The organism is Mycoplana sp. ABR4_002 (assembly GCF_056159645.1).
In genome coordinates this window covers 1,725,822-1,779,607 of record NZ_JBSWVO010000001.1, presented here as the reverse complement: position 1 = coordinate 1,779,607, position 53,786 = coordinate 1,725,822, and the positions used below count along the sequence as shown (strand labels likewise).

59 protein-coding genes and 3 tRNA genes (2 of these 62 cut by a window edge) are annotated in these 53,786 nt (G+C 64.7%); 15 read left to right on the top strand and 47 right to left on the bottom strand.

The window, feature by feature from the left end; all coding sequences use genetic code 11:
* From ACXAGF_RS08655 to ACXAGF_RS08560, 20 genes are all read right to left on the bottom strand, one after another.
* Window positions 1-1,407 carry the 5' portion of a ribonuclease J gene (locus tag ACXAGF_RS08655; protein WP_475016138.1) on the bottom strand. Its footprint begins 261 nt before the window's first position, so 1,407 of the gene's 1,668 nt are visible here — the first part of the coding sequence; it begins with the start codon at window positions 1,405-1,407; its stop codon lies beyond the left edge, outside the window.
* A gap of 17 nt (window positions 1,408-1,424) precedes the next feature.
* A complete protein-coding gene (locus tag ACXAGF_RS08650; protein WP_475016136.1) occupies window positions 1,425-2,189 on the bottom strand; it encodes a biotin--[acetyl-CoA-carboxylase] ligase in 765 nt (254 codons plus the stop codon).
* On the bottom strand, window positions 2,186-3,628 hold the full coding sequence (gene nuoN / locus ACXAGF_RS08645; RefSeq protein ID WP_475016134.1) for an NADH-quinone oxidoreductase subunit NuoN: 1,443 nt from the start codon (window positions 3,626-3,628) through the stop codon (window positions 2,186-2,188). The genes ACXAGF_RS08650 and nuoN overlap by 4 nt, the downstream gene beginning before the upstream one ends.
* 17 nt (window positions 3,629-3,645) lie before the next feature.
* Window positions 3,646-5,157, bottom strand: a complete 1,512-nt coding sequence (locus ACXAGF_RS08640) for an NADH-quinone oxidoreductase subunit M (RefSeq protein WP_475016132.1) — start codon at window positions 5,155-5,157, stop codon at window positions 3,646-3,648.
* Window positions 5,157-7,154, bottom strand: a complete 1,998-nt coding sequence (gene nuoL / locus ACXAGF_RS08635) for an NADH-quinone oxidoreductase subunit L (protein WP_475016130.1) — start codon at window positions 7,152-7,154, stop codon at window positions 5,157-5,159. Before nuoL ends, ACXAGF_RS08640 begins: the two co-directional genes overlap by 1 nt.
* A 6-nt stretch (window positions 7,155-7,160) precedes the next feature.
* Entirely contained in the window at window positions 7,161-7,469 is a 309-nt protein-coding gene (nuoK, locus tag ACXAGF_RS08630; protein WP_097142128.1) for an NADH-quinone oxidoreductase subunit NuoK, read from the bottom strand.
* A gap of 25 nt (window positions 7,470-7,494) precedes the next feature.
* On the bottom strand, window positions 7,495-8,109 hold the full coding sequence (locus ACXAGF_RS08625) for an NADH-quinone oxidoreductase subunit J (RefSeq protein ID WP_475016129.1): 615 nt from the start codon (window positions 8,107-8,109) through the stop codon (window positions 7,495-7,497).
* Window positions 8,110-8,250: 141 nt separating this feature from the next.
* The gene (gene nuoI, locus ACXAGF_RS08620) at window positions 8,251-8,742 is read right to left on the bottom strand and encodes an NADH-quinone oxidoreductase subunit NuoI (RefSeq protein ID WP_475016128.1); all 492 of its coding nucleotides are present in this window, start codon (window positions 8,740-8,742) and stop codon (window positions 8,251-8,253) included.
* A gap of 38 nt (window positions 8,743-8,780) precedes the next feature.
* Complete coding sequence (gene nuoH / locus ACXAGF_RS08615; RefSeq protein ID WP_475016126.1) at window positions 8,781-9,827, bottom strand: NADH-quinone oxidoreductase subunit NuoH; 1,047 nt, start codon at window positions 9,825-9,827, stop codon at window positions 8,781-8,783.
* A 19-nt stretch (window positions 9,828-9,846) separates the two neighbouring features.
* Window positions 9,847-11,925, bottom strand: coding sequence for an NADH-quinone oxidoreductase subunit NuoG (gene nuoG / locus ACXAGF_RS08610; protein WP_475016124.1), 2,079 nt, complete (start codon window positions 11,923-11,925; stop codon window positions 9,847-9,849).
* Between the two features lie 122 nt (window positions 11,926-12,047).
* Window positions 12,048-12,767, bottom strand: coding sequence for an NADH:ubiquinone oxidoreductase (locus ACXAGF_RS08605; protein WP_475016122.1), 720 nt, complete (start codon window positions 12,765-12,767; stop codon window positions 12,048-12,050).
* A gap of 4 nt (window positions 12,768-12,771) precedes the next feature.
* On the bottom strand, window positions 12,772-14,076 hold the full coding sequence (gene nuoF, locus ACXAGF_RS08600) for an NADH-quinone oxidoreductase subunit NuoF (protein WP_475016120.1): 1,305 nt from the start codon (window positions 14,074-14,076) through the stop codon (window positions 12,772-12,774).
* Between the two features lie 10 nt (window positions 14,077-14,086).
* Window positions 14,087-15,196, bottom strand: coding sequence for an NADH-quinone oxidoreductase subunit E (locus tag ACXAGF_RS08595; RefSeq protein WP_475016118.1), 1,110 nt, complete (start codon window positions 15,194-15,196; stop codon window positions 14,087-14,089).
* A 15-nt stretch (window positions 15,197-15,211) separates the two neighbouring features.
* Window positions 15,212-15,469, bottom strand: a complete 258-nt coding sequence (locus ACXAGF_RS08590; protein WP_475016117.1) for a hypothetical protein — start codon at window positions 15,467-15,469, stop codon at window positions 15,212-15,214.
* The gene (locus ACXAGF_RS08585) at window positions 15,469-16,659 is read right to left on the bottom strand and encodes an NADH-quinone oxidoreductase subunit D (protein WP_475016115.1); all 1,191 of its coding nucleotides are present in this window, start codon (window positions 16,657-16,659) and stop codon (window positions 15,469-15,471) included. Before ACXAGF_RS08585 ends, ACXAGF_RS08590 begins: the two co-directional genes overlap by 1 nt.
* A 48-nt stretch (window positions 16,660-16,707) precedes the next feature.
* The gene (locus ACXAGF_RS08580) at window positions 16,708-17,313 is read right to left on the bottom strand and encodes an NADH-quinone oxidoreductase subunit C (protein WP_475016114.1); all 606 of its coding nucleotides are present in this window, start codon (window positions 17,311-17,313) and stop codon (window positions 16,708-16,710) included.
* 18 nt (window positions 17,314-17,331) lie between these two features.
* Complete coding sequence (locus ACXAGF_RS08575) at window positions 17,332-17,910, bottom strand: NuoB/complex I 20 kDa subunit family protein (protein WP_475016112.1); 579 nt, start codon at window positions 17,908-17,910, stop codon at window positions 17,332-17,334.
* Complete coding sequence (locus tag ACXAGF_RS08570; protein ID WP_475016110.1) at window positions 17,901-18,266, bottom strand: NADH-quinone oxidoreductase subunit A; 366 nt, start codon at window positions 18,264-18,266, stop codon at window positions 17,901-17,903. The genes ACXAGF_RS08575 and ACXAGF_RS08570 overlap by 10 nt, the downstream gene beginning before the upstream one ends.
* Window positions 18,267-18,828: 562 nt before the next feature.
* Window positions 18,829-18,905: transfer RNA gene (locus ACXAGF_RS08565), tRNA-Asp, on the bottom strand.
* Window positions 18,906-18,953: 48 nt separating this feature from the next.
* A tRNA-Asp gene (locus tag ACXAGF_RS08560) sits at window positions 18,954-19,030 on the bottom strand.
* Between the two features lie 436 nt (window positions 19,031-19,466).
* Here ACXAGF_RS08560 and ACXAGF_RS08555 point away from each other — a divergent pair.
* A tRNA-Val gene (locus ACXAGF_RS08555) sits at window positions 19,467-19,542 on the top strand.
* Window positions 19,543-20,133: 591 nt separating this feature from the next.
* Here ACXAGF_RS08555 and wrbA read toward each other — a convergent pair.
* Entirely contained in the window at window positions 20,134-20,733 is a 600-nt protein-coding gene (gene wrbA, locus ACXAGF_RS08550; protein ID WP_475016107.1) for an NAD(P)H:quinone oxidoreductase, read from the bottom strand.
* Between the two features lie 169 nt (window positions 20,734-20,902).
* On the opposite strand from wrbA, the gene ACXAGF_RS08545 reads away from it, so the two are divergent.
* From ACXAGF_RS08545 to ACXAGF_RS08530, 4 genes are all read left to right on the top strand, one after another.
* A complete protein-coding gene (locus ACXAGF_RS08545) occupies window positions 20,903-21,655 on the top strand; it encodes a competence/damage-inducible protein A (RefSeq protein WP_475016106.1) in 753 nt (250 codons plus the stop codon).
* Window positions 21,656-21,871: 216 nt separating this feature from the next.
* Window positions 21,872-22,714 (top strand): universal stress protein, encoded by an 843-nt coding sequence (locus tag ACXAGF_RS08540; protein ID WP_475016104.1) that lies wholly within the window; start codon window positions 21,872-21,874, stop codon window positions 22,712-22,714.
* A 168-nt stretch (window positions 22,715-22,882) separates the two neighbouring features.
* Window positions 22,883-23,380 (top strand): xanthine phosphoribosyltransferase, encoded by a 498-nt coding sequence (gene gpt, locus ACXAGF_RS08535; protein ID WP_475016102.1) that lies wholly within the window; start codon window positions 22,883-22,885, stop codon window positions 23,378-23,380.
* A gap of 723 nt (window positions 23,381-24,103) precedes the next feature.
* Window positions 24,104-27,919: a vitamin B12-dependent ribonucleotide reductase gene (locus ACXAGF_RS08530; protein WP_475016100.1), complete on the top strand. Its 3,816-nt coding sequence runs from the start codon at window positions 24,104-24,106 to the stop codon at window positions 27,917-27,919.
* Window positions 27,920-28,148: 229 nt separating this feature from the next.
* Here the strand turns inward: ACXAGF_RS08530 and ACXAGF_RS08525 are convergent, their stop codons facing one another.
* Entirely contained in the window at window positions 28,149-28,985 is an 837-nt protein-coding gene (locus ACXAGF_RS08525; RefSeq protein WP_475016098.1) for an SDR family oxidoreductase, read from the bottom strand.
* Window positions 28,986-29,080: 95 nt separating this feature from the next.
* Here ACXAGF_RS08525 and ACXAGF_RS08520 point away from each other — a divergent pair, with 95 nt between their 5' ends.
* From ACXAGF_RS08520 to ACXAGF_RS08510, 3 genes are all read left to right on the top strand, one after another.
* Entirely contained in the window at window positions 29,081-29,986 is a 906-nt protein-coding gene (locus ACXAGF_RS08520; RefSeq protein WP_475016096.1) for a LysR family transcriptional regulator, read from the top strand.
* Window positions 29,987-30,108: 122 nt separating this feature from the next.
* Window positions 30,109-32,109, top strand: a complete 2,001-nt coding sequence (locus ACXAGF_RS08515; RefSeq protein WP_475016094.1) for a PhoX family protein — start codon at window positions 30,109-30,111, stop codon at window positions 32,107-32,109.
* Between the two features lie 201 nt (window positions 32,110-32,310).
* Complete coding sequence (locus tag ACXAGF_RS08510) at window positions 32,311-33,351, top strand: glycoside hydrolase family 25 protein (RefSeq protein WP_475016092.1); 1,041 nt, start codon at window positions 32,311-32,313, stop codon at window positions 33,349-33,351.
* A 33-nt stretch (window positions 33,352-33,384) separates the two neighbouring features.
* On the opposite strand, the gene ACXAGF_RS08505 is transcribed toward ACXAGF_RS08510, so the two are convergent.
* Window positions 33,385-34,575 carry a peptidoglycan DD-metalloendopeptidase family protein gene (locus tag ACXAGF_RS08505; protein WP_475016090.1) on the bottom strand — a complete coding sequence of 397 codons (1,191 nt, stop codon included), beginning with the start codon at window positions 34,573-34,575 and terminating at the stop codon, window positions 33,385-33,387.
* A 213-nt stretch (window positions 34,576-34,788) separates the two neighbouring features.
* On the opposite strand from ACXAGF_RS08505, the gene ACXAGF_RS08500 reads away from it, so the two are divergent.
* The 5 genes from ACXAGF_RS08500 (at window position 34,789) to ACXAGF_RS08480 (ending at window position 37,330) form a co-directional block, all read left to right on the top strand.
* Entirely contained in the window at window positions 34,789-35,298 is a 510-nt protein-coding gene (locus ACXAGF_RS08500) for a hypothetical protein (RefSeq protein ID WP_475016088.1), read from the top strand.
* Between the two features lie 122 nt (window positions 35,299-35,420).
* Window positions 35,421-36,329 carry a DnaJ C-terminal domain-containing protein gene (locus ACXAGF_RS08495; RefSeq protein WP_475016087.1) on the top strand — a complete coding sequence of 303 codons (909 nt, stop codon included), beginning with the start codon at window positions 35,421-35,423 and terminating at the stop codon, window positions 36,327-36,329.
* Between the two features lies 1 nt (window position 36,330).
* Window positions 36,331-36,645: a chaperone modulator CbpM gene (locus ACXAGF_RS08490; RefSeq protein ID WP_475016085.1), complete on the top strand. Its 315-nt coding sequence runs from the start codon at window positions 36,331-36,333 to the stop codon at window positions 36,643-36,645.
* A gap of 42 nt (window positions 36,646-36,687) precedes the next feature.
* On the top strand, window positions 36,688-36,855 hold the full coding sequence (locus ACXAGF_RS08485) for a hypothetical protein (RefSeq protein ID WP_475016083.1): 168 nt from the start codon (window positions 36,688-36,690) through the stop codon (window positions 36,853-36,855).
* 154 nt (window positions 36,856-37,009) lie between these two features.
* Window positions 37,010-37,330 carry a DUF1883 domain-containing protein gene (locus ACXAGF_RS08480; protein WP_475016081.1) on the top strand — a complete coding sequence of 107 codons (321 nt, stop codon included), beginning with the start codon at window positions 37,010-37,012 and terminating at the stop codon, window positions 37,328-37,330.
* Between the two features lie 25 nt (window positions 37,331-37,355).
* Here the strand turns inward: ACXAGF_RS08480 and ACXAGF_RS08475 are convergent, their stop codons facing one another.
* Together ACXAGF_RS08475 and ACXAGF_RS08470 are read right to left on the bottom strand one after the other, a co-directional pair.
* On the bottom strand, window positions 37,356-38,663 hold the full coding sequence (locus ACXAGF_RS08475; RefSeq protein WP_475016080.1) for a replication-associated recombination protein A: 1,308 nt from the start codon (window positions 38,661-38,663) through the stop codon (window positions 37,356-37,358).
* Entirely contained in the window at window positions 38,660-40,051 is a 1,392-nt protein-coding gene (locus ACXAGF_RS08470) for a DegQ family serine endoprotease (protein ID WP_475016079.1), read from the bottom strand. Before ACXAGF_RS08470 ends, ACXAGF_RS08475 begins: the two co-directional genes overlap by 4 nt.
* Before the next feature lie 202 nt (window positions 40,052-40,253).
* On the opposite strand from ACXAGF_RS08470, the gene msrP reads away from it, so the two are divergent.
* Window positions 40,254-41,195 carry a protein-methionine-sulfoxide reductase catalytic subunit MsrP gene (gene msrP, locus ACXAGF_RS08465; protein ID WP_475016077.1) on the top strand — a complete coding sequence of 314 codons (942 nt, stop codon included), beginning with the start codon at window positions 40,254-40,256 and terminating at the stop codon, window positions 41,193-41,195.
* Between the two features lie 2 nt (window positions 41,196-41,197).
* Window positions 41,198-41,845 (top strand): protein-methionine-sulfoxide reductase heme-binding subunit MsrQ, encoded by a 648-nt coding sequence (gene msrQ / locus ACXAGF_RS08460; protein WP_475016076.1) that lies wholly within the window; start codon window positions 41,198-41,200, stop codon window positions 41,843-41,845.
* 97 nt (window positions 41,846-41,942) lie between these two features.
* Here the strand turns inward: msrQ and rplQ are convergent, their stop codons facing one another.
* The 22 genes from rplQ to rpsS form a co-directional block, all read right to left on the bottom strand.
* A complete protein-coding gene (rplQ, locus tag ACXAGF_RS08455) occupies window positions 41,943-42,371 on the bottom strand; it encodes a 50S ribosomal protein L17 (protein WP_475016075.1) in 429 nt (142 codons plus the stop codon).
* A gap of 122 nt (window positions 42,372-42,493) precedes the next feature.
* Entirely contained in the window at window positions 42,494-43,504 is a 1,011-nt protein-coding gene (locus ACXAGF_RS08450; protein ID WP_475016073.1) for a DNA-directed RNA polymerase subunit alpha, read from the bottom strand.
* A 104-nt stretch (window positions 43,505-43,608) separates the two neighbouring features.
* Window positions 43,609-43,998, bottom strand: a complete 390-nt coding sequence (gene rpsK / locus ACXAGF_RS08445; RefSeq protein WP_026617374.1) for a 30S ribosomal protein S11 — start codon at window positions 43,996-43,998, stop codon at window positions 43,609-43,611.
* 251 nt (window positions 43,999-44,249) lie between these two features.
* Window positions 44,250-44,618, bottom strand: a complete 369-nt coding sequence (rpsM, locus tag ACXAGF_RS08440) for a 30S ribosomal protein S13 (protein WP_475016072.1) — start codon at window positions 44,616-44,618, stop codon at window positions 44,250-44,252.
* Window positions 44,619-44,848: 230 nt separating this feature from the next.
* Entirely contained in the window at window positions 44,849-45,427 is a 579-nt protein-coding gene (locus ACXAGF_RS08435; RefSeq protein ID WP_475016070.1) for an adenylate kinase, read from the bottom strand.
* Complete coding sequence (secY, locus tag ACXAGF_RS08430; RefSeq protein WP_475016068.1) at window positions 45,424-46,764, bottom strand: preprotein translocase subunit SecY; 1,341 nt, start codon at window positions 46,762-46,764, stop codon at window positions 45,424-45,426. The genes ACXAGF_RS08435 and secY overlap by 4 nt, the downstream gene beginning before the upstream one ends.
* A 328-nt stretch (window positions 46,765-47,092) precedes the next feature.
* Window positions 47,093-47,563: a 50S ribosomal protein L15 gene (gene rplO / locus ACXAGF_RS08425; protein WP_475016067.1), complete on the bottom strand. Its 471-nt coding sequence runs from the start codon at window positions 47,561-47,563 to the stop codon at window positions 47,093-47,095.
* A gap of 13 nt (window positions 47,564-47,576) precedes the next feature.
* Window positions 47,577-47,777 (bottom strand): 50S ribosomal protein L30, encoded by a 201-nt coding sequence (gene rpmD / locus ACXAGF_RS08420; protein WP_475016065.1) that lies wholly within the window; start codon window positions 47,775-47,777, stop codon window positions 47,577-47,579.
* 13 nt (window positions 47,778-47,790) lie between these two features.
* On the bottom strand, window positions 47,791-48,360 hold the full coding sequence (gene rpsE / locus ACXAGF_RS08415) for a 30S ribosomal protein S5 (RefSeq protein WP_475016064.1): 570 nt from the start codon (window positions 48,358-48,360) through the stop codon (window positions 47,791-47,793).
* A gap of 121 nt (window positions 48,361-48,481) precedes the next feature.
* The gene (gene rplR / locus ACXAGF_RS08410) at window positions 48,482-48,844 is read right to left on the bottom strand and encodes a 50S ribosomal protein L18 (RefSeq protein WP_475016062.1); all 363 of its coding nucleotides are present in this window, start codon (window positions 48,842-48,844) and stop codon (window positions 48,482-48,484) included.
* 12 nt (window positions 48,845-48,856) lie between these two features.
* A complete protein-coding gene (gene rplF / locus ACXAGF_RS08405; RefSeq protein ID WP_475016060.1) occupies window positions 48,857-49,390 on the bottom strand; it encodes a 50S ribosomal protein L6 in 534 nt (177 codons plus the stop codon).
* Window positions 49,391-49,431: 41 nt separating this feature from the next.
* The gene (gene rpsH, locus ACXAGF_RS08400) at window positions 49,432-49,830 is read right to left on the bottom strand and encodes a 30S ribosomal protein S8 (protein WP_475016057.1); all 399 of its coding nucleotides are present in this window, start codon (window positions 49,828-49,830) and stop codon (window positions 49,432-49,434) included.
* 12 nt (window positions 49,831-49,842) lie between these two features.
* Entirely contained in the window at window positions 49,843-50,148 is a 306-nt protein-coding gene (rpsN, locus tag ACXAGF_RS08395; protein ID WP_475016054.1) for a 30S ribosomal protein S14, read from the bottom strand.
* A gap of 34 nt (window positions 50,149-50,182) precedes the next feature.
* Complete coding sequence (rplE, locus tag ACXAGF_RS08390; protein WP_475016052.1) at window positions 50,183-50,740, bottom strand: 50S ribosomal protein L5; 558 nt, start codon at window positions 50,738-50,740, stop codon at window positions 50,183-50,185.
* On the bottom strand, window positions 50,733-51,044 hold the full coding sequence (gene rplX, locus ACXAGF_RS08385) for a 50S ribosomal protein L24 (protein WP_475016050.1): 312 nt from the start codon (window positions 51,042-51,044) through the stop codon (window positions 50,733-50,735). The genes rplE and rplX overlap by 8 nt, the downstream gene beginning before the upstream one ends.
* A gap of 13 nt (window positions 51,045-51,057) precedes the next feature.
* Complete coding sequence (rplN, locus tag ACXAGF_RS08380; RefSeq protein ID WP_003495199.1) at window positions 51,058-51,426, bottom strand: 50S ribosomal protein L14; 369 nt, start codon at window positions 51,424-51,426, stop codon at window positions 51,058-51,060.
* A 245-nt stretch (window positions 51,427-51,671) separates the two neighbouring features.
* Window positions 51,672-51,908, bottom strand: coding sequence for a 30S ribosomal protein S17 (gene rpsQ / locus ACXAGF_RS08375; RefSeq protein WP_261930343.1), 237 nt, complete (start codon window positions 51,906-51,908; stop codon window positions 51,672-51,674).
* A 12-nt stretch (window positions 51,909-51,920) separates the two neighbouring features.
* The gene (gene rpmC / locus ACXAGF_RS08370) at window positions 51,921-52,121 is read right to left on the bottom strand and encodes a 50S ribosomal protein L29 (protein ID WP_056319072.1); all 201 of its coding nucleotides are present in this window, start codon (window positions 52,119-52,121) and stop codon (window positions 51,921-51,923) included.
* A 10-nt stretch (window positions 52,122-52,131) separates the two neighbouring features.
* A complete protein-coding gene (gene rplP / locus ACXAGF_RS08365; protein ID WP_411036081.1) occupies window positions 52,132-52,545 on the bottom strand; it encodes a 50S ribosomal protein L16 in 414 nt (137 codons plus the stop codon).
* A gap of 34 nt (window positions 52,546-52,579) precedes the next feature.
* Complete coding sequence (gene rpsC / locus ACXAGF_RS08360) at window positions 52,580-53,296, bottom strand: 30S ribosomal protein S3 (protein ID WP_475016044.1); 717 nt, start codon at window positions 53,294-53,296, stop codon at window positions 52,580-52,582.
* Entirely contained in the window at window positions 53,296-53,685 is a 390-nt protein-coding gene (gene rplV / locus ACXAGF_RS08355; protein ID WP_475016042.1) for a 50S ribosomal protein L22, read from the bottom strand. The genes rpsC and rplV overlap by 1 nt, the downstream gene beginning before the upstream one ends.
* Window positions 53,686-53,687: 2 nt before the next feature.
* Window positions 53,688-53,786, bottom strand: partial view of a 30S ribosomal protein S19 gene (gene rpsS, locus ACXAGF_RS08350; RefSeq protein WP_075627127.1) — the end only. The gene runs 180 nt beyond the window's last position; the window shows 99 of its 279 coding nt (coding positions 181-279); its start codon lies off the right edge, out of view — the gene reads right to left on this strand; it ends in the stop codon at window positions 53,688-53,690.

Sequence of the window (53,786 nt, the reverse complement as noted above, 5' to 3'; positions counted from 1 at the left end):
GACCGAGACATGGCCGACGAAGGAGAGCTTGCGGCGGTTGCCGATGCCCATCTCGTCGTAGTCACCGATCAGGTTGCCGTCCTTGAAGATGCGGCCGAAGTGGACCTCGTCGATCACTTCCGCCGGGCCCGGCGCCAGCCGCAGCATCCGCCCGTCGCGCACGCGCGCCACGGTGGCGATTCCGGACTGCTCGGCCAGTTCGGCCTGCGCCACGAGGTGGGCCGCCTCGCCGTGAACCGGCACCACGATCTGCGGTCGGGTCCAGGCGTACATCTGCTGGAGCTCGTTGCGGCGGGGATGACCGGAGACGTGTACCAGCGCCTCGCTGTCGGTGATGACGTGGATGCCCTGGTCGATCAGCCCGTTCTTGATGTCGTTGATCGCCTTCTCGTTGCCCGGGATCGGGCGCGAGGAGAAGATGATCGTGTCGCCGGCGGTGAAGGCGACGTTGCGCATCTCGTCGCGCGCAATCTTGGCCAGCGCCGCCCGCGGCTCGCCCTGGCTGCCGGTGAGGATGACGACGACCTTGTCGCGCGGGATGTAGCCGAACTCGTCCTCGTCGATGAACGGCCTGATCCCCTCCATCAGGCCGATGTCGCGGGCGACGTCGGTCACCCGCCTCATCGAGCTGCCAAGCAGAAGCACCTCGCGTCCGGCCACCTCCGCGGCCTTCGCCACCGAACGGATGCGGCCGACATTGGAGGAGAAGGTGGTGATGCCGACGCGGCCTTCCGCGCTCTCGATGATCTTCGCCAGGCTTTCGGAGACCTCCTGCTCGGACGGCGACACGCCATCGCGAACGGCGTTGGTGCTGTCGCAGACCAGCGCCAGCACGCCCTCGTCGCCCAGTTGGCGCAGGCGGGCCTCGTCGGTCAGCGGGCCGAGCGACGGCGCCATGTCGATCTTCCAGTCGCCGGTATGGATCACCGTGCCGAGCGGCGTCTTGATCGCCAACGCCATCGGCTCGGGGATCGAATGGTTCATGCCGATCGCCTCGATCTCGAACGGGCCGACGTTGATGCGATCACCCTGCTTGAAGATCGTCACCGGGATCTCGGCCCGGCTGCGCTCGTAGTCGCGCTTGGCCTCGAGCATGCCGGCGGTGAAGGGCGAGGCGTAGACCGGCACGTTCAGGCCGGGCCAGAGATCGTTCAGCGCGCCGTAGTGATCCTCGTGCGCATGGGTGATGACAATGCCCTTCAGGTTCTTGCGCTCCTCGGCAAGAAAGCGGATGTCGGGCAGCACCAGGTCGACGCCCGGCAGATCCGGCCCCGGGAAGGTGACGCCGCAATCGACCATGATCCACTTCCGGTTTCCCGGCGTGCCATAGCCGTAGAGCGCCAGATTCATGCCGATTTCGCCAACACCGCCGAGCGGCAGAAACACCAGGTCTTCTTGACTAGCCATTGTTCGTGAATTTCCGATCATTCAAAAAATACATCACCGGCCGCAATCAGCCGCACGGCGCCGTCGATTTCCAACTTCAGAAGGCCGGCGTCATCGATCCCGACGAACCGGCCGGTCAGCGACTGGGACGGCAGGTTGACAGTGATCGTCTCGCCGATGCCCACGGCGACTTTGCGCCAGCGTGCCATGATTTCGCCGATGCCGTTGGCGCTGTCCCACAACTGCAGCGCGTCGGCCATCTCGCGGTAGAGATGGGCGAACAGCTCGGCGGGCGACACGGTGCACCCGTAGTCGGTCAGGCGTGCAATCGGATAGAGCCCCGCATCCGGGCCGACCGCGACGTTGATGCCGCAGCCGATCACGATCGCCTGGCGCCCGTCAGGCAGCGTCTCGCTCTCGACCAGGATGCCGCACACCTTCCTGCGTTCGATCAGGATGTCGTTCGGCCATTTGATCTGCACGGGCGGCGCGTCGATGGGCATGACCGAGGCGATCGACGCCTGCACCGCGACCGCGACCGCCAGCGGCAGTGAACCGAGCCGGTCCATCGGCGCCGGATCGATCAGCAGCAGGGAGGCATAGAGATTGCCGGCTTCGGAACTCCACGGCCGGCCCCGCCTGCCCCGTCCCCCCGTCTGGCGCGCCGCGGTCACCCACAGACCGGAAAGCGCGCCCTTTCGGGCGCGCTCGAAGCATTCGGAATTCGTGGAGCTGGTCTCGACCAGGGCCTCGTGCCGAAAGTCGTCCAGCGTCAGCCGGCCGGTCCCCGCCCCGCGCGTCAAAAGAACGTCCGCGCGGCAGCTTCCGCCGCGTCTCCGATCGGGCCGCCGACGAGCACGTAGGCGGCAATGAACAGGCCGCAGACGCCGAAGACGAGCTTCAGTTCGCCCGGCGTACGGGCGAACTCGTCCGTTGCGGCGTCGAACCACATCACCTTGACGATGCGCAGGTAGTAGTAGGCTCCGACGACGGAGGCCAGCACGCCGATCACGGCCAGGGCATAGAGCTGCGCCTCGATCGCCGCCATGAACACGAAGTACTTGGCGAAGAATCCGGCCAGCGGCGGGATGCCCGCGAGCGAGAACATCATCACCGTCAGGACCGAGGCCATGAACGGATTGGTCGTCGAAAGCCCGGACAAATCGTCGATCGACTCGACATTTCCGCCCTCACGGCGGCGCATCGCCAGGATGCAGGCAAAGGTGCCGAGCGTCATGACCATGTAGATCAGCATGTAGAGCGCCACGCCACGGACCCCAGCCATCGAGCCGGCAGCCAGCCCGACCAGCGCATAGCCCATATGGCCGATCGAGGAGTAGGCCATCAGGCGCTTGATGTTGCGCTGGCCGATCGCGGCGAAGGAGCCGAGCAGCATCGAGGCGATCGAGACGAAGACGATGATCTGCTGCCAATCGGCAACGATCGGCTGGAAGGCGTCGATGACGATGCGTACCAGCATGGACATGGCGGCGACCTTCGGAGCGGCCGCGAAGAACGCGGTCACCGGCGTCGGCGCGCCCTCGTAGACGTCCGGTGTCCACATGTGGAACGGCACGGCCGAGATCTTGAAGGCGAGGCCGGCCAGCACGAACACGACGCCGAACACCAGGCCGAGCGAGCGGCCTTCCGCCGAAAGGGCGGCGGCGATTTCCTGGAAGCCGGTCTGGCCGGTGAAGCCGTAGACGAGCGACATGCCGTAGAGCAGCATGCCCGACGACAGCGCGCCGAGCACGAAATACTTCAGGCCGGCCTCGGTCGAGCGGACGCTGTCGCGGTTGATCGCGGCGACGACGTAGAGCGACAGCGACTGCAGTTCCAGCGACAGGTACAGCGAGAGGAGGTCGTTCGCCGACACCATCAGCATCATGCCGAGCGTCGCCAGCACGATCAGTACCGGGAACTCGAACCGGTCGATCTGCTCGGAGCGGGCATGGCCGACCGTCATCACCATGGCGGTGATCGAGCCGATCAGGGTCAGCACCTTCATGAAGCGCGCGAACGGGTCGGAGACGAAGGCGCCGCCAAATGCCAGGCCGTCCTGCCCGCGCATCACCAGCCAGAGGCCGGCGATGATCAGGAGCGCCACCGCAAGCCCCGTGACCGTCGTCGCGGACCGATCGCCGGAGAACACGCCGATCATCAGCAGCACGAGCGCGCCTGCCGCTAGAATGACCTCGGGCGTCGAGAGCTGAAGGCTGGCAAGGAAAAGTTCAGCAGTCATTTCGGATGATCCCGTCGTCAGTTCGCCGAGAGCGCAACGGTTTGCGCCGCTTCGAGGGCTGCGGTGTAATTGTTCAGGAGTGCGTCAACCGACGCGGCGGTCACGTCGAAGACCGGTATCGGATACACGCCGAAGAAGATCGTCAGCAGCACCAGCGGATAGAGGATCGCCTTCTCGCGGCCCGAAAGGTCGAGCATGGCCTTCAGGCTTTCCTTCTCCAGCGGACCGAAGATCACCCGCCGGTACAGCCACAGCGCATAGGCGGCCGAGAGGATCACGCCCGAGGTGGCGAAGAACGCAACCCAGGTGTTCACCCGGAAGGCGCCGAGCAGCGTCGTCACCTCGCCGACAAAGCCGGAGGTTCCCGGCAGCCCGACATTGGCCATCGTGAAGATCATGAAGGCGACGGCGTACTTGGGCATGTTGTTCACCAGGCCGCCATAGGCCGAGATCTCGCGGGTGTGCAGGCGGTCATAGACCACGCCGACGCAGAGGAAGAGCGCGCCCGACACGATGCCGTGCGAGAGCATCTGGAACAGCGCGCCCTGGACGCCCTGCTCGTTGGCCGCGAAGATGCCCATGGTGACGTAGCCCATGTGCGCGACCGAGGAATAGGCGATCAGCTTCTTGATGTCGTCCTGCACCAGCGCGACCAGCGAGGTGTAGACGATCGCCACCACTGAGAGCGTGAACACGAACGGCGCGAAGAAGTCGGAGGCCAGCGGGAACATCGGCAGCGAGAAGCGCAGGAAGCCGTAGCCGCCGAGCTTCAGCAGGATGCCCGCCAGGATCACCGACCCCGCCGTCGGCGCCTGCACGTGCGCGTCCGGCAACCAGGTGTGAACCGGCCACATCGGCATCTTGACCGCGAACGAGGCGAAGAAGGCGAGCCAGAGCCAGGTCTGCATCTGCGGCGGGAAGCCGTAGGCGAGCAGTTCGGGAATGCTGGTCGTGCCGGCCTGCCAGTACATCGCCATGATGGCCAGCAGCATCAGCACCGAACCGAGCAGCGTGTAGAGGAAGAACTTGTAGGACGCGTAGACACGGTCCTTGCCACCCCAGACACCGATGATGATGAACATCGGGATCAGACCGGCCTCGAAGAACACGTAGAAGAGGACGATGTCGAGCGAGACGAACACGCCGACCATGAACACTTCCAGGACGAGGAAGGCGATCATGTATTCCTTCAGGCGCTTCTCGATCGAGGTCCAGCTCGCCAGGATGCAGAACGGCATCAGGAAGGTGGTCAGGATGACGAACAGCATGGAGATGCCGTCGACGCCGAGATGGTAGGAGATCCCGGTGCCGAGCCACTCGTGCCGTTCCATCATCTGGAAGCCCGGGTTCGAATAGTCGAAGCCGGTCCAGATGAAGAGCGACAGCACGAAGGTGAACACCGTCGTCAGCAGCGAGACGTTCAGGATGTTCCGGCGCCCGTAGGGGCTGTCCTCGCGGGTCAGCAGCAGCAATGCCACGCCGACCAGCGGCAGGAAGGTGACCGCGGAAAGAATCGGCCAATCGGTCATCAGAAGGAACTCCCGAGCATCATCCAGGTGACGAGTGCCGCAATTCCGAGCAGCATCGCAAAGGCATAGTGGTAGAGGTAGCCGGTCTGCAGCCGGACCACGCGGTCGGTCACGTCGAGGACGCGGGCGGCAATGCCGTTCGGGCCGAGGCCGTCGATCACGGCTCCGTCACCGCCCTTCCAGAACAGCCGGCCAAGGCGGAAGGCCGGACGAACGAACAGGAAGTCGTACAGTTCGTCGAAATACCACTTGTTCAGCAGGAACTGGTACAGGCCGCGGTGCTGCTGGGCGAGATAGCCGGGCAGATCGGGACGGCGGATGTACAGGTACCAGGCGGTAAACAGGCCGAGCGCCATCGCCACGAACGGGCTCCACTTGACCCACAGCGGCACGTGGTGGAACTCTTCCAGCAAGTTGTTTTCCGGGCTGGTGAACAGCGCGCCCTTCCAGAACTCGACGTAGTGGTGGCCGTAGAAGTAGTCGTGGAACAGCAGGCCGGCAAACACCGCCCCGGCGGCCAGGATGTAGAGCGGAACCAGCATCACCGCCGGCGATTCATGCACGTGGTGCATGACGTGTGCCGAAGCCCGCGGCTGGCCGAAGAACGTCATGAAGGCCAGGCGCCAGGAGTAGAAGCTGGTGAACAGGGCCGCGACGACCAGCAGCGTGAAGGCGAAGCCGCCAACTGCACTGTGCGAGGCGAAGGCGGACTCGATGATGGCGTCCTTCGAGAAGAAACCGGCAAAGCCGATCACGGTACCCGGGATGCCGACGCCGGTCAGCGCCAGCGTACCGATCGTCATCATCCAGAAGGTCATCGGGATATGCGTGCGCAGGCCGCCCATGTAGCGCATGTCCTGCTCGCCGTCGACGGCATGGATCACCGAGCCTGCGCCGAGGAACAGCAGCGCCTTGAAAAAGGCGTGCGTGAACAGGTGGAAGATCGCCGCGCCATAGGCCCCGACGCCGAGCGCCACGAACATGTAGCCCAGCTGCGAGCAGGTCGAATAGGCGATGACGCGCTTGATGTCGTTCTGCACCAGGCCGACGGTGGCGGCAAAGAAGGCGGTGATCGCACCGATCGTGGTGACGACGACCAAGGCGTCCGGCGACAGTTCGAACAGCGGCGACATGCGGGCGACGAGGAAGACGCCGGCGGTGACCATGGTCGCGGCATGGATGAGCGCGGAGACCGGGGTCGGGCCCTCCATCGCGTCCGGAAGCCAGGTGTGCAGCAGGAACTGCGCCGACTTGCCCATCGCTCCCATGAACAGCAGCAGGCAGACGGCGGTCAGCGCGTGGGCCTTGTCGAGCTGCATGCCAAACAGGTCGATCACCGGCGCGGCCGCATCGGCCGCACCTTCGGCCGGAAGATAGGTCGCCGCCGATGCGAAGATCGTCTGGAACCCGACCGAGCCGAACAGGTAGAACACGCCGAAGATGCCGAGCGCAAAGCCGAAGTCACCGACGCGGTTGACGATGAAGGCCTTCATCGCGGCCGCGTTGGCGGAGTCCTTCTTGTACCAGAAGCCGATCAGGAGATACGAGGCCAGGCCCACGCCTTCCCAGCCGAAGAACATCTGCAGCAGGTTGTCGGACGTCACCAGCATCAGCATCGCGAAGGTGAAGAGCGACAGGTAGGCGAAGAAGCGCGGGCGATGCGGATCGTGGTGCATGTAGCCGATCGAATAGATGTGCACCAGCGCCGACACGGTGTTGACCACCACGAACATCACCGAGGTGAGCGTGTCGACGCGCAAGGCCCAGCCGGCATCGAAGGTGCCGGACTGCACCCAGCGCATCAGCGGAACGATGATCAGTTCCTCGTGGCCGAGCGCGACCTGGAACAGCACGACCCAGGACAGCACGCACGCGATGACCAGAAGGCCGCTGGTGACATATTCCGAGGCCTTGGCGCCGATCGTGTTGCCGCCGAGGCCGGCGATGAGGAAGCCGATCAGCGGAAGGAAGACGATTGCCTTGATGATGGTATCCATGACCGATCAGCCCTTCATCACGTTGACGTCTTCCACGGCGATCGAGCCGCGGTTCCGGTAGAAGACGACGAGAATTGCCAGACCGATCGCAGCTTCCGCGGCAGCAACGGTAAGGATGAACAGCGCGAACACCTGTCCGACGATATCGTTCAGGAAGGCTGAGAACGCCACCATGTTGATGTTGACGGCGAGCAGGATCAGCTCGATCGACATCAGGATGACGATCACGTTCTTGCGGTTGATGAAGATGCCGAAGACGCCGAGCGTGAACAGGATGGCGCTGACCGTGAGATAGTGGGAAATGCCGATTTCCATGATGTGAATTCCTTAAGTCCGCGCCTCAAACACCCTGGCCCGGCTTGACCTTGACCACCTCGACGGCGGTCTCGGGCGTGCGGGCGACCTGCCGGGAGATGTCCTGGCGCCTGATGCCTTCGCGATGGCGCAGCGTCAGCACGATCGCGCCGATCATGGCGACCAAGAGCACGAGGCCGGCGATCTGGAAGAAATAGACGTAGTTCGTGTAGAGCACGTCGCCGAGAGCCGCCGTGTTGGTGCGCTCGGTCGCGGCAGGGATCGGCATGGCCGTATGCCCGGCGATCTCCGGCGACAGGGTGGCGCCGCCGACGACGATGATCAGTTCCGCCGCCAGCACGAGCCCCACCAGCGCGCCCACCGGCGCATGCTCGATCAGGCCCGAGCGCAGCGAGGCGAAATCGACGTCCAGCATCATCACGACGAAGAGGAAGAGAACGGCAACCGCACCGACATAGACGACCAGCAGGATCATCGCCAGGAACTCGGCGCCCGTCAGCAGGAACAGCCCCGCAGCGTTGAAGAAGGTGACGATCAGGAACAGCACGGAATAGACCGGGTTCTTGGCCGCGATCACCATGAAGGCCGACGCCACCGCCACGAAGGCGAAGAGATAGAAAAAGAGAGCCTGCAGACCCATGTTGGTGCCTTTTCGTCTTCCCCGGAAAGGCCTGGCCGCATGCCCCCTTTCCGTCGAAGCTTGGCAGCCCTGCGCCACCAAGCACGTGTCCTTATTCCGTTGGCCCGACACCCGCCGGTGACGGCCGTCCCCTGCCCTGCCTCAGCGGTAGGGCGCATCCATTGCTATGTTGCGGGCAATCTCCCGCTCCCAGCGATCGCCGTTGGCGAGCAGCTTCTGCTTGTCGTAGTAGAGTTCCTCACGCGTTTCCGCGGCGAACTCGAAGTTCGGTCCCTCGACGATGGCGTCGACCGGGCATGCCTCCTGGCAGAAACCGCAGTAGATGCACTTCACCATGTCGATGTCGTAGCGCACGGTGCGGCGCGTGCCGTCGTTGCGTCGCGGGCCGGCCTCGATGGTGATCGCCTGCGCCGGACAGATCGCCTCGCAGAGCTTGCAGGCAATGCAGCGCTCTTCGCCGTTCGGATAGCGGCGCAACGCATGCTCTCCGCGGAAGCGCGGCGAGACCGGGCCCTTTTCGAACGGGTAGTTCACCGTCGCCTTCGGCCGGAAGAAATAGCGCATCGACAGCAGGAACGCGCCGACGAACTCCTTCAGAAACAGTGAATTTACGGCCTGTGTCAGACTAGCCATTGCTTAGCTCCAATGCTGCCGAAATCCCCGGGCGGCGATCACGCCGACCCCCCGGTAAGCTTCAGCACGAATGCAACGATGATGACCATGGCGAGCGACAGCGGAAGGAACACCTTCCAGCCGAGCCGCATCAGCTGGTCGTAGCGGTAGCGCGGGACGAAGGCCTTCACCATCGCGAACATGAAGAACACCAGCGAGGCCTTCAGGATGAACCAGACGATGCCGGGCACCCAGTTGAACAGCCAGAAGTCGACCGGAGGCAGCCAGCCGCCCAGGAACAGGATCGTCGTCAGCGCGCACATCAGGCAGATGGCGGCATACTCGCCGAGCATGAACATCATGTAGGGGGTGGAGCCGTACTCGACCATGAAACCGGCGACGAGCTCGGATTCGGCTTCCGGCAGGTCGAAGGGCGGGCGGTTCGTCTCGGCCAGCGCCGAGATGAAGAAGATAATGAACATCGGGAACAGCGCCAGCCAGTGCCAGTCGAGGAACGACGCCGGCAGGCCGAGCATGGTGCCGAGGCCGTCGCCCTGCGCGTTGACGATGTCGGTCAGGTTCAGCGAACCGACGCACAGCAGCACGGTGACGATGACGAAGCCGATCGAGACTTCATAGGACACCATCTGCGCGGCCGAGCGCAGTGCACCGAGGAAGGCGTACTTCGAGTTCGAGGCCCAGCCGCCCATGATGATGCCGTAGACCTCGAGCGAGGAGATGGCAAAGACATAGAGGATGCCGACGTTGATGTCGGCGACCACCCAGTTCTCGTTGAGCGGAATCACGGCCCAGGCCGCGAGCGCCAGCGTCACGGAGACGAGCGGGGCCAGCAGGAAGATCGCCTTGTTGGCGCTTGCCGGAATCACCGGTTCCTTGAAGACGAACTTCAGCAGGTCGGCGAACGACTGGAACAGGCCCCAGGGGCCGACCACGTTCGGGCCGCGGCGCATCTGTACGGCTGCCCAGATCTTGCGGTCCGCCAACAGAATGTAGGCGATGAAGAGCAGGAGGGCGACCAAAAGCAGCAGCGACTGGCCGATGATGATGATCGCGGGCCACACAAAGCTCGAAATGAAAGCGTCCATAGTGCCTATTCCCTCGCGCTTATTCCGCCGCGGCTTTGAAGTTGTTGCGGGCCAGTGCCGAGCACTCGGCCATGACCGCGGAGGCGCGCGCTATCGGGTTCGTCAAATAGAAGTCTTTGATCGGAGACGCAAACCCGGAATTGGCCATCTTCCCGCCTTTTTTCGCGAGCTTGGCCAGATCCAGGCCGCGATCGCCGGCGATCGTGTCGAGCGCGGCGAGATGCGGAAGCTCGGCGTAGAGCTTCGCGCGCAGTTGCGCCAGCGAATCGAACGGCAGCTTCTTGCCCAGCACGTCGGAGAGCGCCCGCAGGATCGCCCAGTCTTCGCGCGCCTCGCCCGGCGGGAAGCCGGCGCGGTTGCCCATCTGCACGCGGCCCTCGGTGTTGACCCAGGTGCCCGACTTCTCGGTATAGGCCGCCCCCGGCAGGATGACGTCGGCGGCATGCGCGGCGTTGTCGCCATGCGAGCCGATGTAGACGGTGAAGGCGGTCTTGCGGCTGAAGTCCATCTCGTCGGCGCCGAGCAGGAACAGCACGTCGGTGTCCGACAGCATCTGCGATGCCTTCTTGCCGCCCTCGCCCGGGACGAGCCCGAGATCGAGGCCGCCGACGCGCGAAGCTGCGGTGTGCAGGATGCCGAGACCGTTCCAGTCGGCGGTCAACGCCCCGACCGCCTCGGCCAGCTTGACGACGTGGCCAAGGACGGAAAGACCGTCGGCCCGCACCAGCGCGCCCTGGCCGACGATGATCATCGGCCGCTTCGCCTTCTTCAGCTTGGCGAAGAACTTGTTCGTTCCGCCGACGACTTCGGCCAGCGTCTCCGGACCGGCGCCGAGATATTCATAGTCGTAGCGCAGCTCGGCGTTTTCGCCGATCACGCCGATCGGGAAGCCGTCCATGCGCCAGCGCTTGCGGATCCGGGCGTTCAGCACCGCCGCCTCGATGCGCGGGTTGGCCCCGACGATCAGCAGCGCGTCCGCCTCCTCGATGCCGGCGATCGTCGGATTGAACAGATAGCTGCCGCGGCCGTAGGCCGGGTGCAGCGCCGAACCGTCCTGGCGGCAGTCGATGTTGGCCGACCCCAGGGCCGTCACCAGTTCGCGTAGCGCGTACATTTCCTCGACCGAGGCCAGATCCCCGGCAATCGCGCCGATCCGGTCGCCCGATTTGCCGGCGACCGCCGCACCGATCGCGGCGAAAGCTTCGGACCAGGTGGCGGCGTGCAGGCGGCCGTCCTTGCGCACATAGGGGCGGTCGAGGCGCTGGGTCTTCAGCCCGTCCCAGATGTAGCGGGTCTTGTCGGAGATCCACTCCTCGTTGATGTCCTCGTTGACGCGCGGCAGGACGCGCATGACCTCGCGGCCGCGCGTATCGACGCGAATCGCCGAGCCGACCGCGTCCATCACGTCGATCGATTCGGTCTTGTTCAGTTCCCACGGACGGGCGGTGAAGGCGAACGGCTTGGAGGTCAGCGCGCCGACCGGGCAGAGATCGACGACGTTGCCCTGCAGCTCCGACGTCATCGCATGCTCGAGATAGGTGGTGATCTCCGCATCCTCACCGCGTCCGATCAGGCCGAGCTCGCTGATGCCGGCGACTTCTGTGGTGAAGCGGACGCAGCGCGTGCAGTGGATGCAGCGGTTCATGATCGTCTTGACGAGCGGGCCGATGTACTTGTCCTCGACGGCGCGCTTGTTCTCCTGGTAACGCGAGCTGTCGATGCCGAACGCCATCGCCTGGTCCTGCAGATCGCACTCGCCGCCCTGGTCGCAGATCGGGCAGTCGAGCGGATGGTTGATCAGCAGGAACTCCATCACACCTTCGCGGGCCTTCTTGACCATCGGCGTGGTGGTGAAGACTTCCGGTGCCTCGCCATTCGGGCCCGGGCGCAGGTCGCGCACGCTCATGGCGCAGGAGGCCGCCGGCTTCGGCGGGCCACCCTTGACCTCGACAAGGCACATGCGGCAGTTGCCAGCGACCGACAGCCGCTCGTGGAAACAGAAGCGCGGAACTTCGGCGCCGGCCTCCTCGCACGCCTGCAACAGCGTGAAATGATCCGGAACCTCGATCTCTTTTCCGTCGACTTTCAGTTTTGCCATATCCGTCTTCCCGCTTTCGCGCAGGCCCTGCCTGTATCAGCGCCACGTCCTTGGCAGGCGATCGGACGTCCCCGCCCTCGCACCTGCCTGAAATCTTTTCCTGCCGGCTCGAAACCCGGGCCTTAGCCGCGGCCCCTTGCCAGCTTCTTTGCCTGCTCCACCCAGCCGTCGCGGGCAATGCGCCCGTCGAGGCCGAATTCGGCTTCGATCTGTTCCACGTCCGAGGCGGTCCAGCGCGCGATATCGGCAAGGCGGAGAATGCCCTTGCCGTTCAGCGCCTGTTCCAGCTTCGGACCGATGCCTGAAATCAGCTTCAGGTCATCGCCCCCGCCTGCCATAGGTCCGGAACCTTTCCGAACCGTTGCCGGCTTGATCGCCCCCTTCTCGGGCGCAGCCGCTGCCGGTGCTGCCTTGGGCGTCAGCCGCTTTGCCGGCCGCGCCTTGCGCGCGGGCGCCTTCACCGGCGCCCCGGACCGCAGCCTTGCCGGCGCGGCCACAGCTTCGCTTGCCACCGCCTCCCCGGGTTCGGCCCCGAGGTCCCTCGCAGGCCCCCAGGCCGCGACGACCTTCGCTTCGACCTCGGCCGCCTCGTCCAGCGCCGCCCTGGTCCGCTCGGCAAAGCCCTGCACCGCGCCTGCAACCATGCCGGCGAACTGGCTGGAGATCCCGAGCCCGATTGCCGTGGCCGCTGCCATCGCGGCGACCGGATGGGCCATCAGCGGCGGCACCGCCATGGCCGGCATTTCCTTCAGCCAGGGCGACAACCCGAAAGGATCCTCGTCCGCGGCCGGCGCCGGCGGGACCAGGGTTGCTTCTGCTGCCTGTCCTGCCGACTTCGTCATCGCCTTACTCCGCTGCCTCAAGCACGGCGCCGTGCGCCATGGCGTTGTGGGTGTACTGGTCGATCCGCTTTTCGATCTCCGGGCGGAAGTTGCGGATCAGGCCCTGGACCGGCCAGGCCGCAGCGTCACCGAGCGCACAGATGGTGTGGCCCTCGATCTGCTTGCTGACATCGAACAGCATGTCGATTTCGCGCTTCTGTGCCTGCCCCTTGGCCATGCGCTCGAGCACCCGCCACATCCAGCCCGTGCCTTCGCGGCAGGGCGTGCACTGGCCGCAGCTCTCGTGCTTGAAGAAGGCGGAGATGCGCGCGATCGCCTTGATGATGTCGGTGGACTTGTCCATCACGATCGCGGCGGCGGTGCCGAAGGATGACTTGACCTCGCGCAGCCCGTCGAAATCCATCGGGCAATCGATGATGTCCTCGGCCTTGACGACCGGGCACGACGCGCCGCCGGGAATGACGGCAAGCAGGTTGTCCCAGCCGCCACGGATGCCGCCGGCATGCTTGTCGACCAGTTCGCGGAAGGTGATCCCCATAGCCTCCTCGACCGTGCAAGGACGGTTGACGTGGCCGGACAGCATGAACAGCTTCGTGCCGACGTTGTTCGGACGGCCGATCGAGGAAAACCAGGCTGCGCCGCGGCGCAGGATCGTCGGGGCAACGGCGATCGACTCGACGTTGTTGACGGTGGTGGGGCAGCCGTAGAGGCCCATGTTGGCAGGGAACGGCGGCTTCAGCCGCGGCTGGCCCTTCTTGCCTTCGAGGCTCTCCAGCAGCGCCGTCTCCTCGCCGCAGATATAGGCGCCGGCGCCGTGGTGGACATAGATTTCCATGTCCCAGCCGTGGATGTTGTTCTTGCCGAGCAGCCTGGCGTCGTAGCACTCGTCGATGGCCGCCTGCAGCGCCTCGCGTTCGCGGATGTACTCACCCCGAACGTAGATGTAGCAGGCGTGCGCGCCCATTGCGAAGCTTGCGATCAGGCAGCCTTCGATCAGCGTGTGCGGATCGTGGCGCATGATGTCGCGGTCCTTGCAGGTACCGGGCTCGGACTCGTCGGCGTTGACGACCAGGTAGTGCGGCCGGCCGTCGCTCTCCTTCGGCATGAAGGACCACTTCAGCCCGGTCGGGAAGCCGGCACCGCCGCGCCCGCGCAGGCCGGACGCCTTCATCTCGTTGATGATCCAGTCGCGGCCCTTTTCAAGAATCTGCTTCGTGCCATCCCAGTTGCCGCGCGCCATCGCCCCCTTCAGGGACTTGTCCTTGAGGCCGTAGAGGTTGGTGAAGATGCGATCCTGATCCTTAAGCATGTTTCACCTTTCAGCGCGGCTTCTTGCCGAAAACCTTGATGTATTCGGCCTCACCGCCCTTGGCGAGCGCCTTGGCCTGCTTGACCCAGTCGTCGCGTTCGATGCGGCCCTTGAAGTTGAGATAGCCGTCCACCCAGTCGCGCTCCGCCTTCTTCCAGCCGGCGAGCTGGGCATAGGTAAAGATGCCGAGCCCGTGCAGGATGCCTTCGATCTTCGGCCCGACGCCCGAGATCAGTTTCAGGTCGTCGGGCATCTCGGGCCGGTCGATCCCCTTGGGCCGGTTCCGGTCCTCCAGCGAGGGCTTCGCTGAGGCCGCAGCGACGGCAGCCTTGACGGGCTTTGCCGCCGGATTGCCGGCCGGAAGCTCCGACTTGCCGTCGGCAGGGCTCTTCACTGCGGGGTTGGTCACCGCCGCTTCGGTCTTGACGCGGCCTGCGTCGGACGGAGGCACGCTGACGGCGTCCCCGGCGCTCTTCTTGGCGCGCGGCGATGGCCTCTTCGCCGCCGCCTCCGGCTCGAGCAGTGTCGTCGGACCACCGACCGGAGCGGAGAAGATCCGGTCGACCTGCGTGCCAGGAGCGACGTCGCCCCCCCTGCCGGCTTCGAAACGGTCGATGATGTGCTCCAGCTGGATCGGCGTCAGGTCCTCATAGGTGTCCTTGAAGACCATGACCATCGGCGCATTGACACAAGCACCCAGGCACTCGACTTCTTCCCAGGACAGCGTGCCCTCGGCATTGCGCTCGAACGGCTCGGGATGGATCTTCCGCTTGCAGACGTTGATCAGTTCCTCGGAGCCGCGCAGCATGCAGGGCGTGGTGCCGCAGACCTGGACATGCGCACGCGTGCCGACCGGCTTCAGCTGGAACTGGGTGTAGAAGGTGGCAACCTCGAGCACGCGGATGTAGGGCATGTCCAGCATGTCGGCGACCGACTCGATCGCCGCCCGCGTCACCCAGCCGTCCTGCTCCTGCGCCCGCATCAGAAGCGGGATCACGGCCGACTGCTCGCGGCCCTTCGGGTACTTCTTGATCGTTGCCTTCGCCCAGGCCGCATTCTCCTTGGAGAAGGCGAAGCTAGCGGGCTGGACGGCCGCATCGGCCAATCGACGAACAGACATTCTTTCGCGCCTTATTCAGTTGATCAGCCCGCAACGCGTCGTCGTCACGGTGACGAACTGACAGGCGTAGGCCGACTTCTCTTTCTGCATGAACACAATGTAGCGGCTGCTGGCTTGCGCCGTGCCCTTGATCTCGTAACCGTCGGCCAGGAGTTGCGCCATCGTCGCGTTCTGGCCCGGTCCGGAAGTCCCGCCGCCGGACACCGACTCCTGTGCCAACGCGGCCGGGGACGACGCAATCAGTGCTGCCATGACGAAAGCCAGTCGACGCATCAGCGATCCACCTCACCAAAGACGATGTCGAGAGAGCCGAGGACGGCCGAGACGTCGGCGAGCATGTGTCCCCGGCACATGAAGTCCATCGCCTGCAGGTGGGCATAGCCCGGGGCGCGGATCTTGCAGCGATAGGGCTTGTTGGAGCCGTCGGCGACCAGGTAGACGCCGAACTCGCCCTTCGGCGCCTCGACCGCGGCATACACCTCGCCCGCCGGCACGTGATAGCCCTCGGTATAGAGCTTGAAGTGATGGATGAGCGCTTCCATCGACCGCTTCATCTGCCCGCGCTTCGGCGGCACGATCTTGCCGTCCAGAGACGACACCGGGCCGACCCGGGCATCGCCGAGCAGGCGATCGACGCACTGGCGCATGATCTTGGCCGACTGGCGCATCTCGATCATGCGGATCAGGTACCGGTCGTAGCAGTCGCCGTTCTTGCCCACCGGGATGTCGAAGTCGAGATCGGAATAGCACTCATAGGGCTGCGAGCGACGCAGGTCCCAGGCCGCCCCCGAGCCACGCACCATGACGCCGGAAAAGCCCCAGGCCCAGGCATCCTCGAGCGAGACCACGCCGATGTCGACGTTGCGCTGCTTGAAGATGCGGTTGCCGGTCAGAAGCTCGTCGATGTCGTCGACGGTCTTCAGGAACGGGTCGATCCACTTGCCGATGTCTTCCACCAGCTGATCCGGCAGGTCCTGATGGACGCCGCCGGGACGAACATAGGCGGCGTGCATGCGCGCGCCGCAGGCGCGCTCGTAGAACACCATCAGCTTTTCGCGCTCCTCGAAGCCCCAGAGCGGCGGGGTCAGCGCGCCCACGTCCATGGCCTGCGTGGTGACGTTGAGCAGGTGCGACAGGATGCGGCCGATTTCCGAGAACAGCACGCGGATCAGCTGCCCGCGGATCGGCACTTCTACCCCGACCAGCCGCTCGACGGCCAGCGCGAAGGCGTGCTCCTGGTTCATCGGCGCGACGTAGTCGAGCCGGTCGAAATAGGGCACGGCCTGGAGGTAGGTCTTCGTCTCGATCAGCTTCTCGGTGCCGCGGTGCAGCAGACCGATGTGCGGGTCGACGCGTTCGACCACTTCGCCGTCAAGCTCCAGCACGAGGCGCAGAACCCCGTGCGCCGCCGGATGCTGCGGGCCGAAGTTGATGTTAAAGTTGCGGACGTTGTGTTCGGTCATGCCGCTTGCTCCAATGGGCGCCGCATCCGACGGATGCGCGCCGCAATATCAGTTCGTCTTCGCCTTCTCGTCGCCCGGCAGCACGTAGTCCGTGCCTTCCCAGGGGGAGAGGAAGTCGAAGTTGCGGAACTCCTGCCGCAGTTGCACCGGCTCGTACACGACCCGCTTGACCTCGTCGTCGTAGCGGACCTCGACGAAGCCCGTGGTCGGGAAATCCTTGCGCAGCGGGTAACCCTCGAAGCCGTAGTCCGTCAGGATGCGGCGCAGGTCGGGATGGCCGGTGAACAGGATCCCGTACATGTCGTAGGCCTCGCGCTCGAACCAGTCGGCACCCGGATAGACGCTGCAGGCCGACGGCACCGGCTCGTCCTCGCCGGTGGCGACCTTGACGCGCACGCGCAGGTTCAGCCGCGGCGACAACAGGTGGTAAACCACATCGAAGCGGGCCGCCCGCGCCGGCCAGTCGACACCACAGATGTCGATCAGGTTGACGAAGCTGCACTGCACGTCGTCCCGCAGGAAGGTGAGCAGCGGGATGAGATCGTCATGCGTCGTCACCAGCGTCAGCTCGCCATAGGCAAGCTTGGTGTCGGCAATCAATTCCCGGCGCACCTCGACGAGATAGGAAGCGAGTTCCTGGAGGGCTTCGCTCATGATGTCAGTCCCCTGCCCTTAGCGCTCGATCGTGCCGGTGCGGCGGATTTTCTTCTGCAGCAGAAGCACGCCATAGAGCAGCGCTTCGGCCGTGGGAGGACAGCCCGGCACGTAGATGTCAACCGGCACGACGCGGTCGCAGCCGCGCACCACCGAATAGGAATAGTGATAGTAGCCGCCGCCGTTGGCGCAGGAGCCCATCGAGATGACGTAGCGCGGCTCCGGCATCTGGTCGTAGACCTTGCGCAGCGCCGGGGCCATCTTGTTGGTCAGCGTGCCGGCGACGATCATGACGTCCGACTGGCGCGGCGAGGCGCGCGGGGCAAAGCCGAAGCGCTCGACATCGTAGCGCGGCATGGACAACTGCATCATTTCGACCGCGCAACAGGCGAGGCCGAAGGTCATCCACATCAGCGAACCGGTGCGGGCCCAGTTGATCAGTTCGTCGGTCGAGGTGACCAGAAAACCCTTGTCGGCCAACTCGTTGCTGATCTCGCCGAAAAAAGCGTCGTCGCTGCCGACCGGCTTGCCGGTGGCGGGATCGATGATGCCCTTGGCGCGCGGCGAGACGAGCGTGGTGCCGGAGCTCAGTTCCATTCCAGCGCTCCCTTCTTCCATTCGTAGACAAAGCCGATGGTGAGGACGAGCAGGAAGACCATCATCGACCAGAAGCCGAACCAGCCCAGCTCATTGAACGAGACCGCCCAGGGAAACAGGAACGCGACTTCGAGATCGAAGATGATGAAGAGGATCGACACCAGGTAGAAGCGGATGTCGAATTTCATGCGCGCGTCGTCGAAGGCGTTGAACCCGCATTCGTAGGCCGACAGCTTCTCCGAATCGGGCGCCTTGTAGGCAACGGCGAACGGCGCGATCAGAAGCGCGATGCCGATCACGAGCGCGATGCCGATAAAGATGGCGATCGGAATGTAGGAGCCGAGAAGTTCAGTCATTGTCGTCCGTCCTGCCTGCGTCTGGCGCGGGAGGTGCGCCGCCGGGTCGATGACCTGCAAGCCGAGAAAAGTATGTTGCAACGCAAGTGTCGTTAGCGCAGTGAGCGACCGCGCGCAAGGCTTTGTCGGGCATTCGCCCATTCATTGCGCACAATTCGCCCACACCGTCCGCCGCTCGCCAAAGCGGTAGCGGCCGCGCTTCGCACCGGTCGCCGCCGGCCCGTTTTTATTTGCGGCGAGCCCACCAAGGCGCCGGCCCCGGCAGCAGCCGTGTCCACCCGCCCGTCAGCGTTGCCATCTCATTCCCGGCCACCCCATCAAACCGCACCGATGGATATACTAAAAGGAATCGCGCGCGTCGCTCGGGGCCATCGCTTCGACCGTCCGCTGCGGCCGATTGAGCATGCGGCATTCTCGCCTTTAGACCGCGCGGCGACAGCGATAGCCGGTGGCAACACGCCCCATCGATGGGCCTCGCCTGAAGCACACGAACGCATGCGGGCCGACGGTCCGGAAAACCATGCCAATGAGCCGACTGAACAGAGAAAGAGTATAGAACAAATGGCGCGAGTGACGGGGCTCGAACCCGCGACCTCCGGCGTGACAGGCCGGCACTCTAACCGACTGAGCTACACCCGCGCATTGGCCTTGCGGCCTTGGCGCCTTGACCATACCGGACGACTGAAGTGGCGCGAGTGACGGGGCTCGAACCCGCGACCTCCGGCGTGACAGGCCGGCACTCTAACCGACTGAGCTACACCCGCATTTTCTTCAAGCGTCCGGATGCCGAGGCACCCTCCCGAAGCGGCCGGGGCCGTTCGATGAGCGGCTAACTAAGGGGTTCGCTTATGGGTGTCAAGCAGGTTTGAAAACAAAACGATGACGGGCCACGAATTGTTGAAAACCTCCGGCAGAATTCCCTTCCGGCCGCTCCGCGCCGGCCGGCCCGGACTGCCGATCGGGCGGCTCCAACCTGATGACGCCCCTCCCCCAACGCGCCGGCTGCGAACTATCCACACCCTGTTGCGCCAACAGGCATTGTGCCGACGCAGCGGACGCGCCGTCCCCGGCCAGACGCCGGCATCGAACCGGGCGCCAATCCGGAGGCCGTCCGGGTCCTTCACAAAAAATTCTGAAAAACGTCGCAAGGGCCCTTGCGGTTTTGTCCGTATCCGCATAGATCACGGCCACCAACGCGGCGGGCGATTAGCTCAGTTGGTAGAGCGCCTCGTTTACACCGAGGATGTCGGCGGTTCGAGTCCGTCATCGCCCACCAAATCTTCCGTAGAAAGTAGATGTTAAAGCCTTGCAACCGCGGGGCTTTCGTTGATTGCAGGCGCCAGGGACCCCCCTCACCTGACCCTTACTACGACCATTGATTCCATTGAGAAACTTGGCGCACTCCCCGCACCATCTGGGCGTTGTCATCCGGGCGAGCCTTTGAGGTGTCCGCTCATGGGGCTCTCCCCGAGCCCGCTTGGGGCCGACGTGGCAGCGCAAAGCCGACGTGGACCTGGCGCCTGCTCCACCGCCCATCGGGGCCAGAGACGTTTGGTCTAGATAGATTTAGCTAATCGTCCGCCGATCGGCCGTGGCGTACAATTGAATTCGTGGCTTGTGCCCGAGCCACATATACGCGACCCGGCGGGTCCCAACCCTTTCGCCGGGTCGCGGCCTTCAGCCGCTCCGACCATTCCCGACCCGTCCTATGATCGTGACGGGATGCCTCACAGCGCCGGCAGAAGCGCGCGGACCGTACCAGCGCGCCGCCGGGCGACGGGAGCGGCCATCCGTGCGGCAAGGACGAATCAAAAGGGCGCGGCCCTGCGCCGCGCCCTTCGTCTTCAAGCGGCCTTCGGCGCCAACCTCAGCCGGCGAGCTTGGCGGCGAGCTTGGCCACGTGCGCGCCCTGGAAGCGGGCCCCCTCGAGTTCGACCTCGGAAGGCTGGCGCGAACCGTCAGCGTCGGTGATGGTGGTGGCGCCGTAGGGCGAGCCGCCCTTGACCGCTTCGACGCCCGACTGGCCCTGGAAGGAATAGGGCAGCCCTGCGACGACCATGCCGTGGTGCAGGAGCGTCGGCAGGAAGGTGAGGATGGTCGATTCCTGACCGCCATGCTGGGTCGCCGACGAGGTGAAGATCGAACCGACCTTGCCGATCAGCTTGCCGTTGAACCACAGCCCGCCGGTCTGATCCCAGAAATTGCGCATCTGCGAGGCAATGTTGCCGAAGCGCGTGCCGGCACCGACGATGATCGCGTCGTATTCTTCCAGTTCGTCGATCGTCGCGATCGGCGCCGCCTGGTCGAGCTTGAAGTGCGAGGCCTTGGCGACCTCTTCCGGAACCAGTTCCGGAACCCGCTTCACCACCACCTCGGCACCGGCGGACCTGGCGCCCTCAGCCACGGCGTTTGCCATGGTTTCGATATGCCCGTAGGCGGAATAGTAAAGAACGAGAATTCTTGCCATTCGTATCTCCTGTCGCGTCTGAAAACCGCGGTCTTTCCGCTTGATTGCGGTCGGCGCGAAGATGTAGCAGTGGGACCGGCCACGAAAGCCGCGGGCGGCGCAACAGACTGTTCACGAACGATTGACAGTCGCCACCGACAGTCAACGAACGATGAAACAAGGACCGCCGATGAGCACGACCAGGATCATCACCGCCGCCATGCTGGCCATCGGCGACGAACTGCTGTCCGGGCGCACCAAGGATCGCAACATCGGCCACCTGGCCGACATGCTCTTTCTCGCCGGCATCGACCTGAAAGAGGTCCGCATCGTCGGCGACGAGGAAGACATGATCGTCGAGACGCTGAACGCCCTGCGTGGCCGCTACGACTACGTCTTCACTTCCGGCGGCATCGGCCCGACCCACGACGACATCACCGCCGATGCGGTGGCCAAGGCCTTCGGCGTCGTCTGCACCCACGATCCGGCAGCGATGGAACTGATGGCGGCGATGTATGCGCGCCGTGGCATGGAGTTCAACGAGGCGCGACAGCGGATGGCGCGGATGCCGGTCGGCGCGGCGCACATCCCGAACAGTGTGTCAACCGCGCCCGGATTCTCGATCGGCAACGTGCACGTCATGGCCGGGGTGCCACAGGTCTTCACCGCCATGCTGGACGTGCTGCTGCCGACGCTCCAGACCGGCGCGCCGGTGCTCTCGCGCACCGTCGCCTCGCCCTTCGGCGAGGGCGACATCGGTACCCAGCTCACCGCCATCCAGAAGGCGCACCCCGAGACGTCGATCGGCTCCTACCCGCGCTTCGACGGCAGCCGCTTCTCCACCGAGATCGTGATTCGCAGCCGCACGCAGGCTGCGTCGGAGGCGGCCGAGAAGGACATCATGGCAATGATCGCCGAGATTGCCGCGGCCAAGGCCGGTTGATCCGCGTCAAGGCCGGCCGGCGCCCGGCCGTGCAGATTGAACCACCACGGCACCGACATCGCACAGTTGTGATGGCGGAAAGCGGTCGGATCTCGCAAATCGCTTGAATCGGCCGCGATTTGGGGGAAGGATCATACGGAAATTCAAGGCATTACCGAGCCAAGCCGGCTGGCGGTCGCTCGGACGCTCTGGCCCCCGACGCGAAGGGAGACTGTCATGACGTACAGGACGATCACCGCCGTGCTCAGCACCTCGGAGGACGCGGAGAAGGTCACCCGGCACGCGCTGGCGCTTGCCGAACGGCACGGGGCGCACCTGATCGGCGTCCACGCCGAAACGCCGATCGTGGTCACCATCGCCGCGCCGATGGAGTTTCCCGACCCCAACGCCATCATGGAGCAGCAGGCCCAGGCGCAGGCCGTGTCGCGGACGATCGAACGCACCTTCCGGGCGCTGGCGCAGCGCTCCGGCGTGTCGCACGAGTGGCGGCTGTTCACCGGCAGCGCCGGCTACAGCGCCAGCGGGGTGATCGACAGCGCCCGGGCGAGCGATCTGGTGGTCGCCGTGCAACTCGACCCGAGCGGCGAAGGCCCGTCGCGCGCCGACATCGAGGACCTGCTCTACGAGAGCGGCAGGCCGCTCTGCCTCATCTCCGACGCCGTCGCCGGGCCGGAAGCGCCCGCGCGCGTGCTGGTCGCCTGGAACGGCACGCGCGAATCGGCGCGCGCCGTGTTCGACGCGCTGCCGCTGCTGCAGGAGGCCAAGGAGATCGAGGTCTTCACCGTCGACGCCCGGGACAGTGCCTCCGAGCATGCGGCCTATTCCGGCGCGGAGATCGCCTCCTCGCTGTCCCGGCATGGCCTGACCGTCACGGTCCAGTCGGCCAGTTCCGGCGGCGACACCATCGCCCATGTCATCAACCGGCGCGTCAGCGAAACCGGCGCGAACCTGCTGGTGATGGGCGCCTTCAGCCACTCCTGGCTGCGCCACCGGCTGTTCGGCGGCGTCACCAGCGCGATGATGAAGGACCTGCGCGTTCCCGCGATCATGTCGCGCTGATCGCGCCGGCGGCGTGACGGACCCGCGCCCCGCCGGGCGGGCAGGCACGGATCGCTGTGGATCGCTGCGGCGCGCCGCGGCCGCTGCGTTTCCCTTCTTCCCGCATCTGCACTAGATAGTCCGATCGCACTTGCATTTTTCGCCGGTCGCCGGCGATAGGAGACCGTCATGTCGCTTCCCGACAAAGCCTTCCCCGTATCCTGGGACCAGTTCCACCGAGACGCCCGCGCGCTCGCATGGCGCCTTGCCGACAACGACCGCGAATGGAGGGCGATCGTCTGCATCACCCGCGGCGGGCTGGTGCCGGCCGCGATCGTGTCGCGCGAACTCAACATCCGCCTGATCGAGACGGTCTGCGTCGCCTCCTATCACGACTACGTCTCGCAGGGCGAAATGCATGTGCTGAAGGGTGTGGCGCCGGAACTCCTGCAGAACGAGGGTGAGGGCATCCTGATCATCGACGACCTGACCGACACCGGCAAGACGGCAGCCCAGGTGCGGTCGATGCTGCCGAAGGCACATTTCGCCGCCGTCTACGCCAAGCCGAAGGGGCGGCCGCTGGTCGACACTTTCGTCACCGAGGTCAGCCAGGACACGTGGATCTATTTCCCCTGGGACATGGGCTTCACCTACCAGGAGCCGATCTCCAAGGGCAGCCGCGACTGAAAAGACCGGGCGGCGCTTGCCGCCCTCCCCTTGCCTTGCGCGCGAGCGGCGGCTTCGGCCCCGTCGAGCGGTCGCCGCTGGGCTTTTGCCGGCCCACCCCGCCTCCGTCTGTGGGCAACTCTCGGGCGATCACAGATTGTGGCGCATGGCAACTCCCCGGCTTTCGCCATGGCCGAATTTGTCCTTATTTTTGCCCCATTATTTCCTGTTCCGGCCGGGCCTGTCCGGTGAGAACAGGTGCCTTCGGTCCGGAACGCCCTGAATTTCCAGCATTTGCCCAATGTCCCCATTTTCCACAAGCGCAGCACACAACATCTAGCGTCCACAAATCCGTCACAAACCACCCCTTGACGGAATCGGGTGCCATGGCGTTAATGGTTGGTAAGTTGCAACGGCGACTGGACCGGAGAGTTTCGAGCCCGGTTCGCAAATCTGGAAATCGTCATAGGTAACCATGCGTCAAGGTGGATGAGCCGCCGGCCGCAGGGGATCTCTTGCGCACGGTTTCTTGATCGCCGGGGTGGCCAACGGGGCTGGCATAAAGAAGTTGTTAACACTATATTTAGTGTTTGCAGCCACATTCAGCACAAGATACAGGGTTCCGATAGATCGGGTTTCCCGCACGAACTGAAGAGATGACTGGCTGCGCGCAACGTGGCCGGACGGGGCAAATTGCGCCCTGCGCACAGGCACGCAGGCGCGGCGACAGAAGGACAACGGACCATGCGCATAGAACGTCGTTTCACCAAGCAGGGCCAAACGGCCTATGCCGAGATCGAATTCCGCAAGGCCACCAGCGAGATCAAGAACCCGGACGGCTCGATCGTCTTCCGGCTCGCCGACATCGACGTCCCCGCCCAGTTCAGCCAGGTCGCCGCCGACATCCTCGCGCAGAAGTATTTCCGCAAGGCCGGCGTGCCGGCGCGCCTGAAGAAGGTCGAGGAGAACGACGTCCCCTCCTTCCTGTGGCGCTCCGTCGCCGACACCGAGGCCCTGAAAGAGCTGCCGAAGGACGAGCAGTACGGCTCGGAGACCGACGCCCGGCAGGTGTTCGACCGTCTCGCCGGCACCTGGACCTACTGGGGCTGGAAGGGCGGCTACTTCGACGGGGAAGAGGACGCCGCCGCCTTCAAGGACGAACTCGCCTACATGCTCGCCACCCAGCGCGTCGCCCCGAACTCGCCGCAGTGGTTCAACACCGGCCTGCACTGGGCCTACGGCATCGACGGCCCCGGCCAGGGCCACTTCTACGTCGACCCCTTCACCGGCAAGCTGACGAAGTCCAAGTCGGCCTACGAGCATCCGCAGCCGCACGCCTGCTTCATCCAGTCGGTCGAGGACGACCTCGTCAACGAGAACGGCATCATGGACCTGTGGGTGCGCGAGGCGCGCCTGTTCAAGTACGGCTCCGGCACCGGCTCCAACTTCTCGCACCTGCGCGGCGAGGGCGAAAAGCTGTCCGGCGGCGGCCGCTCCTCCGGCCTGATGAGCTTCCTCAAGATCGGCGACCGCGCCGCGGGCGCGATCAAATCCGGCGGCACGACGCGGCGCGCGGCCAAGATGGTCGTGGTCGACATCGACCATCCCGACATCGAGGAATACATCAACTGGAAGGTGAAGGAGGAGCAGAAGGTCGCAGCCCTCGTCACCGGCTCGAAGATCGTCGCCGGTCACCTCAAGGCGATCATGAAGGCCTGCGTCAACTGCTCGGCCGAGGGTGACGCCTGCTTCGACCCGACCGAGAACCCGGCGCTGAAGCGCGAGATCCGCGCCGCCAAGAAGAGCCAGGTTCCGGAGAACTACATCAAGCGCGTCATCCAGTTCGCGCGCCAGGGCTACAAGGACATCGCGTTCAAGACCTACGACACGGACTGGGATTCGGAAGCCTACCTGACCGTGTCCGGCCAGAACTCCAACAACTCGGTCTCGATCAAGGACGACTTCCTGCGCGCGGTCGAAGACGACGGCGACTGGCACCTGACCGCCCGCAAGGACGGCAAGGTGATGAAGACGCTGAAGGCGCGCGACCTGTGGGAATCGATCTCCTACGCCGCCTGGGCCTCGGCCGATCCGGGGCTGCACTTCAACACGACGATGAACGACTGGCACACCTGCCCGGCCGCCGGCCCGATCCGCGCGTCGAACCCGTGCTCGGAGTACATGTTCCTCGACGACACGGCCTGCAACCTCGCCTCGCTGAACCTGCTCCAGTTCAAGGACGCAGCGACGAAGAACATCAATATCGCCGACTACGAGCACGCCGTTCGGCTGTGGACCGTCGTGCTCGAGATCTCGGTGATGATGGCGCAGTTCCCCTCGCGCCAGATCGCCGAACTGTCCTACGAGTACCGCACGCTCGGCCTCGGCTACGCCAATATCGGCGGCCTGCTGATGTCGTCCGGCATCCCCTATGACTCGACCGAGGGCCGCGCCATCGGCGGCGCGCTGACGGCGATCATGACCGGCGTGGCCTACGCCACCTCGGCCGAGATGGCCGGCGAGCTCGGCCCCTTCCCGGGCTTCGCGCCGAACCGTGACAACATGCTGCGGGTCATGCGCAACCACCGCCGCGCGGCCTATGGCGAGACGGGCGGCTACGAGAAGCTGTCGGTCAACCCCGTCGCGCTCGCCCATGCCGACTGCCCGGACCAGGACCTCGTCATCCATGCGATGAGCGCCTGGGACAAGGCGGTCGAACTCGGCGAGAAGCACGGCTACCGCAACGCCCAGACCACCGTGATCGCGCCGACCGGCACGATCGGCCTTGTCATGGACTGCGACACCACCGGCATCGAGCCCGACTTCGCGCTGGTGAAGTTCAAGAAGCTCGCCGGCGGCGGCTACTTCAAGATCATCAACCGCGCCGTCCCGGAGGCGCTGCGCACGCTCGGCTACTCCGAGGCGCAGATCGCCGAGATCGAGGCCTATGCGGTCGGCCACGGCAACCTCAACCAGGCCCCGGCCATCAATCCGTCGTCGCTGAAGGCCAAGGGCTTCTCGGATGAGAAGATCGCCGCCGTCAACGGCGCGCTGAAGAGCGCCTTCGACATCAAGTTCGTGTTCAACCAGTGGACGCTCGGCGCCGACTTCCTCAAGGAGACGCTGAAGGTCTCCGACGAGCAGCTGGCCGACATGAGCTTCAACCTGCTCGAGCACGTCGGGTTCTCGAAGAAGGACATCGAGGCCGCCAACATCCACGTCTGCGGTGCGATGACGCTCGAAGGCGCCCCGTTCCTGAAGGCCGAGCACCTGCCGGTGTTCGATTGCGCCAACCCCTGCGGCAAGATCGGCAAGCGCTACCTGTCGGTCGAAAGCCACATCCGCATGATGGCCGCCGCCCAGCCGTTCATTTCCGGCGCCATCTCCAAGACGATCAACATGCCGAACGAGGCGACCGTCGAGGACTGCAAGAACGCCTACATGCTGTCGTGGAAGCTGGCGCTGAAGGCGAACGCGCTCTACCGTGACGGCTCGAAGCTGTCGCAGCCGCTGAACGCCTCGCTGATCGAGGACGAGGACGACGAGGACGACGCCGTCGAGGCGCTGGCAGCGGCCCCGGCCGCCGCCCAGGCCGTCGCCGTCACCGAGAAGATCGTCGAGCGCATCATCGAGCGGGTCACGCGCGAGCGCGAGAAGCTGCCGAACCGCCGCCAGGGCTATACCCAGAAGGCGATCGTCGGCGGGCACAAGGTCTACCTGCGCACCGGCGAGTTCGGCGACGGGCGCCTCGGCGAGATCTTCATCGACATGCACAAGGAAGGTGCCGCCTTCCGCGCGATGATGAACAACTTCGCCATCGCCATCTCGCTCGGCCTGCAATACGGCGTGCCGCTCGAGGAATATGTCGAGGCCTTCACCTTCACCAAGTTCGAGCCGGCCGGGATGGTGCAGGGCAACGACGCGATCAAGAACGCCACCTCGATCCTCGACTACGTGTTCCGTGAACTCGCCGTCTCCTATCTCGGCCGCCACGACCTTGCCCATGTCGACACCTCCGACTTCGGCAACACCGCCCTCGGCAAGGGCATCCAGGAGGGCAAGACCAACCTGATCTCGACCGGCTGGACCCGCGGCTACAAGCCGACGCTCGTGCCCGGCACCGGCGGCGAGCGCCAGCTCAGCGAGCCGAAAGGGGCCGCGACCGCCGCCCCGGCCAAGGCGTCCTCGGGCGGCAATGTCACCGCCTTTGCCGGCAGCGCCGCCCGCAAGCTCGAGCCGGCCGCGGCCGTCTCGACCTCGGAAATCGTCGCCTTCAAGCGCGACTACGAGGAACGGGCCAGGGAACTGGCGGAAGAGATCGCCGAAGAGGTGACGGAGGAGAGCGAAGAGGGCGTGACCGCGCTGTTCTCCGACAAGGCCGCCGCCGAAGCGGCATCCGCCAAGGCCGACGCCAAGAAGCTCGAGAACGAGCGCCGCATGCGCTCGATCGCCCAAGGCTACACCGGCAACATGTGCTCGGAGTGCCAGAACTTCACGATGGTGCGCAACGGCACCTGCGAGAAGTGCGACACCTGCGGCGCGACGAGCGGGTGCAGCTGAGAATTGCGGGACGTGTGCGGCGGCGGCAGTACGCGCGGCGACGTCTCCGCAAATAGCTAGCTCTTCTGATCCCCGCGGCGACTGATCTTGCCGCGGGGACTTTTTATCCGAATGGAACGGAACGACCTGCATCGCGCTTTGTGGGGTGCAGGTTGCCCGAAGATGAATCCAGGTTGCCCCCTGCCCGTCTGCGCCGGCGGGCTGGACCTCAACCGCGCTTTTCGGCGAACTACTTCGCCTTCGGCGCCATCCGCTCGCGCATGAAGGCCATGTATTCGGCTTCGGAGCTTCCCCGTCGCTTGTCGATCAGGGGCTTGATATCGTCGGTGGCGACATAGCGGAGCTGGTCGGTTCCGTCCGTCGCCGCCTTGAGAATGACCGTCGCCACCTCGTCGCTCGTTGCCCGGCCGCGCGAACGGCGCAGACCTTCGAAGACTTCGCCCGCACCGGCGATGAAGTCGTCATATTCGGACGGCGTGGTCGTCGAGGAGAACTCCTGCCCGCTCCGTTCCCCGAACTTCGTCTCGAGCACTCCGCCCGGCTCGACGATCTTCACGCCGATGCCAAGGGCCGCCAGTTCGTAGGACAACGATTCGGAAAAGCCTTCGAGGGCGAACTTGGAAGCGTTGTAGAGGGAGATCATCGGCAGGCCGAAGACACCCGCGCCGGAGCTGACGTTGACATAGAGGCCGGAGCGGTTGGCCCGGAAATGCGGCAGCGTCGCCCGGATCACGTCCATCACGCCGAAAACGTTGACGCCGAACTGGTCGGCGACCTTCTCGCGTGATGTGCCCTCGAACACGCCGAACAGCCCATAGCCCGCATTGTTCACCACCACGTCGATGCGGCCGAACCTTACGATCGCCTGGCTGACCGCACTTTCGATGCTTTGCCGGTCCTGGACGTCCAGGCGGGTGACGAGAACGTCGGGCAGGAGTTGGAGGCTCGATCCGCTGTCCGGGCTTCGCATCGTCGCCACCACATTCCAGCCTTCGGCTGCAAAAATTCTCGCGGACGCTTCGCCGAAACCGGACGAGCATCCCGTGATCAGTACCGTCTTCTTCATCGTGGTCTCCTTCTTAGCCGGACGCTGCTGTAATGGCGGCACGTCCATGATATAAGTCGGACAATTTTGGACAACACATTGAAGGAAATCGGACAATGTCGGGAATGACGCTTGCGGACCTGAGGGCCATATCGAGCGTCGGCTCCTGCGGCAGCTTCAGGGGTGCTGCGAGGGAGATGGGGATCGCGGTATCGTCCCTCAGCCACCAGGTCGCCAATGTCGAAAAACGCCTCGGAATCCGCCTGTTCAACCGGACAACCCGCAGCGTTTCGCTGACCGAGGCCGGCGAAGCGCTGCTGCTTCGGGTGCGCCCGGCGCTCGGCGAGATCGACATGGCGCTTCTCGCTGTCGACAGGCTGCGCAGCACGCCGTCCGGCGTTCTGCGCCTAAACACGTCGGAGGGAGGCGCACAGCGAGTCCTGCCGCTGGTACTGGACTTCCTTGCCACCTATCCGGAGATGAAGGTCGACCTCGTCACCGAGGGGCGCCTGGTCGATATCGTCGCAGCGGGGTTCGATGCGGGGCTGCGCCTGGAGGAGGTCGTTCCGAAGGACATGATTCGCGTCTCTCTGGGCCAGAGCGAATCCTTCGTCCTCGTCGCTTCGGCCGAATATCTCGAAGGCCGGATGCTGCCGACCGCCCCCGGCGACCTGCTCGACCACGAATGTATCCGTGCCCGGCTGCCCAGCGGCAGCCTCGTCGCATGGGAACTGGAGCGGAACGGCGAGACGATCACGGTCGATGTCAAAGGGCGCCTGGTCGCCGGCAGCACCGAGCTGAGCGTCCTTGCCGCCCGTCAACATGGCGGGATCGCCTATGTGGCCCTGCGATCGGTGGAGGAAGACCTTTCGCAGGGGACGCTCGTGCAGCTTCTCGCCGAATGGACGCCGCCCTATCCCGGAATCTGCCTCTACTACCCGAGCCGGCGCCTGCCGTCGGCGGGTCTGCGCGCCTTCATCGATCACGCGATCGCCTGGCGAAAATCGCGGCTTGGCGACTGATGGCGGAAGCAACCAGAGGGCCCGGCTGCCCGTGCCTTGTCGCAAAACCGAAACACCCCGGCTCTAAGTGCTAGAGGCCCTCTGGCTTGAGGGTCCAGTCGAACGCACGTGGAGACCGTCCGATGACCGAACATTTTTCCCAGAAGATTTTCCCGACAACGCAGCTCGAGGACGCCGATGGCGCCGGCCACAACCAGAGCCCGAACCCGACCATGGGCGAGATCATCGGCAAGCGCTTTTCCCGCCGCGGCTTCCTGCAGGGCTCGCTCGCCGTCTCCGCGATAGCTGCGACGGTCTGTCCCGCCGCGCTTCTGAGCGCACCCAACGCGGCCCGCGCGGCCGGTGCGGCCGGTAGCTCGGCCTTCTCCTTCACCGAGGTCGAGGCCGGCGTCGATGCCGACCACCACGTCGCCGAGGGCTATGACGCCGACGTGCTGCTGCGCTGGGGCGATGCGGTGTTCCCCGATTCGCCCGCCTTCGATCCGGTCAACCAGACGGCCGCCGCGCAGGCGCGCCAGTTCGGCTACAACAACGACTATGTCGGCTTCATCCCGCTGGAGGGCTCCGCCGAGCACGGCCTGCTGGTGGTCAACCATGAATACACCAACCCGCACCTGATGTTCCCCGGTCTCGTTTCGATCGTCGACGGCAAGGTCGAGCAGGGCAAGCTGTCAAAGGAACAGATCGACGTCGAGATGGCCGCCCATGGCGGCACGATCGTCGAGGTGCGCAAGGTCGAGGGCAAGTGGCAGGTCGTGCCCGAGGGCAAGCTGAACCGGCGCATCACCGCCAACACCGAGATGCAGCTTACCGGGCCCGTCGCCGGCCACGACCGCGTCAGGACGGGCGCCGACCCGAGCGGCACCCGGGTGATCGGCACGGTCAACAACTGTGCCGGCGGGGTGACGCCGTGGGGCACCTACATCATGGCCGAGGAGAACTTCCACGGCTACTTCGCCGGCGAGCTGCCGGCCGACCATCCGGAAAGCGGCAACTACCAGCGCTACGGCGTGCCGGAAGGCTCCTACGACTGGGCCAGCTTCTACGACCGCTACGACGTCGGCAAGGAACCGAACGAGCCCAACCGCTTCGGCTGGATCGTCGAGGTCGACGTCAACGACCCGGCCTCGGTGCCGAAGAAGCGCACCGCGCTCGGCCGCACCAAGCACGAGGGCGCCGAATCGATCGTCGCCAAGAACGGCAAGGTCGTCTTCTACCTCGGCGACGACGAGCGCTTCGACTATGTCTACAAGTTCGTCACCGAGAGCCGCTACAACCCCGACGACCGCGCGGCCAACCTGGACCTGCTCGACGCGGGCACGCTCTATGTCGCAAGGTTCGACGAGAACGGCACGATGCAGTGGCTGCCGCTCGTTCACGGCGCGGGCCTGCTGACCGCCGAGAACGGCTTTGCCGGCCAGGCCGACGTGCTGATCGAGACACGCCGCGCCGCCGACCTTGTGGGCGCCACGAAGATGGACCGCCCCGAGGACGTCCAGCCGAATGGCGTCAACGGCAAGGTCTACGTGATGCTGACCAACAACACCAAGCGCAAGGCCGAGCAGGCCGACGCGGCCAACCCGCGCGCGGAAAACGCCTTCGGCCACATCATCGAGATCGCCGAGGACGGCGGCGACTTCACCGCCACCGGCGGCACGTGGGAGGTGCTGCTGAAGTGCGGCGACCCGTCCGTCGCCGAGGTCGGGGCCACCTTCTCGACGGCCACGACCAGGAACGGCTGGTTCGGCATGCCCGACAACTGCGCCATCGACGCCGCCGGCCGCCTCTGGGTCTCGACCGACGGCAACTCGAACAAGGCGACGGGCCGCACCGACGGCCTGTGGGCGGTGGACACCGAGGGCGAGGCACGCTCCACCTCGAAGCTGTTCTACCGCGTCCCGGTCGGCGCCGAACTGTGCGGGCCGGTGTTCACCCCGGACGACCAGACGGCCTTCGTCGCCGTCCAGCACCCGGGCGACGGCGGCGAGGACTGGGACGGCCACGGCCGCCCGTCCTACTACGAGGACGTCTCCACCCGCTGGCCGGACTTCAAGGACGACATGCCGGTCCGTCCCGCGGTGGTCGCCATCACAAAGACGGGCGGCGGCAAGATCGGCGCCTGAGCGCGCCAGGGCACTGGGGGATGGCCGGCCATGTCCCGGCCATCCTTCCCGTCCAGCGGGCTGTTGAGGCCGCGCCCTCCCCCAAATCCGAGGTCCGGCGTAAAGGTTGGATTCAGCCTTTCTTGGTAATTTTCCGTTAGCAATCGCCTTTCGGTGTTTCGGCGGCGCCTTCTCCGCCGGTGTTTTGCGTAACGGGTTCCCATGCGTCTTACGGCTGCCCTCGCCCTTTCCTTCGTCGGTCTTGCCCTGTCCGGCTGCGCCTCCAGTTCCGGCCCGGACGAACTGACCGCCGGCCTCACCTCGCGGGAGACGACAAGCTCGATCGTCCGTCCGGCGGCCCCGGTGCCGTCGGAAAGCGTCGGCGCGGCCGAACCGGCACAGGCCGCGGAATCGGCACCGCACGAACTCGCCTGGGCCGGGCCCGTACCGGACCAGCAGGCCTTCGGAGCACTGACCCGATCGACCGGCATGGCGATCCCCTCGCAGCGACCGCTGGAGATGCTGGCGCCGAAGGCGCCGGCGGCGGGCGCGGCACCGGGCAAGCGCTCACGGGTCTACGGCCAGCGCTTCGGCGATGCCAAGCCGATCAATTTCGGCAAGGCCTCGCCGCGCAAGCACGCCGTACACGGCGTCGACGTGTCGCGCTGGCAAGGCGACATCGACTGGGTCACCTTGCGCCGGCAGGGGGCGAACTTCGCCTTCATCAAGGCGACCGACGGCGGCGACCACCTCGACCCGATGTTCCGCAAGAACTGGCAGCGGGCCAAGGATGCCGGCATCAAGCGCGGCGCCTATCACTTCTTCTACTGGTGCCGCACCGCCGGCGAGCAGGCCGACTGGTTCATCCGCAACGTGCCGAACGAGCCGGACGCGCTGCCGCCCGTGATCGACGTGGAGTACAACGCCGAATCCAGCTGCAAGCGGCGGCTGTCACGTGCGACGGTGCTGGAGAAGATGCAGGTGTTCATGGACAAGCTGGAGCGGCATTACGGCAAGCGTCCGATCATCTACACCGCGCCGGACTTCTACGCCGACAACCTCGCCGGCGCCTTCCCCGACCACCCGTTCTGGCTGCGCTCGGTCGCCGCCCACCCGTCCAAGCGCTATCCGGGGCGGCAGTGGCTGTTCTGGCAGTATTCCGGGTCCGGCCTGTCGCAGGGCGTGGACGGCAAGATCGACCTCAACGTCTTCCACGGCAGCGAGTCCGACTGGCACAAGTGGCTCGCGCGGCACGCCGGCTAGCCTCGCCAGCGGGCTCCCGGAAGCGGGACCGCCTCAGTCGAAATCGACGACCTGGTTGTTGAGCGGCATCTGCCCGGCGTGATCGCCCGAAAGACGGGGATCGATCCGCGCCGGCTCACCCTTGTCCAGCAGCGCGTCAAGCCCGGAATCGAGCACGCCCGGGCTCGAGAACCGGGTGATGACGAATGGCAGGCCGTTGGCGTCGAGCGGCGATGGACCGTCCATCACGTGGAAATGCAGGTGCGGCGCGGTGGAATTTCCCGTGTTGCCGAGCAGGCCGATCACCTCGCCGGCACGGACACGGTCGCCAAGCTCGGCCTTGAGGCTGCCGCGCTGAAGATGGGCGTAGAAGGCAAAGGCGCCCCCGCCGATATCCACCACCAGCATGTTGCCGCCGACATTCTCGAGCGTGATGTTCTTGGCGTCTTCGCCCGGGACCTGCTCGTCGGCCGCGTCATAGCGGTTGACCACGACGCCGTCGGCAACGGCATGGACCGGCGTGCCGTAATAGGCATAGCTGTCCAGCCTTGCGACGTCGCCGGTGAAGACGCGGCCGTTTTCGTCGAGCTTGACCCAGTCGATCGCGTAACGCTCAGGCACCCGCAACTCGCCATTGATCGACAGCACCGCCCCCCGATGCGATGTGATCGCGTCGCAGCAGCCGTTCACCGCGACCCAACCCTTGCCCTTCAGCGGCGCCTTGACCACCACGGGGCTGCCGCCGACCTTCATGCCCTCGCCCGTGAAGGTGAAGGATGACGGCAGCGGGCCGCCCTCTGGCATCGGCGCGGGTTTGCCATCCGGCCCCGCCGCCTGCCGCGTCGCGGTCACGCGCCCGGCGATCACGGCCGGCAGGTTCTCGCCGGCGCTGAAGCTGACGTCCATGAACACGACCGCAGTGCCGCCCGGCGGCAATGTCCGTCCCGCCACACCGCCGTACATCTCGGTCATGTTCGACAAACCGCCGCCGTCAAGACCTCCCAGGACTCGTCCGGCCCCGTCCACGGCCTCGACCTTTTCGAGCGTGACGAACAGCCTGCTCGGATTGGATACCAGCAGTTCGTAGGCAAGGTGGACGCGACCATCCGCGCCCGGAACAGGATGGGGATCGCTGACCGGGCGAACCACGACCGTACTGAACGTCTCGCCCGGCTTCACGGACTGGGCGGCGGCAGGAGAGACGGAACACAGTATCGATGCGGCAAGCAATGACAGGATGCGCATGGCCTTCCTCCAGTCGTTCCGCGGCGGCGCGGCGCACCGGCTCGGGCGGGCGCGTGAAGTGTGCCACAGTCGCCCGTGGCCCGCCATCCGGTCTGCAACCACCGGGGCTCCGGCCAGGCCGTTTTTCGCGCAAAGGCTGGTCCTGGCGCGAAATTCGGAACAAGATGAGCCACCCAGCACTTTTCACCGCAGGATCACCAGGGAGAGAAACCGATGCGCGCAATCAGGCTTTGCCTGCTCAGCCTGCTTCTTTTTCCGCTTGCAGGCCACCCCGCCACGGCGCAGGACTCGGTATTCCTGCAATCGCTTGCCGGGAGTTGGAACGGCAAGGGCACGGTGATCACGCGCATCGGCGCGCCGGCGATCAACGTCAACTGCCGCCTCAGTTCGGCCGCCGGCGCCACATCGATCGCGATGAAAGGCACCTGCTACGGACTACTGGTGGTGCGGCGCGCGATCTCCGCCGAGCTGAGCGAGCGGCGCGGCCGCTACAGCGGCGTCTACGTCGGCCCGTCGGGCTTCCCGTCATCCCTCTCCGGAAACCGCAACGGCAATTCCATCAACCTGTCGGTACGCTGGAGCCGGGTCGTCAATGGCGACCGGACGGCCAGGATGATGATCCAGAAGGTCGGCGCCAACGGCCTCCGCTTGCGCACCATCGACGAGGACCCGGCTACCGGCAACGCCGTCGCCACCAGCGACATCCTGCTGAAACGACGCTGATCGCGCCGTTGCAACGGCGTTGCTCGGTCCGCTGCCGATTTGCCGAGGCTGCCCCATGGTTTAAGCTAGCGTCTTGCCGCGGCTTTCCGGCGGCGGATGTCCAAGGGTGAGGGAAGAACCGAATGAGCCGCAGTCCGTACGAGGTCCTTGGCGTCAGCAAGAACGCCACCCAGAAGGAGATCCAGAGCGCCTACCGCAAGCTCGCGAAAACCCTGCACCCGGACCTGAACCCCGCCGACAAGGCGGCCGAGGACAAGTTCAAGGCCGTTTCGGCGGCCTACGCGCTGCTCGGCGACGAGGAGAAGCGCGGCCGCTACGACCGCGGCGAGATCGACGAGACCGGCGCCGAAACCCCGCCCCGGCAGTACTACCGCGACTTTGCGACCGGTGACGCCGGACGCTACCAAAGCGCGCACAGCTTCTCCGACTTCGGCGACGCCGACGACGCCTTTTCCAGCTTCTTTTCCCGCCGCGGGGACGGTGGCCAGCGGAGCTTCAAGGGACGCGACGTCCACTACACGCTCGAGGTCGAACTGCTGGAAGCCGCCAACGGCGAAAAGAAACAAATCGGCCTGCCCGGCGGAACGGCGATCGATCTCACCATCCCGCCGGGTACGCGCGACGGCCAGGTGCTGCGGCTGCGCGGCAAGGGTGAGCCGGGCATCAACGGCGGGCCGCCGGGCGACGCCCTCATCGAGATCCGGCTTCGGCCACATTCGTTCTTCAAGCTGGATGGCGACGACGTGCGTTACGAGGTGCCGATTTCGCTGTCGGAGGCCGTGCGGGGCGGCAAGATCCGCGTTCCGACGCTGGACGGAGCGGTCAACGTGACGATCCCTCCGAACTCGAACACAGGCAAGACGCTGCGGCTGAAGGGCAAAGGGCTGCACAGACACGGCGGCGGCCACGGCGATGCCTACGTGACGCTGCAGGTCACCCTGCCGCAGGAGCCCGACCCGGAACTGAACGCCTTCGTCGAGGGCTGGGAGGCCGGCAAGGCGCACGCCCCACGCAAGCACATGGGAGGCTGAGATGAAGGATACCGAGTTCTGCCGTACTCTCGAGATCGAGAGCCCCGTGCTGGAGTTCTGGGTCGCGCATCGCTGGCTGGTGCCGGAGGAACGGGATGGCGACCTGGTGTTCCACGAGGTCGACCTGGCCCGCGCCCGCCTGATTCAGGACCTCGTCGGACCGATGGGCGTCAACGCCGACGGCGTCGACGTCGTGATGCCGCTGCTCGACCAGATCCACAGCCTTCGTGGTAAACTGGGAGCGCTGATGGAGGCGATCCGGAACCAGGACCGCGAGGTGCAGCGACGTATCCTGATGCTGATCGACCGGGAGTAGCCGAGGGCCGGTCGAATCGATGTTCAACCCGGGAGATCCGCCATGACCAGCCACAAACAGCCGCCCAAGCAGCCGCCGCAACAGAAAAAGCCCGGCGACGACAAGGCGAAGCGAAAGGAAGAGGACGAATATCTCGACGAGGCGCTGGAAGAGACATTTCCCGCCAGCGACCCGATTGCACCGCCGATCTACGACGACGCCAAGCACTGATCCGTCCGCGCTCCTCGCCGTCGATCACGCCAGTCGCCGGACGCGGCGCGTGGCCCCTGTCGGGCTCCGCCTGGCATTTTAGGAATGCGACACGAACCGATCCTTAACCGCTGATGCGCATGTTGGCTGTCGATCATGATATCGCAGGACGGCAATGGCGCAGATCAGTTTCCCCTACACGCACTACGACCTCCAGGACATTCGCGAGGGCGTGGTCATCGAGATCACGCTTTCGGCAATTGCCAATGTCCGCCTGATGACGCATGCGGACTTCGACCTGTTCCGCAATGGCCGGCAGCACAAGTTCCTGGGCGGCGTCGCCAAGAAATCGCCGATCCGGTTGACTATTCCGAAGAACGCCCACTGGCACGTGGTCGTCGACATGCAGGGTCTTACCGGCAAGGCGGAGTCATCCATCAGGGTCGTACCGAAGCCCAAGGTTCCGGCAGGGCCGCGATTCGTCGCCCCAACCTGAGACGGCCGCAACTGGTCGATAGGCCTCAGCCTCGCTCGCGCCGGAGCTTCGCCCACCACTCGAGCCGCTTGCGAAGCTCGCGCTCGAAACCGCGCTCGGGCGGATCATAGAAGGTCTTTCGTCCCATCTTTTCCGGGAAGTAGTCCTGGCCCGAGAAGGCGTCCGGCTCGTCGTGATCGTAGCGGTAGCCGTCGCCGTAGCCCTCGCCCTTCATCAGCTTCGTCGGCGCGTTCAGGATATGCTTCGGCGGCAGCAGCGAACCATTCTCCTTGGCTGCCCGGGTCGCCGCCTTGTAGGCGGTGTAGACCGCGTTCGATTTCGGCGCGGTCGCCAGATAGACGCAGGCCTGCGCCAGCGCCAGTTCGCCTTCCGGCGAGCCGAGGAAGTCGTACGCGTCCTTGGCGGCATTGCAGATGACCAGCGCCTGCGGATCGGCAAGGCCGATGTCCTCGACCGCCATGCGCACGAGCCGGCGGCCAAGAAAGAGCGGATCCTCGCCGGCGTCGAACATCCGGCAGAGATAGTATAGCGCGGCATCCGGATCGGACCCGCGCACCGACTTGTGCAGCGCCGAAATCAGGTTGTAGTGGCCGTCCTGGCCCTTGTCGTAGACCGGGGCGCGCCGCTGCACGATGCGCGCCAGCTCGTCCTGGTCGAAGCGCTCGCCGGGCCGGGCCGCGCGCCAGACTTCCTCTGCCAGCGTCAGCACCGCGCGGCCGTCGCCATCGGCCATGCGGAGGAGCGAGGCGCGCGCGTCGTCATCGAGCGGCAACGGCCTTTGCTCGACCGCCTCGGCCCGCCTGACCAACTCCTCAAGGCTGTCCTCGTCGTGCGGCTTGAAGGTCAGGACACGGGCCCGCGATAACAATGCGGCATTGAGTTCGAAGGACGGGTTCTCGGTGGTGGCGCCGACGAGGATGATCGTACCGTCCTCCATCACCGGCAGGAAGCTGTCCTGCTGCGCGCGGTTGAAGCGGTGGATCTCGTCGACGAACAGCAGCGTCTGCCGTCCGCCCATGCGGCGCTGGCGCGCAGCGTCGAAGACCTTCTTCAGGTCGGCAACGCCGGAAAAGATCGCCGAGATCTGCTCGAACGCCAGCCCCGCCTCGCCCGAAAGCAACCGCGCAACGGTAGTCTTGCCGGTACCCGGCGGCCCCCAGAAGACCATGGAGCCGAGCGAGCCCGACGCGATCATCCGCGACAGCACGCCGTCCTCTCCGGTCAGGTGCCCCTGCCCGGCCACCTCCTGCAGCGACTGCGGGCGCAGCCGGTCGGCCAATGGCCGTCTGGCGGCCATTCCCTCAGGTTCCTTGGGGGCAAACAGGTCGCTCATCGGAAGTACTGCTTGATGCGCTGGCCGTCGCGCTCGATCTCCACGCGCCAGACCGACGGATCGGCATCGACCAGCTCGTCAAGGATCTCCGTGCTGGCGACGCCCTCACCGTTCAGCTCGACGATGATGTCGCGCGGGCGAAGACCGATGCGGGCTGCCGGCGAGCCGCGATTGACCGCGGTGACAACCACGCCGGCGGATTCTGCCGGCATGCGCAGCTCCTCGGCAACCCGCGGCGAAAGGTTCGCGACCACGGCGCCGGAGAACGGATTGCGGCCCTCGATCAGGCGCTCGTCGCGCGGAACCGACTCCGGCGCACGGTCGAGCGCGATCGTCAGGATCTCCTCCTTGCCGCCATTGTTGACGGTGAGTTCGGCCGTTCCGCCGATGCCGACCGTCGCCAGCCGGTAGCCGAGCGCATCGGGATGCTCGACGGCAATGCCGTTGACGGCGATCACCACGTCACCCGGCGTCAGGTCGGCCTTCTCGGCCGGGCTACCCGGCAGGACCTTGGAAACGAGCGCGCCGCGTGCCTTGCCCAGGCCCAGCGCCTCGGCCACGTCGGAGGTCACGGCATCGAAGGTGGCGCCGACGAAGGGACGGTCGAAGCTGGCGCGTCCACCGACGGCACTGGCCACGAAAACCTTCACGAGATTGGCGGGAATGGCGAAGCCGACCCCGTTGGAACCGCCGCCGCGCGAGAAAATCGCCGTGTTGATGCCGATCAGTTCACCCTTCATGTTGATTAGGCCACCGCCGGAGTTTCCGGGATTGATCGAGGCATCGGTCTGGATGAAGAAGCCGAAGTCGCCGGCCTTCACCTGGTTGCGGGCCAGCGCGGAGACGATGCCGCTCGTCACCGTCTGGCCGACGCCGAAGGGGTTGCCGATCGCCAGCACCAGGTCGCCGACCTCGACGGCATCGCTGTCGCCCAGCGGCAGGGTGTCGAATGTGTCCTTCGTCTCGATCTTCAGCACCGCGAGGTCGACCCTGTCATCCTTCAACAGCACCTTGCAGGGATACTCGCGGCCATCCGCGAGCGCCACCTTGATGTCGTCGGCGCCCTCGATGACGTGGTTGTTGGTCACGACCACACCGTCCTTGCCGACAATGACGCCGGAGCCGAGCGAAGACTGCTTCTGCGTCCGGTTCGGCATCCGCTGGCCGAAGAACTCCTCGAAGAAGGGATCATTGAAGACCGACCGGCGTTCGACGACGCGTTCCGCATAGACGTTCACGGTCGCGTTCGCGGTCTGCTTGACCAGCGGCGAGAAGGAGAGCTGCATCTGGGCCTGCGAAGCCGGCACGGTCTTCTCCTGCGCGGTGGCAGGGGCCGATACGGCGAGAAGCAGAAGGGTTGCAGTGGCGAGGCCGTGGCCGAATTTCATCAAGGAGTCTCCGTTTCGTTGCCGCCAGGTTCAGATAGGATTTGGCGCTGAAAAAGGCAAATGCGCCAGGACCACCGGATGCGGAATGCGCTCACGACAGCCACACGAAAAAGTGCTCGGCGGCAAGCCGGCACGGCTGTAACTTTGTCGCCATTGCAGACGTAAAGGGACACGAGAACGCTTCTCGTCAAAGGAACGAACGATGACTGCCTATCGCCCGCCCAGGATCGCGCCCCACGAAATCACGCCGGAAGGCGTATTCCTGAACAGACGTGCCTTCATGGGTGCGACCGCCGGCGGCCTGCTGCTGGCCCAATCTGGCGGGGCGCTGGCGGCCGAGCTCGCCGCTTCGCCCTCACCCTTCAAGGTCGACGAGCCGTTGACCCCGGAAAAGGACGTCACGAACTACAACAATTTCTACGAGTTCGGTGTCGGCAAGGGCGATCCCGCCGCCAACGCAGGCCAGTTCAAGCCGACGCCCTGGACGATCAAGGTCGACGGCATGGTCGCCAAACCGCAGGAAATTGGCCTTGAGGAACTGCTGGCGTTCCCGATGGAGGAGCGCATCTATCGCATGCGCTGTGTCGAGGCCTGGTCGATGGTGATTCCCTGGATCGGCTTCCCGCTTGCAAGCCTGCTTGACAAGGTCGAACCGCTCGGCAGCGCCAAGTACGTCGCCTTCGAGACCGTGGTGCGCCTGGAGGAAATGCCGGGCCAGTCCGGTTACTTCCAGCCGCTGCCCTGGCCCTATGTCGAAGGTCTGCGGCTCGACGAGGCGCGCCATCCGCTGACGATCCTGGCCACCGGCCTCTACGGCAAGACGCTGCCGAACCAGAACGGCGCCCCGATCCGGCTCGTCGTGCCTTGGAAATACGGCTTCAAGGGCATCAAGTCGATCGTGAAGATCACGCTCACCGACAAGGAGCCGCCGACCACCTGGAACATCGCGGCTCCGCACGAATACGGCTTCTACGCCAACGTGAACCCGGCAGTCGACCATCCGCGCTGGAGCCAGGCGACGGAGAACCGGATCGGCGAAGGCGGCTTCTTTGGCGGCAGCCGACGCGACACGCTGCCGTTCAACGGTTACGGCGAGGAAGTCGCCGGCCTCTATGCCGGCATGGACCTCGCAAAGAACTTCTGATCATGGCAGCACTCCCCGCCCTGCCCCGCAAGTACCACGGCGCCTCCGTCTGGGCGCTCTACGCCGTCGGCTTCGCCCCTGCCGTCTACGGCTTCTATCTCGGCGCCACCGGGCAACTGCCGGGCAACGCCATCAAGGAGTTCGAGCATCTGCTCGGCATCTGGGCGCTGCGGTTTCTGATCGCCACGCTCTGCATCACGCCGCTCCGGGACATCTTCGGCCTCAACTGGCTGCGTTACCGGCGCGCCTTGGGGCTGCTCGCCTTCTGGTACGTCATGATGCATTTTTCGACCTACCTGATCCTCGACAAGTATCTCGACTTCCCGACGATCGTCGCGGACATCGCCAAGCGCCCCTTCATCACCATCGGCATGGCCGCCTTCGTCCTGCTGGTACCGCTGGCACTGACGTCCAACACCTGGTCGATCCGCAAGCTCGGCCCGCGTTGGAACAAGCTGCACAAGCTCGTCTACATCATCGCCGCCGCGGGCGCGCTGCATTTCGCCATGTCCGTGAAGGTCGTCGGGCCGGAGCAGCTGATCTATATCGCACTGGTGACGCTGCTGCTCGCCTGGCGTCTGGTCAGGTCGCGCTTCAACCAGGCACGACGCCGGCAGGCGCCGCAGCCGGGCTTCCAGCGGGCGCGCTAGGCATACGCTCCCCGGCGTCGTTTACAAGGCGTTGACCAGACGCGAAAAAGGCCGGGCGCTTTCGCACCCGGCCTTTTCATTCTTCCGTTGCCTGAAATCAAGCAGCTTCGGCGGCGGCAGCAACCTCGGCCTCGGCGCGGGCCTTGTCGGCTGCGCCCTTGGCGGCGACGTCACGGTCGACGAACTCGACGACGGCGAGCGCAGCGTTGTCGCCCTGGCGGAAGCCGGCCTTCATGATGCGAAGGTAGCCACCGTTGCGGCTGGCGTAACGGGTCGCGATCGCATCGAACAGCTTCGAGACGACGGCAACGTCGCGGATCTGCGAGATCGCCTGGCGGCGGGCGTGCAGGTCGCCGCGCTTGCCGAGGGTCACGAGCTTCTCGACGATCGGACGGATTTCCTTGGCCTTCGGCAGGGTCGTCACGATCTGCTCATGGGTGATGAGCGAGGCAGCCATGTTGGCGAACATCGCCTTGCGGTGGCTGGCGGTGCGGTTCAGCTTGCGGCCGGCTTTCTGATGGCGCATTGCTATTCTCCTTCTATGCAGGTCTGCCGATCTCTCTATCGGCCCTGCCGTTTCCTGGCACATACAGGCATCGGCCTGCTGTTTGACGGGGAAAGGCAGAGGTGAGCCTGCCTTTTTTGTTCCTAGTACTGGTCTTCGTAGCGCTTGGCGAGATCTTCGATGTTCTCGGGCGGCCAGGCCGGCACTTCCATGCCGAGGTGCAGGCCCATGGAAGCGAGAACTTCCTTGATCTCATTCAGCGACTTGCGGCCGAAGTTCGGGGTACGGAGCATCTCCGCCTCGGTCTTCTGGATCAAATCGCCGATGTAGACGATGTTGTCGTTCTTCAGGCAGTTCGCCGAACGGACCGAAAGCTCGAGCTCGTCGACCTTCTTGAGCAGCGCCGGATTGAAGGCAAGCTCGGTGACGGCCTCTTCCTCGGCTTCCTTGTGCGGCTCCTCGAAGTTGACGAACACCGACAGCTGATCCTGGAGGATGCGGGCGGCGAAGGCGATCGCGTCTTCCCCGGTGACCGAACCGTCCGTCTCGATCGTCATCGTCAGCTTGTCGTAGTCCAGAACCTGACCTTCACGGGTGTTCTCGACCTTGTACGACACCTTCTTGACCGGCGAGTAGAGGCTGTCGACCGGGATGAGCCCGATCGGCGCGTCCTCGGCGCGGTTGCGGTCAGCCGGAACGTAACCCTTACCGTTGTTGACGGTGAACTCCATGCGGATCTCGGCGCCCTCGTCGAGGGTGCAGATCACATGGTTGGGGTTCAGGATCTCGATGTCGCCGACGGTCTGGATGTCGCCAGCGGTGACGACACCCGGTCCCTGCTTGCGCACGACCATGCGCTTGGAATCATCGCCATCCATCTTGATGGCGATTTCCTTGATGTTGAGCACGATGTCCGTCACGTCTTCCCGGACGCCCGGGATCGAGGAGAACTCGTGCAGGACGCCGTCGATCTGCACCGCCGTGACGGCAGCACCGCGCAGCGACGACAGAAGAACGCGGCGCAGCGCGTTGCCGAGGGTCAGACCAAAACCGCGCTCAAGCGGTTCGGCGACGAGGGTCGCCTTGGTGCGGCCCGACGACGCGAACTCCACCTTGTTCGGCTTGATCAGTTCCTGCCAGTTTTTCTGGATCATATTTGTTGCCTTCCGTTCGCCACCACCATCCAATCGTGGCGGCCGAGCTCTGAAGCGCCTGAAGGAGCGCGATGGCCGCGCTCCCCGGCATGACTGTTGAATGATCAGACGCGACGCTTCTTGCGCGGACGGCAGCCGTTGTGCGGAATCGGCGTGACGTCGCGGATCGAGGTGATCATGAAGCCGGCAGCCTGCAGCGCGCGCAGTGCCGACTCACGGCCGGAACCCGGACCGCAGACTTCGACCTCGAGCGACTTCATGCCGTGTTCCTGAGCCTTGCGGGCGCAGTCTTCGGCGGCGATCTGGGCGGCAAACGGGGTCGACTTGCGCGAACCCTTGAAGCCCTTGGCACCGGCGGACGACCAGGCAATCGCATTGCCCTGTGCGTCGGTGATGGTGATCATCGTGTTGTTGAACGAAGAATTGACGTGAGCAACACCGGAGGTGATGTTCTTGCGTTCGCGACGGCGGACGCGGGTGGCTTCCTTGGCCATGGGTAGTCCTTTCGTTGATCTCGACACCGCCGTAGTTCCAGCGGCTCCACCGGGTGGGAGCGTTCGGCCCCTGCCCTGCATTGTTGTCTGCACGTCCGCGCCCCGAGGAGCGGCCGTACGGCGATATCGTCACTGCCGTAATTCCAGCAGCTCCACCGACCGGGACAGGCACCGCAATGCGGCCAAGCCCCGCTCGAAACTCAAAAGAGGCCGGCGCAGGCGCCAGCCTCCGATTTCCCGCTCGCGGGAAATTACTTCTTCTTGCCTGCGATGGCCTTTGCCGGGCCCTTGCGGGTGCGCGCGTTGGTATGCGTGCGCTGGCCGCGAACCGGCAGACCGCGGCGATGGCGCAGACCGCGGTAGCAGCCAAGGTCCATCAGACGCTTGATGTTCATCGAGGTCTCGCGACGCAGGTCGCCCTCGACCTGATAGTCGCGGTCGATCGTCTCACGAATCGCCAGTACTTCAGCATCGGTCAGCTGATGAACGCGACGATCGGACGGAATCCCGACCTTCTCGATGATTTCCTGTGCGAATTTCGGGCCGATCCCGTGAATGTAACGCAGCGCGATAACGACGCGCTTTGCAGTCGGGATGTTGACGCCAGCGATACGAGCCACGCCTGTTCTCCTTGCTTCCAGTTGCCGTCCGGCAAGTGGTTTTCTTCGTCATACGGCCCACGGGCCGCTCGTTCAATTCGAGGTTCGGAACATGTCAAAAACGACCGTACCCGGACCTCATACTTTCTGAGAAATCCGCGCCGATCGCTTCCATGTCGCGAGTTGGCGCTCTCTTAAGAGGAATCGGCCGGAAAAGTCAACCCCAGCCGCCCGCTTTGGCAATCCCCAATCTAGGACAGGACCTTGCCGATCTCTTCCGTCACCGCGCCGACCTCGGCCATGCCGTCGACGAGCTTCAGCTTGCCGGTACCGGCATAGTAGCTCGACAGCGGCGCAGTCTTCTCCCGATACTCCGCAAGCCGGCGCTTGAAGGCCTCGGGATTGTCGTCGGAGCGTACCGCCCCGCCGGCCGCGATCGTCTCGGCGACGCGGTTCTCCATGCGCCTGACCAGCGCATCCTCGTCGACCTTCAGTTCGATCACCGCGTCCAGTCTCAGACCCTTGTCGGCGAGAATCTGGTCCAGCGCCTGCGCCTGCGGCACCGTGCGCGGATAGCCGTCCAGGATGAAGCCCCTGGCGCAATCCTGCGAATCGATCCGGTCGGACACGATCTCGTTGACGATGGCGTCGGATACCAGTTGGCCCGCATCCATCACCGCCTTGGCCCGCTTGCCGACCTCGGTCTGCGCGGCCACGGCCGCACGGAGCATGTCACCTGTCGAAAGCTGGGGGATTCCGTGCCTTTCAGTCAGGAGCTTTGCCTGCGTCCCCTTACCGGCGCCCGGCGGCCCCAAAAATATCAGTCTCATCGTCCCCTCTTTCCTCCGCGCAGCTTCGACTTCTTGATCAGCCCCTCGTATTGCTGGGCAATCAGGTGACCCTGAATCTGTGCTACAGTATCAAGGGTTACGCTGACAACAATCAAAAGCGACGTACCACCAAGGTAGAACGGCACGCCGGTCTGCGCGATCAGGATTTCGGGAAGAATGCAGACGAACACCAGGTAGACGGCGCCGAGCACGGTGATGCGTGTCAGCACGTAGTCGATGTACTCGGCGGTGCGCTCGCCCGGGCGAATCCCCGGAATGAAACCGCCGTGCTTCTTCAGGTTGTCAGCCGTGTCCTTCGGGTTGAACACGATCGCCGTGTAGAAGAAGGCGAAGAAGGCAATCATCGCCGCGTAGAACACCATGTAGAGCGGCTGGCCATGGCCGAGGGCGGCAATGATGGTCGTTGCCCAGCCCGGCAGTTCGGTGGTGTTGCTGAAGCCGGCCAGCGTTGCCGGAAGCAACAGCAGCGACGAGGCGAAGATGGCCGGAATGACGCCCGAGGTGTTGAGCTTCAGCGGCAGGTGCGACGTATCGCCCTGGAACATCCGGTTGCCGACCTGGCGCTTCGGATACTGGATCAGCAGGCGCCGCTGGGCACGCTCGACGAAGACGATCAGGGCGATGACGGCGACGGCCATCACCACGACCGCGGCGATCACGCCGAAGGACAGCGCACCGGTGCGGCCGAGTTCAAGGGTCCCGGCAAGGGCCGAGGGCAACGCCGCGACGATGCCCGAAAAGATGATCAACGAGATACCGTTGCCGATGCCGCGCGAGGTGATCTGCTCGCCAAGCCACATCAGGAACATCGTGCCGCCGAGCAGCGAGATAACGGTCGAGATGCGGAAGAACCAGCCGGGATCGACCACCAGGCCATCACCGCCCTCGAGGCCCACGGCGATGCCATAGGCCTGTAGCGCGCCCAGCAGCACCGTTCCGTACCGCGTGTACTGGTTGATGATCTTGCGGCCCTGCTCGCCTTCCTTCTTCAGCTGCTCCAGCGCCGGCACGACCGAAGTCATCAGCTGGACGATGATCGAGGCGGAAATATAGGGCATGATGCCGAGCGCGAAGATCGCCATGCGCTCCACAGCGCCGCCCGCGAACATGTTGAACAGGCCGAGAATACCCCCGCTCTGGCCCTGGAAGGCGCGTGCGAACGCATCGGCGTTCAGGCCCGGGAGCGGGATGTACGTGCCGAGGCGATAGACCAGCAGCGCACCGAGCGTGAACCAGAGCCGCTTCTTCAGATCCTCCGCCTTGGCGAAGGTCGAAAAGTTGAGATTGGAGGCGAGTTGTTCCGCTGCCGATGCCATGCATTTCTCCGCGTAACCATCACCGGGCGCCGTATTGAACGGCTTGACCCGACAACGGTTGATCCGTTGCGGCGCGCCCCTGCCCGGCTCCCTCGCCCGGCTGAACGGAACACGCTCGAATTTGTGTTGCCGGCTCGACCCCGGGGGAGAAGCAGGCGGAACGGAGGGTAAACCGGGCGAAACGCGGATTGTCAAGCAATCCAGGCCTCACCACGGTCAATTCTCCCGAGAAACAAACGAAGCGTGCTTCGCTTGCCTGTGTGAGGCTCTCATATGGGAGCAAAAACGCCCGGTGTGAAGCACACCGGGCGTTCAAATTTCTGGCGCCTTACTCGGCGGCGGCCAGGAGCAGCTTGATGTTGCCGCCGGCCTTCTCGATCTTCTCGACGGCGGCCTTGGAAGCGCCGGCGACCTCGATCGAGACCTTCGCCTTCAGCTCGCCGTCGGCGAGGATGCGGACCCCGTCCTTCGGGCGGCGGATGACGCCGGCTGCCTTGAGCGCAGCCGCATCGATCGTTGCCTTCGGATCAAGCTTCTTGGCGTCGATCGCGGTCTGGATGCGGCCAAGCGACACGACAACAAATTCGGACGCGAAGATGTTGTTGAAGCCACGCTTCGGCAGACGGCGGTAGATCGGCATCTGGCCGCCTTCGAAGCCGTTGATCGAGACGCCCGAGCGAGCCTTCTGGCCCTTGACGCCGCGACCACCGGTCTTGCCGGAGCCGGAACCGATGCCACGACCAACGCGCTTGCGGGCGTGAGTCGAGCCTTCGTTGTCCTTGATTTCGTTCAGTTTCATGATCTTATCCCCCTCACTTCTCGTCGACGACGCGAACGAGGTGCTGGACGGCCCGGATCATGCCGCGAACGGAAGGGGTGTCTTCCAGCGTGCGAACCCGGTGCATCTTGTTGAGACCGAGGCCGATCAGCGTCTGGCGCTGGACGGCCGGGCGGCGGATCGGCGAGCCGATCTGTTCGACGGTGATCGTCTTTGCAGCTTCTTTCTTAGCCATTGCTCAAGCTCCCTTATTCTTCGGAAGCAACGCCGGCGGAAACGCGGCGGGCCTGCAGCGTTGCGTACTTCATGCCGCGCTGTGCCGCGATGTCCTTCGGGTGCATCTGGCTCTTGAGCGCGTCGAAGGTCGCACGGATCATGTTGTACGGGTTCGACGAACCGGTCGACTTGGCGACGACGTCGTGGATGCCGAGCGTCTCGAAGACGGCGCGCATCGGACCGCCGGCGATGATGCCGGTACCGGCCTTGGCCGAACGCAGCAGCACCTTGCCGGCGCCGTGGCGGCCGTGCACGTCGTGGTGCAGCGTGCGGCCGGAGCGCAGCGGAACGAAGATGAGGTCGCGCTTGGCGGCTTCGGTGGCCTTGCGGATCGCTTCCGGAACCTCACGAGCCTTGCCGTGGCCGAAGCCGACGCGGCCCTTCTGGTCGCCGACGACGACGAGGGCTGCGAAACCGAAACGACGGCCGCCCTTCACCACCTTGGCGACGCGGTTGATTGCTACGAGCTTGTCGACAAATTCGCTGTCGCGCTCTTCACGGGCCTGGCGATCATCGCGCGAGCCCCTTCTTTCCTGTGCCATTGTCCTTTTCCTTTTTCTTTTCCGGGTGCAATCGGCAGATTGACCAAGATCGCCTCCCCTCGCGGGTCGGCGACCAATCCCCTGACGGCGGACTGGCGGGCACCGGGCCCGCCAGAACCGATCAGAAGTTCAGACCACCTTCGCGAGCTGCATCGGCGAGAGCCTTGATGCGGCCGTGATAGATGAAGGCGCCGCGGTCAAAGACAACGTCCTTGACGCCAGCCTTGGTGGCGCGCTCAGCGATGAGCTTGCCAACGGCAGCGGCGGCTGCCGTGTCGGCGCCCGTCTTCAGCGACGAGCGCAGATCGGTGTCGAGGGTGGAGGCAGACGCCAGGGTCTTGCCGGCCACATCGTCGATGACCTGTACGTAGATGTTCTTCGACGAGCGATGAACAGACAGGCGCGGACGGCCGTTGGCCACCGCCTTGATCTGACGGCGCACGCGGTTGGCACGACGTGCAAGTGCTTCTTTCCTGCTAGCCATTTCGCGTGATCCTTACTTCTTCTTGCCTTCTTTGCGGACGATCCGCTCCTCGGCATACTTGACGCCCTTGCCCTTGTAGGGCTCGGGGCCACGGTATTCGCGGATTTCCGCGGCGACCTGGCCGACCTGCTGCTTGCTGATGCCGGACACGATGATTTCGGTCGGCTTCGGAACAGCGATCGTGATGCCTTCCGGGGTCTGGTAGACCACGTCGTGGCTGAAGCCGAGCGCCAGTTGCAGGTTCTTGCCCTGCATGGACGCGCGGTAACCGACGCCGTTGATCTCGAGCTTGCGCTCGTAGCCGTCCTTCACGCCCTTGAAGATATTCTCGACCATCGTGCGGGACATGCCCCACTTGGACCGAGCATCCTTGGACTCGTTGACCGGCCGTACGACAACCGCGTTGTCTTCCAGCTTCACGGAGACTTCGTCATTGGCGACGAAGAAGAGTTCGCCCTTCGGGCCCTTCGCGGTAACCTTCTGGCCTTCGACGGAGGCCGTGACACCAGCGGGAACCGGAACGGGCTTTTTACCGATACGAGACATTTTCTATCCTGTCTGTTCGCTATGGAGATCCATGCCCAGTCTTAGAAGACCGAGCAAAGAACCTCGCCACCTACGTTCTGTTCGCGTGCCTGGTGATCGGCCATCACGCCCTTCGGGGTCGAAAGGATGGTGATGCCGAGACCGTTCGCGACCTGCGGAATGGACTTAACCGAGACATAAACCCGGCGGCCCGGCTTGGAGACGCGGTCGATCTTGCGGATCACCGGCGCGCCTTCGTAGTACTTCAACTCGATGCTCAGCTCGGCCTTGCCGTTGCCGAACTCGACCTCGGAGTAACCGCGGATGTAGCCTTCGGCCTGCAGGACGTCGAGGACGCGGGCGCGCAGCTTGGAAGCCGGCGTCGTGACCGAGGACTTGCGGCGGGAAGCACCGTTGCGGATACGGGTGAGCATATCGCCCAGCGGATCAGTCATTGCCATGTACCCGTCTCCTTACCAGCTCGACTTGACGACGCCCGGCACCTTGCCGAGGTTGCCGAGTTCACGCAGCGCGATACGCGACATGCGGAGTTTGCGATAGTATGCGCGCGGGCGGCCCGAGACTTCGCACCGGTTGCGGATGCGGGTCTTGGAACCGTTGCGCGGCAGTGCGGCAAGCTTCAGGGTAGCCTTGAAGCGCTCTTCGATGGGAAGAGCCTGGTTCTGGATGATCGCCTTCAGGGCCGCACGCTTGGCGGCATGATTGGCAACCAGTTTGCGGCGGCGCTTGTTCTTTTCGACTGCGCTCGTTTTCGCCATAACAGTTATCCTTCTTTACGCCTGTCGTTACGGTTTACTGGCGGAACGGGAAGTTGAACTCTTTCAGAAGAGCCCGGGCTTCGTCGTCCGTGTTTGCCGTCGTGCAAACGATGATGTCCATGCCCCACATCTGATCAACCTTGTCGTAGTTGATTTCAGGGAACACAATGTGCTCCTTGACGCCCATGGCGAAGTTGCCACGGCCATCGAAGGACTTCGGGTTCAGACCGCGGAAGTCGCGCACGCGGGGCAGCGCGATGTTCACGAGGCGATCCAGAAACTCGTACATGCGGACGCCGCGCAGGGTGACCTTGGCGCCGATCGGCATGCCTTCGCGCAGCTTGAAGCCGGCGATGGAGTTACGTGCACGGGTGATGACCGGCTTCTGGCCGGCAATTGCGGCGAGATCAGCTGCAGCAACCGAAGGCTTCTTCGAGTCGCCGGTCGATTCACCAACACCCATGTTGATGACGATCTTGTCGAGGCGCGGGATCTGCATCTCGTTGGCGTAGGAGAACTGCTCCTGCAGCGCCTTGCGGATACGCGCGGTGTATTCCTTCTTGAGCCGCGGCTCGTACTTAGCGTCAGCCATCGATCGATACCCCCGAACGCTTTGCCACACGGACCTTCTTGTCGCCTTCGATCTTGAAACCGACGCGGGTCGGCTTGCCGTCCTTGGGGTCGGCGATCGCGATGTTGGACAGGTGGATCGGGGCTTCCTTGGTGATGATGCCGGCTTCCTGCGACTGGGTCTGGCGCTGATGGCGCTTGACCAGGTTCACGCCGCGCACGACCGCGCGATCTTCCTTCGGCATCACCTGAATGACTTCACCGGTGCGGCCCTTGTCCTTGCCGGTCAAAACGACGACGTTGTCGCCCTTGCGAATCTTCTGCATAGCCATCGCTCCCTTAGAGTACTTCCGGAGCCAGCGAGATGATCTTCATGTGGTTCTTGGCGCGGAGTTCGCGCGGAACCGGTCCGAAGATACGGGTGCCGATCGGCTCTTTCTTGTTGTCGATCAGGACGGCGGCGTTGTTGTCAAAACGAATGACGCTGCCATCGGCGCGACGGATGTCCTTGGCGGTGCGTACGACGACCGCCTTCATCACGTCGCCCTTCTTTACGCGGCCGCGCGGAATAGCTTCCTTGATCGAGACGACAATGATGTCGCCGACCGAAGCGTACTTGCGCTTGGAGCCGCCCAGCACCTTGATGCACATGACACGACGTGCGCCGGAATTATCCGCGACGTCGAGGTTAGTCTGCATCTGAATCATGTCAGGTCGCCTTCTTGTTGTAACCGGACCGGTTGGGCACAGATGCCCCCTGTTCCAGCTTATGAGAATCCATGTCTTTTGCGCGGGTGGGTCTTGCCAAGGTGGTTTCCTCGAGAGCTCCGCCTGGCGAAACCCGGGACCTTCCCTGCGCTCAAAGCAAAAGAACGCTCGATTCCGAGCGTCCTTGCGCTGCTTCATACAGGTTTTCGCGCAAAGGGCAACCCCTTGCGCGAAAAGTGATGAAATCAAGCCTGGGCGGAGACAACCGTCCAGCGCTTATCCTTCGAGATCGGGGCGCACTCCTCGATCGAGACGACGTCACCAACCTTGTACTGGTTGGACTCGTCGTGCGCCTTGTACTTCTTCGAACGACGCACGGTCTTCTGAAGAAGCGGGTGTGCAAAGCGGCGCTCGACGCGAACGACAACCGTCTTATCGTTCTTGTCGCTGACTACCGTGCCCTGCAGAATGCGTTTCGGCATTTTTCTTGGTCCTTAGGCCTTGGCTTCTGCCGCCTTCTGGCGGGCAATGGTTTTCACGCGGGCGATGTCCTTGCGGACCTCATTGATCCGCGAGGACTTCTCGAGCTGGCCGGTCGCCTTCTGGAAGCGCAGGTTGAACTGCTCCTTCTTCAGCTTGGCAAGCTCCTCGTTGAGCTGGTCGGCGCTGAGCGCCCGAACATCTGCGGCTTTCATGGCTCAATCCTCACTCTGCAATGCGCTGTACGAAGCGCGTCTTGACCGAGAGCTTGGCGGAACCCAGACGAAGAGCCTCGCGGGCGATCTCTTCGCTGACGCCGTCGATCTCAAACATCATCCGGCCGGGCTTGACCTTGCAAGCCCAGTATTCGACCGAACCCTTACCCTTACCCATGCGGACTTCGGTCGGCTTGGCGGTTACCGGGGTGTCCGGGAACACGCGGATCCAGACACGGCCGGCGCGCTTCATGTAACGCGTGATCGCGCGGCGGGCCGCCTCGATCTCGCGCGCGTTGACGCGGTTGGGTTCCTGGGCCTTCAGGCCGAACTCGCCGAAGGCGAGCTCCGAGCCGCCCTTGGCGACGCCCTTGATGCGGCCCTTGAACTGCTTGCGGTACTTAGTACGCTTTGGCTGCAACATTTTTCTATTCTCCGATCTGCTCGCCTAAAGCGAATTAAGCGTTTTCACGGCGGCGGCGTTCGCCCTGGCCTGCGCCATGGCTGTCACCCTCGGTCGCACGGCGCTCGGAGGCCATCGGGTCGTGCTCAAGGATTTCGCCCTTGAAGACCCAGACCTTGATGCCGCAGATGCCGTAGGCGGTCTCTGCCTCTGCCGTACCATAGTCGATGTCCGCACGCAGCGTGTGCAGCGGAACGCGGCCTTCGCGGTACCATTCGGTACGTGCGATTTCCGCGCCACCGAGGCGGCCGGCGCAGGTGATCTTGATGCCTTCGGCGCCAAGACGCATGGCCGACTGCACGGCGCGCTTCATCGCACGGCGGAAGGCCACGCGACGCTCGAGCTGCTGGGCGATCGACTGGGCGACCAGCGTCGCGTCGGTCTCCGGCTTGCGCACTTCAACGATGTTGAGGTGCGTCTCGGAGTTGGTCATCTCGGAGAGCTTCTTGCGCAGCTTCTCGATGTCCGCACCCTTCTTGCCGATGATCAGACCCGGGCGAGCCGAGTGGATCGTGACGCGGCACTTCTTGTGCGGACGCTCGATGACGACCTTCGAGATACCGGCCTGCTTCAGTTCGGCCATCAGATACTTGCGGATCTTCAGGTCTTCGTGAAGCAGCTGGCCGTATTCGGCATTGTCGGCGAACCAGCGGCTATCCCAGGTACGGTTGATGCCGAGGCGGAAGCCGATCGGATTGATTTTCTGACCCATTATGCGGCCTCCCCAGTGGCTTCGACTTCACGGACGACGATCGTCAGGTGCGAGAACGGCTTCTCGACACGCGATGCACGACCGCGACCGCGGGCGTGGAAGCGCTTCATGACGATCGACTTTCCGACGAAAGCCTCGGCTACGACGAGCGAGTCGACGTCGAGGTCGTGGTTGTTCTCCGCGTTGGCGATCGCCGACTCGAGGGTCTTCTTGACCGTGCCGGCAATGCGCTTGCGGGAGAACTCCAGTTCGGCCAGAGCGCGGTCGACCTTCTTGCCGCGGATCATCGCGGCAACCAGGTTGAGCTTCTGGGGGCTGACGCGGATCGTGCGCGCAATGGCCTGCGCCTCGTTATCCTTCAGCCGACGTTCGGCTTTTGCCTTGCCCATTGTTACTTCCTCTTCGCCTTCTTGTCCGCGCCGTGACCGTAGTAGGTCCGGGTCGGAGAGAATTCACCGAACTTGTGACCGACCATGTCCTCGTTGACGCT

What these genes read in the sequence shown, in the direction of transcription:
- ACXAGF_RS08475 (WP_475016080.1), bottom strand. Translation starts at nt 38,663, where the DNA reads ATGAGCGACCTGTTTGCCCCCAAGGAACCTGAGGGAATGGCCGCCAGA.
- rplN (WP_003495199.1), bottom strand. Translation starts at nt 51,426, where the DNA reads ATGATTCAGATGCAGACTAACCTCGACGTCGCGGATAATTCCGGCGCA.
- rpsE (WP_475016064.1), bottom strand. Translation starts at nt 48,360, where the DNA reads ATGGCACAGGAAAGAAGGGGCTCGCGCGATGATCGCCAGGCCCGTGAA.
- ACXAGF_RS08580 (WP_475016114.1), bottom strand. Translation starts at nt 17,313, where the DNA reads ATGAGCGAAGCCCTCCAGGAACTCGCTTCCTATCTCGTCGAGGTGCGC.
- ACXAGF_RS08500 (WP_475016088.1), top strand. Translation starts at nt 34,789, where the DNA reads ATGCGCGCAATCAGGCTTTGCCTGCTCAGCCTGCTTCTTTTTCCGCTT.
- rplQ (WP_475016075.1), bottom strand. Translation starts at nt 42,371, where the DNA reads ATGCGCCATCAGAAAGCCGGCCGCAAGCTGAACCGCACCGCCAGCCAC.
- ACXAGF_RS08605 (WP_475016122.1), bottom strand. Translation starts at nt 12,767, where the DNA reads ATGACGAAGTCGGCAGGACAGGCAGCAGAAGCAACCCTGGTCCCGCCG.
- rplF (WP_475016060.1), bottom strand. Translation starts at nt 49,390, where the DNA reads ATGTCTCGTATCGGTAAAAAGCCCGTTCCGGTTCCCGCTGGTGTCACG.
- ACXAGF_RS08545 (WP_475016106.1), top strand. Translation starts at nt 20,903, where the DNA reads ATGAGCACGACCAGGATCATCACCGCCGCCATGCTGGCCATCGGCGAC.
- rplO (WP_475016067.1), bottom strand. Translation starts at nt 47,563, where the DNA reads ATGAAACTGAACGAAATCAAGGACAACGAAGGCTCGACTCACGCCCGC.
- nuoN (WP_475016134.1), bottom strand. Translation starts at nt 3,628, where the DNA reads ATGACTGCTGAACTTTTCCTTGCCAGCCTTCAGCTCTCGACGCCCGAG.
- nuoK (WP_097142128.1), bottom strand. Translation starts at nt 7,469, where the DNA reads ATGGAAATCGGCATTTCCCACTATCTCACGGTCAGCGCCATCCTGTTC.
- ACXAGF_RS08525 (WP_475016098.1), bottom strand. Translation starts at nt 28,985, where the DNA reads ATGAAGAAGACGGTACTGATCACGGGATGCTCGTCCGGTTTCGGCGAA.
- ACXAGF_RS08485 (WP_475016083.1), top strand. Translation starts at nt 36,688, where the DNA reads ATGACCAGCCACAAACAGCCGCCCAAGCAGCCGCCGCAACAGAAAAAG.
- ACXAGF_RS08470 (WP_475016079.1), bottom strand. Translation starts at nt 40,051, where the DNA reads ATGAAATTCGGCCACGGCCTCGCCACTGCAACCCTTCTGCTTCTCGCC.
- rpmD (WP_475016065.1), bottom strand. Translation starts at nt 47,777, where the DNA reads ATGGCTAAGAAAGAAGCTGCAAAGACGATCACCGTCGAACAGATCGGC.
- ACXAGF_RS08540 (WP_475016104.1), top strand. Translation starts at nt 21,872, where the DNA reads ATGACGTACAGGACGATCACCGCCGTGCTCAGCACCTCGGAGGACGCG.
- rplX (WP_475016050.1), bottom strand. Translation starts at nt 51,044, where the DNA reads ATGCAGAAGATTCGCAAGGGCGACAACGTCGTCGTTTTGACCGGCAAG.
- rplV (WP_475016042.1), bottom strand. Translation starts at nt 53,685, where the DNA reads ATGGGCAAGGCAAAAGCCGAACGTCGGCTGAAGGATAACGAGGCGCAG.
- ACXAGF_RS08505 (WP_475016090.1), bottom strand. Translation starts at nt 34,575, where the DNA reads ATGCGCATCCTGTCATTGCTTGCCGCATCGATACTGTGTTCCGTCTCT.
- nuoI (WP_475016128.1), bottom strand. Translation starts at nt 8,742, where the DNA reads ATGGCTAGTCTGACACAGGCCGTAAATTCACTGTTTCTGAAGGAGTTC.
- secY (WP_475016068.1), bottom strand. Translation starts at nt 46,764, where the DNA reads ATGGCATCGGCAGCGGAACAACTCGCCTCCAATCTCAACTTTTCGACC.
- ACXAGF_RS08495 (WP_475016087.1), top strand. Translation starts at nt 35,421, where the DNA reads ATGAGCCGCAGTCCGTACGAGGTCCTTGGCGTCAGCAAGAACGCCACC.
- nuoF (WP_475016120.1), bottom strand. Translation starts at nt 14,076, where the DNA reads ATGCTTAAGGATCAGGATCGCATCTTCACCAACCTCTACGGCCTCAAG.
- wrbA (WP_475016107.1), bottom strand. Translation starts at nt 20,733, where the DNA reads ATGGCAAGAATTCTCGTTCTTTACTATTCCGCCTACGGGCATATCGAA.
- ACXAGF_RS08450 (WP_475016073.1), bottom strand. Translation starts at nt 43,504, where the DNA reads ATGATCCAGAAAAACTGGCAGGAACTGATCAAGCCGAACAAGGTGGAG.
- rplR (WP_475016062.1), bottom strand. Translation starts at nt 48,844, where the DNA reads ATGGCTAGCAGGAAAGAAGCACTTGCACGTCGTGCCAACCGCGTGCGC.
- ACXAGF_RS08595 (WP_475016118.1), bottom strand. Translation starts at nt 15,196, where the DNA reads ATGTCTGTTCGTCGATTGGCCGATGCGGCCGTCCAGCCCGCTAGCTTC.
- msrP (WP_475016077.1), top strand. Translation starts at nt 40,254, where the DNA reads ATGACTGCCTATCGCCCGCCCAGGATCGCGCCCCACGAAATCACGCCG.
- ACXAGF_RS08510 (WP_475016092.1), top strand. Translation starts at nt 32,311, where the DNA reads ATGCGTCTTACGGCTGCCCTCGCCCTTTCCTTCGTCGGTCTTGCCCTG.
- rpsK (WP_026617374.1), bottom strand. Translation starts at nt 43,998, where the DNA reads ATGGCCAAGGAAGCCACCCGCGTCCGCCGTCGCGAACGCAAGAACATC.
- msrQ (WP_475016076.1), top strand. Translation starts at nt 41,198, where the DNA reads ATGGCAGCACTCCCCGCCCTGCCCCGCAAGTACCACGGCGCCTCCGTC.
- ACXAGF_RS08590 (WP_475016117.1), bottom strand. Translation starts at nt 15,469, where the DNA reads ATGCGTCGACTGGCTTTCGTCATGGCAGCACTGATTGCGTCGTCCCCG.
- rpmC (WP_056319072.1), bottom strand. Translation starts at nt 52,121, where the DNA reads ATGAAAGCCGCAGATGTTCGGGCGCTCAGCGCCGACCAGCTCAACGAG.
- rpsH (WP_475016057.1), bottom strand. Translation starts at nt 49,830, where the DNA reads ATGGCAATGACTGATCCGCTGGGCGATATGCTCACCCGTATCCGCAAC.
- ACXAGF_RS08575 (WP_475016112.1), bottom strand. Translation starts at nt 17,910, where the DNA reads ATGGAACTGAGCTCCGGCACCACGCTCGTCTCGCCGCGCGCCAAGGGC.
- ACXAGF_RS08435 (WP_475016070.1), bottom strand. Translation starts at nt 45,427, where the DNA reads ATGAGACTGATATTTTTGGGGCCGCCGGGCGCCGGTAAGGGGACGCAG.
- nuoG (WP_475016124.1), bottom strand. Translation starts at nt 11,925, where the DNA reads ATGGCAAAACTGAAAGTCGACGGAAAAGAGATCGAGGTTCCGGATCAT.
- rpsN (WP_475016054.1), bottom strand. Translation starts at nt 50,148, where the DNA reads ATGGCGAAAACGAGCGCAGTCGAAAAGAACAAGCGCCGCCGCAAACTG.
- rplP (WP_411036081.1), bottom strand. Translation starts at nt 52,545, where the DNA reads ATGTTGCAGCCAAAGCGTACTAAGTACCGCAAGCAGTTCAAGGGCCGC.
- ACXAGF_RS08530 (WP_475016100.1), top strand. Translation starts at nt 24,104, where the DNA reads ATGCGCATAGAACGTCGTTTCACCAAGCAGGGCCAAACGGCCTATGCC.
- rplE (WP_475016052.1), bottom strand. Translation starts at nt 50,740, where the DNA reads ATGGCTGACGCTAAGTACGAGCCGCGGCTCAAGAAGGAATACACCGCG.
- ACXAGF_RS08520 (WP_475016096.1), top strand. Translation starts at nt 29,081, where the DNA reads ATGTCGGGAATGACGCTTGCGGACCTGAGGGCCATATCGAGCGTCGGC.
- ACXAGF_RS08515 (WP_475016094.1), top strand. Translation starts at nt 30,109, where the DNA reads ATGACCGAACATTTTTCCCAGAAGATTTTCCCGACAACGCAGCTCGAG.
- ACXAGF_RS08585 (WP_475016115.1), bottom strand. Translation starts at nt 16,659, where the DNA reads ATGACCGAACACAACGTCCGCAACTTTAACATCAACTTCGGCCCGCAG.
- ACXAGF_RS08490 (WP_475016085.1), top strand. Translation starts at nt 36,331, where the DNA reads ATGAAGGATACCGAGTTCTGCCGTACTCTCGAGATCGAGAGCCCCGTG.
- gpt (WP_475016102.1), top strand. Translation starts at nt 22,883, where the DNA reads ATGTCGCTTCCCGACAAAGCCTTCCCCGTATCCTGGGACCAGTTCCAC.
- ACXAGF_RS08480 (WP_475016081.1), top strand. Translation starts at nt 37,010, where the DNA reads ATGGCGCAGATCAGTTTCCCCTACACGCACTACGACCTCCAGGACATT.
- ACXAGF_RS08640 (WP_475016132.1), bottom strand. Translation starts at nt 5,157, where the DNA reads ATGACCGATTGGCCGATTCTTTCCGCGGTCACCTTCCTGCCGCTGGTC.
- ACXAGF_RS08570 (WP_475016110.1), bottom strand. Translation starts at nt 18,266, where the DNA reads ATGACTGAACTTCTCGGCTCCTACATTCCGATCGCCATCTTTATCGGC.
- rpsQ (WP_261930343.1), bottom strand. Translation starts at nt 51,908, where the DNA reads ATGCCGAAACGCATTCTGCAGGGCACGGTAGTCAGCGACAAGAACGAT.
- ACXAGF_RS08625 (WP_475016129.1), bottom strand. Translation starts at nt 8,109, where the DNA reads ATGGGTCTGCAGGCTCTCTTTTTCTATCTCTTCGCCTTCGTGGCGGTG.
- nuoL (WP_475016130.1), bottom strand. Translation starts at nt 7,154, where the DNA reads ATGGATACCATCATCAAGGCAATCGTCTTCCTTCCGCTGATCGGCTTC.
- rpsC (WP_475016044.1), bottom strand. Translation starts at nt 53,296, where the DNA reads ATGGGTCAGAAAATCAATCCGATCGGCTTCCGCCTCGGCATCAACCGT.
- nuoH (WP_475016126.1), bottom strand. Translation starts at nt 9,827, where the DNA reads ATGGACGCTTTCATTTCGAGCTTTGTGTGGCCCGCGATCATCATCATC.